Here is a 55,189-nt window from a genome sequence, read left to right on the forward strand (position 1 = left end):
CCATCACCACCGCAGCTACCTCTACGAACCCGGCACCTTCCGCCCGCTGGCGCTGCTCGACGGCAAAGGCCTCAACGCCTGCCCGTTCTACTACCACCTCGACCACCTGGGCACGCCCCAGGAACTGACCAACTACGGCGGCCAGATCGTCTGGTCGGCGCGCTACCACGGCTACGGCAAAGTCCGTGAGATAGAACACGGCGGCGGCGAACAACTGGAACAACCGCTGCGCTTCCAGGGCCAATACTTCGACCCGGAAAGCGGCCTGCACTACAACCGGAACCGCTACTACAATCCGGAAACGGGCCGCTACCTGACCCCTGATCCGAGCAAACTGGCGGGTGGGCTCAATGGGTATCGGTACACCCTGAACCCGACGGGGTGGGTGGATCCGTTGGGGTTGGTGGATTGCCCGGGGAAGGGTGGGTGCAGGCCGGCGGTTGGGGAGCAGGATCCGGCTGCGAAGGTTGGGGTGGGGGAGGACGAATTATCCCCGCCAAAACCTAAGTTTCTTTATCGTGGAGATTTGAGAACGCCAGAAGTCATTTTTAAAGAAGGATTTGTGAGTTTGGGAAAAAGCACTGACTTACGGCTTCATGTTTTGGATAATAGAAACCCGCTGAGTAATTTTGTAAGCACCTCCACCGATGTCGATGTTGGGATCGATTTTGGAACAAGATACAGGACGCAAAAAGGGTATTTGTATGTTTTAAAGAGAATCCCTGGGCGCGATGTGAATAAGGAGCTGCCGCGTAAGGATATCCCTTATAGCTATGAACATGAGATCGCAATTCCTGATCGAATAAAGACGGAAGATATCCTTGGGGTCACTCCGTTGAAGAAGGATGGTTCCTATGTTGGGTATTCTTTGCCCAATCCAGAAAGGAAATGAAAAAATGACGAAGCAAGTTGTCGTGATTATCAAAGATGGCAAAAGGGAAGAGGCACAGCTAGATGTGGATGCTGCGAAATCAACTATTTCTTTAACCTTTAAAAGCGGCTGGAAAAAAAAGTATTCTGGACTGGATGTGTATTCATGCCTTGGTGAAATTATCAAGGAGCACTCCAATCTAAAATTTTTATGTAAAGGAGCTAAGTTGAGCGTGCGCCCTTCCAGTATGTCCTCTCAAATGTCATCAGGAATAGTGGCATATGATCATGTCTTGGGTGTACGTGCCTCAAGAGCGAGTCTCGTAAATATATTTGATTATGAAGATCAGCAAATAGTGAGCGATCCTCAGCTACAAAAAGACTATTTTTTCCGTTGGCTAGAGTCTATAAAAGATATAGATGAGTAGAGTCTCGTGCTTCGCTTTCAGAAGCCCCTCAACTTAAGGGGTGACTTCGGGGGCGACTTAAGGGGTGACTTCGGGGGGTAGCAGTCTCCGTTCAGTTCAAGAGGCCGAGCCAAGGCTACCACCATCCACTGTTGAAGAGAGTCAACTCAGGGCCAGACACCAGCGGATCAAATGTAAATCAAACCCGCCCAGCCACTTCCTCAACCAACCCCCTGAACCACTGCTGTGCCGGATGAGACTCGCTGCGCCGGTGCCAGATCAGGTCGAACGCCATCCGAGGCAACGTGACCGGTGGTGGGAACATCACCAGCTTGTTGCTGCCCGCCGCGCCCATCGCCACCCGTTTCATCACCGTAGCGGTCAACCGGGTACGGGCGATCAGCGAGGGCACGGCGAACATCTGTGGCAACGTCAGGGCCAGTTCGCGCTGCTTGCCCTGTTGAGCAAGGGCGTGATCCACCAAACCGTGCAAGTCCCCTTCAGGCGAAACCAGCACGTGGCGAAGCTGCAGATAGGTCTTCAGGGTCATGGCGCGACGGGCCACCGGATGGTCATGGGCGACAATGGTGACGAATTCGTCGGTAAGCACGGTCCGGCTCAGTATCCGCGCCGCCGCTTGAGTCGGCGGCACACCCACCGCCGCGTCGATCAGGCCGCTGTCCAGCATGTCGACCGCGTGATCTCGGTCGTTGAACGCGTACACGTTCACCGAAACCCCCGGCGCCTGCTCCGCGAGTGCCTGCAACAGCGCGGGCAAGAGCACATAGGCCGGGTAATCGGAGAGGCCGAGTTTGAACACCAGCGAAGCCTTGCCAGGCTCGAACTCGGGCCGCTCGACCAATGCAACTTGAAGCTGGTGCAACGCCTGGGCAATCGGCACCGCCAGGTCCCGAGCTCGAGGCGTCGGCAAAAGCCCCTCGGCACTGCGGGCAAACAACCCATCACCAAGCAGCGTTCGCAGCCGCGATAACGCGGCACTCATCGCCGGCTGACTGACACCCACCCGAGCCGCCGCGCGGGTGACATTGCGCTCCGTCATCAGCGCGTCGAAGGCCACCAGCAGGTTCAGATCAATCCCATGAAAATCCATAAATCAAATAATCATTCATATCGGCTATTTGTTAGACGGATCATAGCCCTCAATCCCAAACTCTCGCTACCACCCCACTTCAATGGCGAGACCCCCAATGACCCTATCAACCACCCACCTTGCTGAACAGCTGCGCGCCGAGCGCCGGGCCGTCGAAACCTTCTACCGTGCATTCAGTGACCAACAGCCAGACCTCGTCGATGAAGTACTCACCCGTGACTGGGACGACATCCCGTTGGCACCCGGCCAGGTACCTGGCCCGGAAGGCATCAAGGCCATTATCCGCAGCTTCGTCCAGGCGTTTCCGGATGTGCGGATCGTCGTCCACGACATGGTCCAGGAGCCCGGAAAAATGGGCGTGCGCGCCGAAATCACCGGCACCCATGCAGGCGAACTCTTCGGCATCGCCGCCACCGGCAAGCAGGTCAGTTTCCGCATTCATGAATTCCACACGTTCCGTGACGCGAAGCTGACCACGACATGGCACATGGAAGACTGGTTTGCCCTGTTCCTTCAACTCGGCCAGTTCCCTGCCCAGGCCTGAAAGGAGTTTTCCCATGAAGAGCGCTTTGATTAATGAGTTCGGCAGCCCGGATGTGATCGTCGAGGGCGAAGCGAGGTTGCGAAACCCACAACCCAACGAAGTGGTCGTGCGCATTGAGGCCGCCAGCGTCAATCCGCTGGACGTCAAGATACTTGCCGGTTACATGCAGCCGATCTTCCCGGTGGCATTCCCCTATGCTCCAGGGACCGATTTCAGCGGTGTGATTGAGTCCGTCGGCGAGCAGGTGAGCGTCCTCAAGACCGGGGATCGAGTGGTCGGACGAACCTCCCCCGAGCATGGCGGTGCGTTCGCCACCCATCTGGTCATCGCCGCTTCCGAACTGTGTGTCATTCCCGCGCCGATGAGTTTCGAACAGGCCGCTGCATTGCCGACCGCGTATGGCACGGCCAGGCAGGCGCTTTTTGATATTGGCAAGTTGCAGCGCGGCCAACGTGTGCTGATCCACGCCGGTGCCGGCGGCGTCGGCAGTATGGCAGTCCAGCTGGCCCATCTTGCCGGCTGCCATGTGATCGCAACGGCCTCGGCGAAGAACCTCGAACTGCTGAAAAGCTTGGGCGCCGATGAAGTCATCGACTACCGAACCCAGACCCTGGACAGCGTGCGCGAAATCGACCTGGTGCTCGACACCCTGGGTGGCGAAACGCTGGAGGAATCCTGGCAGGTGCTGCGTCCAGGCGGACGCATATCTACCCTGGTGGAATTCAATATCGAGGGGCGGGACGGTCACGCGGGTGAGTTCGTCTTCTTCGCCAGCGCCGTGCCTTTCCTTCCCGAGGCGATCCGACAGTTCAGTGCGGGGCAATTGCAGATCATCATCGACTCCACCTTCACGCTGGCGGAAACCCAGGCGGCGGTGGAAAAGGTCGCCACTGGGCATGCTCGAGGGAAGGTGGTGATTCGCCCGGGTGGCTGATCCCCAACCGCATGCTATTCAAGGCAGACAATTTGAATGATTCGGTTGTCGCCGTTTAATGTCGTATGGGTCCATTGCTCTAATGTTGCTATCTGCTGTGGCGTTAGGTCATACACAAAGCAAAAGTCTTCCGGCTCTGTCCATTTCATAAGAGTTACTAACTGGTCTACATATGAGCTCGGAATCTCTACGCTCTGTAATAGCTCTTCGGTTGTCTTGTCAAAAATTTCAACGATGGGCTTCATTTTTCTACTTTCCTGGTTGGGTCGGCAGGTTTGGTTTGTTCGCCAGTTACCGGATCAAATTCACCAAGATGCTTCCCTTGTTTTGTGTATAGCTCTACGGCAGCGTGCTGTGAATCCCACTCGTAGATCCGGCCTGCTCGATCCTTCCATCGTCGACGTTTGACGCCTCCGCCACGTACAAACGTTTTTGATGGAGCAATTTTGGCATCTGGAAATGCTGGAAGCAGCGCTGGAGGCTTATGGTATTTATGATCCCCCGGAACACTTAGAACCACATAAACCGGCCGAACCTCCGCCCCCACCGGAAACACCAGAATGAAATCCCGATACTCCGGCGGATAAATCGGATCGACGATGATGCTGTCGGCCATCGGCGTGGGCGGGTAGATCCAGATGGGAGGGGCCTGCGGTGCCGCTTCCAGGGCGGGGATACCCAGGGTGTCGGACGGATCGACGGCTGGCGTCCAGATCAGCTCGATGCCGTCACCCAAGTCGGCGATGTAGTGGTCGGCGCGAGGGACCAGGTGGACGACGTCGACCATTTCCCAATCGCGGTTCTGGCCGGTATAGAAGCCATAGCCCTTGAGGCTGCCATCGGCCTGTTGCTCTATTTGCAGGCGCATGCGGCTGCGGGCCTGCTTCAAGTTGTGTAGCTGTTCTTCGGAGTAAAGGGCGCTATCACCCAGGCTGGAAGGCCAGAGCAAGGCAACCATGCCGGTCAACAGCCCCGTGACGACGGTGCCGCCCACCGTTGCCGCGGTTGCTTCAAGTGCGGTGCCGCCGAGAGCAAGCCTGCCCAATGACGCGGTTACCGCGCCGGCGCCCATCTGCTTGAGGGGCACAGTCCCCGATCCATCGGTATGCCTGCCGCCGAGCCAAACCAGATCGCCGTACTGCTTGACCAAGTCAGCCGGCACATAGCCGTTGGGGTTGCGGTAATCAATGACGCCGTCGGGTAACTTGCAGCTCTTGGCGAACACACTGCCGGTGACGGGCAGTGGCGTTCTATCGACCGTGGCCCAGCGTTCCTTTTCGTAGGCGGCCTGCCGGGCAAGCATGGTTTCATACTTCAGTTGCCCGGCTTCACGCTCGGCCAGCTCGCTGGGTGTCATGTCCCGATAGGTGACGTAATGCCCGTCGCCGCCGGGCGGGTTCTTGACTTGGGGGATGTCTTTTTGGCGTGTCACGGAGGGGCAGGTCTCGTCCAGTCGATGCGGGAGAGACGCTAACCCAAGGGCTCAGGCTGGGGCTGTAGGCGCTTTCTGTATTGGTTGTGCCTTTTTCCTCAGGCTCCGCAGGACACTGGAGCGCGTGAACGAAGAAGGCGCGTTGCAGCCAATAACTTCGCACTCAGCCATTAAAAAAAGCAGACCTTTGGCACCGATAACATCGTTTCTCGGGTGCTTTGCTTTTCCCTATATTGGCTGCCAGATCCGGTGAATGACTCAGCGTTCACCCCCTAAGTGCGAGTAGCCTCAATGAATAACAAACCTGACAGCGCAGGGCTTGATAACGCAGGAGCGGGAACCCGGGCGGTCTGGGGTGGCGAGCAAGTCAGGCATCCCTACAACGCCACACAAACCCCCATCGTGGTCAGCGCCGCGTACGGCTATGACGACATCGACGTCTGGTACGACGTCGCCTTGGGCAAGGCCCCGGGTTTTATCTACAGCCGCATGAGCAACCCCACCGTCGAGACCCTCGAAGCCAAGATCCGTGAACTGGAAATGTCCGAGTCCGCCGTGGCGTTCAGCACCGGCATGGCGGCGATCAGCAGTGTGCTCTACACCTTTCTGGCCCAGGGCGATCGGGTGGTGTCCACCAAGGACAGCTACGGCGGCACCAACAAGATTTTCGAAGAGTTCCTGCCGCGCATGGGGGTGGAGGCGACCTTGTGCGAGACTTTCGATCACGATGAGATCGAACGGGAAATCGCCAAGGGCTGCCAGGTGGTGTACCTGGAAACCCCGACCAACCCGACCCTGAAAATCCTCGATATCCAGCGTCTGGTGGCGGCGGCCAAGCGGGTCGGCGCCGTGGTGGTGGCGGATAACACCTTCGCCACGCCGCTCAATCAGAACCCCCTGGCATTGGGCGTGGACGTGGTGATCCACAGCGCGACCAAGTTCCTCAGTGGCCATGGCGATGTGCTCGGCGGCCTGGTCTGTGGCAGCGAATCCCTGATGGCCAAGGTACGGCATTACCGGGAAATCAACGGTGCGGCACTGGACCCGTTCTCAGCCTTCATGATCATTCGTGGCATGAAAACCCTGGTGCTGCGCATGCGTCAGCAGCAAGCCAGCGCGCGTGCCCTGGCGGAGTTCCTGTGCACCGAGCCGCTGGTGGAATCAGTCAACTATCCCGGCTTGCCCAGCCATCCGAACCACGCCGTGGCGTGTGCGCAAATGGCCGGCTTTGGCGCCATCGTCAGTTTCGTCCTGGTCGGAGGCATGGACACCGTCACGGCGCTCTTGCCCCGTCTGCGCTTCGCCCACTGCGCGGGCAACCTGGGTGCGGTGGAAACCATCTATGGCCCGGCGCGCACCACCAGCCATGTCGAAAACACCCTGGAGGAACGGCTGGCCCTGGGCATCTCCGAGGGGCTGGTGCGGGTCTCGGTGGGCATTGAAGACACCGACGATTTGCTCGACGACTTGAAGCAGGCGTTCGCTTTTGTCCGGGCTGCGCGGGAACAGCGGACGCAAACGAATTCGCACGCTTCAACCCTGGAAGTGTGCACCGAAACCAGCCGTTGAACTGTCAGCGTCAGACCCTCGCGACAAGGCGGTCACGGGGGTGTTCATGAATAGGAAAATAATAAAACCGGATGACGACCCGTGTTGTCTCTGTGCTGTCACTGCGCGCAGAGGTCGGGGCGTGTCCTCACGACTTTCATGAGAACAACCATGTCCATAAAACAAGAACAACTCAGTACGCAGGTCGGCTTCAAGCAGGAAATGCAAACACGCCATATCGTCATGCTGGCATTGGGTGGCGTGATTGGCACCGGGCTTTTCCTCACGTCCGGCTACACCGTGAATCAAGCCGGCCCGTTGGGTGCGGTGATCGCTTACATCATCGGCGCCTTGATGGTGTACATGGTGATGATGTGTCTCGGTGAACTGGCGGTGCAGATGCCGGAAACCGGTTCATTCAGCACCTACGCCACGCGCTTTCTCGGCCCGGGTACCGGTTATACCGTGGCCTGGTTGTACTGGCTGACCTGGACCGTGGCCATCGGTTCTGAATTCACCGCCGCCGGTATCCTGATGGCGCGCTGGTTTCCAGACACACCGGTGTGGATCTGGAGCGCGCTGTTCGCCTGTGTGGTGTTCCTGAGCAACGTGGTCTCGGTGCGCTTGTTCGCCGAAACCGAGTTCTGGTTGTCCCTGGTCAAGGTCGCGACCGTGGTGGCGTTCCTGCTGATAGGCGGCGGCGCGATTCTCGGCCTGCTGCACATCGATCAGGCCCACAGCATCGGCTTGAGCAACTTCACCCGCGAAGGGCTTTTCCCCACCGGCTTCATGCCGATTGCCATGACGCTGCTGGCTGTTTCGTTTGCCTTCTCCGGCACGGAGTTGATCGGTATCGCCGCCGGTGAAACCAAGGATCCCCAGCGCAATGTGCCCCGCGCCATCCGCACCACCGTGCTGCGCCTGGCGATCTTCTTCGTCGGGACCATCTTCGTCCTGTCGACCTTGTTGCCTCGCGAACAGGCCGGCATCGTCGAGAGCCCCTTCGTCACCGTGTTCACCTACATCGGCATTCCGTACTCCGCCGACATCATGAACTTCGTGATCATCAGCGCCTTGCTGTCGGCCGCCAACTCCGGCTTGTACGCCGCCTCACGGATGCTCTGGACCCTGAGCGACCAAGGGCACCTGCCCAAGCAGTTCTCGGCACTGACCCGCATGGGCACGCCTCTCAACGCGATCATCGTCAGCATGGCCGGCGGCGCCGCCTCGTTGCTCAGCAGTGTCTTTGCCGCCGACACCATCTATCTGGCGCTGGTGTCGATCTCCGGGTTGGCCGTGGTGGTGGTGTGGATGAGCATTGCCGCCAGCCAGATTGCTTTCCGTCGCCACTACGTCGCCAATGGCGGTGATGTGCGCCACCTCAAATTCCGCGTCCGCGGCTATCCGTGGGTGCCGCTGGGGGCGCTGGTCTCCTGCGGGTTGGCGTGTGTCGGGATTGCTTTCGATCCGGAACAGCGGGTGGCGTTGTACTTCGGCTTGCCATTCATTGTCTGGTGCTATTTCGTGTACTTCATTACCCGCAAAAGCCGCGAGCAACGCTTGCTGGTGAACCCGTTGGCACAGCCGTCCGATGCAATCTAGACGGTGCCGGGGGGAGGGCGTCAATGAGGCAGAATCATGAAGCAGAAACCGTTACCCCCGTTGAACTGGCTGCGGGCATTCGAAGTGTCGGCCCGCTGCCTGAACTTCACCCACGCCGCCGAGGAGTTGTGCTTGACCCAAGGCGCGGTGAGCCAGCAGATCCGTCAGCTGGAAAGCCACCTGGGGGTGGCGCTGTTCAAACGCCTGCCCCGTGGCTTGGGGCTGACCGAGGAAGGCCAGTCCTACCTGCCGGTGGTGCAGGATGCGATCACACGCCTGGCGGTGGGGACCAACGAGATTTTCGGCCAGCACAAGCGCCGGCCGATCAAGGTCCGCGGCAGCCTGGCGTTCTTCGTGCACTGGCTGGCGCCGAAACTGGTGGACTTCCGCCAGGCCCATCCCCAGGTCGACATCCGCTACATCAGCAACATCTGGGTCAAGGAACTGGATGGCGAGGACGACCTGGAAATTCGCTGGGGCCATGGTCAGTGGTCGGGCCTGGTGTCGCAGCGGCTGACCTGGGACACCTTGTTCCCCGTCTGCTCTCCAGCGCTGATGGCGCGTTCGCCACTGCAGGAACCGGCGGACGTGGCGAAGCATCCGCTGTTGCATGTGCTGGGGTACGAAGAAGGCTGGGGGTACTGGCTGAACATGGTCGGTGCCGACCACGTCGATTCGTCGACGGGCATGCAGTTCGACACGCTGGTCTGCACCTTGCGCATGGCCGAACTGGGGCAGGGGATCGCCCTGGCCCGGTCGTCGATGGTCGCTGACCTGCTTGAGGAGGGACGCCTGGTCGAACCCTTCACCCAGCGCATCGAAGCCAGCGAGTCGTTCTACCTGGTACGCGGTTCCGGGACCGAACAGCACCCCGACGCCGTCATGTTCGCCACCTGGCTGGTCGAGCAGGCACATCGTTTCAAATGAATGGCCGGAGCCAACCATGCGCTATGTAAGTACCCGAAACTCGGTCGTGCAGGTCGATTTCGAAAAGGTCGTGTTATCGGGCGTGGCCCCGGCCGGCGGGCTGTTCGTGCCGCTGGAGTTGCCGCTGTTCGAACCCCAGGAGATTGCCAACTGGTCGACCTTGTCCTATGACGAGCTGGCTTATCGAGTAATGAGCCCGTTCGTGGGCGAGACAATTCCCGAGGCAGACCTCAAGCGCATGCTCAAGGAGGCTGGCAGCCAATTCAGCCATCGCTCCCTGGCGCCTCTGCATCAGGTGGATCGCAACGAATGGGTCCTGGAACTGTTCCATGGCCCGACCCGCTCCTCGAAGGATTTTGCCGCCCAGCTCCAGGCTCGGCTGGTGCAATATTTCCTGCGCAAACGCGATCGCCGCGCCGTGGTGATCGGCGCCACCAATGGCGATACCGGGCTGGCGGCCATCGAAGCTTTCAAGCATTGCGAGGAAACCGTGGTGGTCGTGGTCTACCCGGAAGCGGGCGTACCCCAGGACCAACTCCGGCACCTCCAGGCGGTGGCGCATCCCCGGGTCCACCAGTTCGCCGTCAATGGCAGCTTCGACGAGTGCCAGACCCTGGTCAGCCGGTTGTTCCGGCAGTGGCAGTGCACCGGGCACGAAGCGATCAGTTTCAACTCCAGCAACTGGGTGGGGGTGCTGGCGCAGTTGGTGTTCTATTTCCACGCCGTACTGCAACTGGGCGGCGGCCAGCGGCCCATCGGTTTCAGTGTGCCGGCGGCGAGTTTTGCCGAGGTCTATGCCGGTTACATTGCGCAGAAGATGGGCTTGCCGATCACCCAGATGATCGTGGCGACCAACCAGAACGATGCGCTGCACCAATTATTCTTGAAGAACCACTACTCCCGGTTGCGCGCCAACAAGACCTTGTCGCCGGCCATGGACCTGTCGATCTTTTCCAACCTGGAGCGCTTTCTCTGGGAGCTCTACGGGCATGACGACCAGGCTGTGAGTGCGCTGATGGAACACTTCGAAAGCAGCGGCGAGATGACCATCGCCAATGAGTTCTGGCTGCAGGCGCGGATGATCATCGATTCCTACGCCGTCAGTGATGAACAGACCCTGGAAGAAATCACCTCGCTGTACCGCGACACCGGCTACGTCATCGACCCCCACACCGCCACCGGCGTGCTTGCGGCCAGGCTGTACCGGCGAAGCCTGGTGGCGCCGATGGTGACCCTGGGGGAAATCTCACCGGCCAAATCGGCGGCGTTGCTTGGCGAGCTGGGGATCAGCGTTTCGCCACTGCATCACCCGCTCGCGGAACACGGCCCGGTGCAGATCCATCGGATCCAGCCGGACGACCTCGACACCCTCCATCAACTGCTCGGCACGCTGTAAGGAGGCTCCGTGAAGCGAATTCTCGACCCGCTCGACGAACGCATCATCGCCGAACTGCGCCTCAACGCCCGGGCCGCCCATGCCGAGCTGGCGGCGAAGGTCAACCTGTCGCGCAATGCCGTGCGCCAACGCATCGAACGCCTCGAACGCGACGGGGCGATCCAGGGCTATACGGTGCGAACGGGGGAGGGGCTTTCGGCAGCGTCGAACATCAATGCGGTGATTTTCGTCTACCGCTACGACCGCATGCGCGGCGCGGAAGTGTTGCAGGCGCTGCAAGCCATGCCGGAAGTGCTTCAGTGCGACGTGATGAGTGGCGAATTCGATCTGATGCTGCGGGTCGGCGCGGCGAGCCCGGAGCGAGTGCACAGGGTCTGGAAGAACATCTCGGCGTTGCCGGGGGTGGAGAACACCGTCACCTCATTCGTACTGTCGTCAGTGATCTGAAGCTCGACACACAACCCCTGTGGGAGCGAGCAGGCTTGCTCCCACAGGGTTATGTGTCTGTTGATCGTTCCCACGCTCGCTGTCGTGCAATGCCGTGCGCCAGCGCATCGAACGCCTCGAACGCGACGGGGCGATCCTGGGTTATACGGCGCCGCGGCGAGCCCGGAGCGGGTGCACAGGGTCTGGAAGAACATCTCGGCGTTGCCGGGGGTAGAGAACACCGTCACCTCATTCGTGCTGTCGTCAGTAATCTGAAACCTGACACACAACCCCTGTGGGAGCGAGCCTGCTCGCGATAGCGGTAGACCAGCCGACTTCGATGTTGACTGTCCTGACGCTATCGCGAGCAGGCTCGCTCCCACAGGGTTATGTGTCTGTTGATCGTTCCCACGCTCCCGCGTGGGAATGCCGCCAGGGACGCTCCGCGTTCCGCGCCTGATCGACCCAGACAAACCCCTGGTCAAAACGCCCATGAAATAGAGCAAATTGGCATATTTCACTGCCCGGCCCACCCCCCTAACCTAGATCCAACAACCTCATCACCCGGATCAAGGGACACAACAAAAATGACTGAATACAAACTGGCGCTGGTCGGCTTCGGCGGTGTGAACCGGGCATTGGCGCAATTGATCGCCGAGCGTAACGACCGCTGGAAAACCGAACTGGGTTTCACCCTGAAGATCGTCGGCGTGACCGACCTGTTTCTTGGCTCGGTCATGGGCCGTGAAGGCCTGGACGCTGCGCTGCTGGCCAAACTGCCCGCCACCAAGGGCGCCTTCGCGCAATGGCCAGGAGGCAACGTCGAAGCGCTCAACGAAGCGGTGATCAAGGAGAGCGGCGCGGACATCATCGCCGAAGCCACCTTCACCAATCCGGTGGACGGCGAGCCCGCTACGTCGTTCTGCCGCTGGGCCCTGGAAGGCGGCAAGCACGTCGTCACCACCAACAAGGGACCGATTGCCCTGCATGGCGCCGAGCTGAAAGCACTGGCCCGCCGCAACAACGTCGCCTTTGAATACGAAGGCTCGGTGATGAGCGGCACGCCGGTCATTCGCGTCGCCAAGCAGTCGCTGGCCGGCAGTGCGATGACGGGTTTCGAGGGCATTCTCAACGGCACCTCCAACTTCGTCCTCACCTGCATGGAAAACGGACTGGGGTTTGCCGAAGCGGTTGGCAAGGCACAAGCGCTGGGCTATGCCGAAGCCGATCCGACCGCGGATGTTGAAGGACACGACGTGCGCCTCAAAGTGGTGATCCTGGCGAACGAACTGCTCGACGCCAAGCTGAAGGTCAGCGATGTCAGCTGCAAAGGGATTTCCTCCCTTGACCTCGGCGACATCGAAAAAGCCCGCCAGGACGGCGCCCGCTGGAAACTCATCGGCGCCGCCAGCCGACACGCCAACGGCTCGATCAGCGCCAGCGTCGAACCGCGTCTGTTGAGCAACGATCATCCGCTCGCCGGCGTGAGCGGCGCCACCAACGCCGTGTCGTTCGCCTCCGAACTGCTCGGCGCCGTGACGGTGTCGGGCCCTGGAGCCGGGCGCACGGAAACGGCGTTTGCGCTGCTCTCGGACATCATCGCCATCCACCAGTCTGCCGTGCGCAACCAGGAGTAACCCATGAACGTATCTCGACTGGCCCTGGCCGTGACGCAAGCGCACATCGACGTCCTCAACCCCTTTGACGGCAGCGTCGTCGGCACCGTGGCGGATGTCTGCGCCTCCCAGGTCCCGCAGTTGCTGGCGACCGGCCGCAGCGGCGCGCGCACCTGCGCCGCGCTACCCCGTCATCGCCGCGCCAGCATCCTCGAACAGGCGGCATCGAACATCCAGCGCGACGCCCAGGCGTTTGCCCGGCTGATTGTCGACGAGGCCGGCAAGACCCTCAAACAGGCGGAAAAGGAAGTCAAACGCTGCGTCAACACCCTCAAGTTGTCCGCCGAAGAAGCCCGGCGCAACGCCGGAGAAGTGGTGCCGTTCGACGCCTATGACGGCGCCGAATCGCGCCAGGGCTGGTTCTCCCGCGAGCCCCTGGGCCTGATCGTTGCCATCACCCCCTACAACGACCCGCTGAACCTGGTGGCCCACAAACTCGGCCCGGCCATTGCCGGCGGCAACGCGGTGATTCTCAAACCGTCCGAGCTGACGCCGTTGTCGGCCCTCAAATTGGTCTCGTATCTGGTTTCGGCGGGTTTGCCTGAGTCCGTGGTCACCGTCGCCACCGGCCGCGCCGAACTCGGCAAAGCCCTGGTCGCCGCCCGCGAGGTGCGCATGATCTCCTTCACCGGCGGCTTCGTCACCGGCGAACAAATCGCCCGCACCGCCGGCCTGAAGAAACTCGCCATGGACCTGGGCGGCAACGCACCGGTCATCGTCATGGGCGATTGCGACCTCGACGCGGCCGTTGAAAGTTGCCTGTCCGGCGCCTTCTGGGCTGCCGGCCAGAACTGCATCGGCACCCAACGCCTGCTGATCCAGGCGCCGATCTACGCAGCCTTCCGCGAATGTTTCGTCAGCCAGGCCCAAGCGCTGGTGGTGGGCAATCCCTTGCTGGCCGACACTGACATCGGCCCGATGATCACCCCGCAAGCCGCACAAAATGCCGAGCATGTGGTGAACGAGGCCCTGCAAGAAGGCGCCACCTTACTCTGCGGCCACCGCCGCCAAGGCGCCTGCTACGCCGCCACCGTCCTGGAAAACGTCGACCACGCCAGCCGCCTCTGGCGCAACGAAGTCTTCGCCCCGGTGGTGGTGTTGCAGCCCTTCGACACCTTCGACGAAGCCATCGCCCTGGCTAACGAGCCCGACTACAGCCTCCACGCCGGCATCTTCACCAACGACCTTGCCACCGCCATGAGCGCCGCACGCCGAATCGAAGCCGGAGGCGTGATGATCAACGACTCCTCCGATTTTCGTTTTGATGCGATGCCGTTCGGCGGCTCCAAATACGGCAGCCTGGGGCGGGAAGGGGTGCGGTTTGCCTACGAGGAAATGACCCAACCGAAGGTGGTGTGCCTGAATACGTTGGGTTGAACGACCCGGGAAACAGGAAGCGGGGAGCGCTGTCCGCCTGGCATTCCGCCCCGGACGACAGGCCGCATTGACGGCGTCCCCTCGGCGCGGGCGGGCCGGTCAGGCCCGGGCCATCCTTAGTTGATGCTGCGAACGCAGATCGCCGAGGTATTCGGCCTCCAGTCCTTCCAGGGCGGCGCAACGGTCGATCAGGTCGCGACGACGAACCTTGCCGGTAATTTGCGCCATGACCATCAAGCCTTTGAGCACACCGGCTTCTTTGGCAAACCGCTCGACCCGCTCTATGGTCGCCTCGGGTACACCCGTCATCGACAGGTACCGGGTAAAGCAATGGCGGGAGCCGGCCAGGAGCGTGAACACATCATGCAGCGCGCGAAACTTGGTCGTGTTGCAGGCCAGGGGATTGTCGAGCAGCTGTTCCAGGTGGGCGTAGAACCAGGGTTGCGCCTGGAAGTTATCCAGGAATGCCTGATGCCGCTGTCGGAATGCCGCGTCGACATCGTGTTGTTGAGTCGGCGTCCATTCCAGGCAAAACATTCGCCGACTGCCCTCATTCTGGAAGAACTGATCAAGCACCTCCTGGGGGTATCGGTACTCGCACAGCACGCTGGCGGGGTTGTCATCGACGATATCCCAGCTGCCATCGGCATTGGCCTGGCGCAGCACGACAACGTGCTGCGCATGTGAGCTGCGGTATTCGGGACAGTGGGCAAAGTAATACACATCCCCCGACAGGAAGGCGCAGCCGTAAGCCTGGATCTGCTGATGGATGACGGGCAGCAGATCATCCAGGCATTCGGCCTTGCGCTCATGAAAACGTATGCCCAGCAGTGCCAGGTCGTCGGCGGCGAAATAGGGACTTTGCAGCGCGTACTTGGCTTTGTTCTCCACCACCATTTGCTGGAAGATGTCGTCCACCGCAGGCAGCGCGTTATAAAAAAACCAGTCCACTTCAATGCCCAGGCGCTTCATGAACACAACGGCATGACGCTGGAAGCAGTTGAGGAAACGCCGGTCGTACAGATGTACATCGTAGGGGAACTGTTGTTCTTCCATGACGGGCAATCCTTGGCCTAGGCAGTCAGGTAGTGGTTCAGGAGAAGCCCGGCGACGGACGCCGGGCTGCCCAGGAACTGGGGGGCCAGATGGTCGGTTTCGAACTCGATTTGAAAGGCGTCTTCCAGGCGCGTCACCAGGAGCATCAGCTTCATCGAGTCAACACCTGCTTCGAGAAAAGACAACTCAGGGTTGACCTGGACGCTCTGGGGCGCCACTTCCTTCATCAATTGGTAGATCTGTGCGAGTACGGTGTTTCGATCGGTTTCAAGGTCTGTGGAACTCATCGGGTGCCTCCGTCAATCAATCATGAACGCGCCAGCGGAACGGGCTGCGAGGCTCGACGCAACTGAGCCAGCCCCAGCAGCCCAATGGCGGTGACCAGGCCGGTGCCGATCATCAGCCCTGGGCCGGATGCCGGACCGAAGACCGATGCCGAGGTTGCAAAGGTCAATAACAAAGGGCCGGTGGCCTGCATCGAGTACGCACAGAACGTGCTGCGACTGCCCACCAATGCCGCCTGGGCATCGTTGTTCGCGCAGCGCATCAATTGGCTGCGAACGGCGATTCGCAGGTGGTTGGTGACGAATCCGACCAGAAATGCCCCGACCAGCGAAAGCAGCACTTGGGGCGCCAGGACCATCAGCGCGTCGACCACGATCAGACAGGTCGCGAACATCACCAGGCGGTGTTTGCCCAGCGGCATCAGCGCGGCCAGGAAGGCCCCGATACCCGCGACGCCGGAAGCGATGCCGAAACTGGTGGGGCTCCAATGGTTAACTTGCTGATAGACGACGGGCATCATGCTGTTGAATGCGCCGATATGCAGGGCAATCAGCCCAAGGCAGGCCATCCAGCCGTAAGGCATTTCGAAGGTATCGTCAGAGGTTGTCCTGGCCTGCGTGGGTGCAGGGCCTGGAGTCTGGATCGCTGCGCTGCGTTTCATCCTGCCAGCGAGCAAGACCGGGCTGAGGGCCGCGCCCGTCAGTGCCACGGCGATCAGAAAGACCGAATCATCGAGCAGGCCCAACAGTGCTCCTCCGGCCAACGAGCCCGTGAAGCCACCGACCTGGATGGCGGTTTGCATATAGCGCGCGGCATCGTCCGCCGGTAGCCAGCCGGCGACGACCCGGCGGGTATTCTCGATTTCCAGGGAGCTGGCTGTGAGGAAGTCGACCGTACCCACCATCAATGCGATCAGCAGGAATACACCGAGAGCCGCAGCCAGTCCAAACCAGGCAAAGAGTGCCGCAATGACAAAGGCGGCGACACGCAACGCGACCAGCCAGGCGGCGCCGATGTTGGCCGCTCGCCCTCGGCTCACCAGGTCCAGCGCGAACGGTACAGCCACCGAGAGACACAGGACGACACCCAGGGGGACGCTCGAACCGGACAGTTTGAGCGACATCCAGATCACGCCAGTCAGTACAGCCTGGTCACAAGCCGTGGACAGCGCTACGACACCGTAGAACAGCAAGTTTCGCGACGACATGAATGGAACTCCGGTGGGGCCAATCGCGTGACCGGTGAGTGACGAAGCAGGGACCGTCGAACGATGTCTTCGAGAAAAACCGCAAGCCATCGCCTTCATGATCGGCTGAAAGGCGCTACGAGGACGCCTGAAAATACCCAGGCCCCGACACGCTCCGCAACTTGCGTTAGCAAAACTAAAGGCCATTGCAAAAACCTAACGCAACGCCACGAGCGCGGTTGCCGGTAGTAGGCTCTGACCACCGATGACATCGGACGCAGGAGCGAGCAGCGTGAGAAGTGAAGGACTGCAAACACTGATTTCAAAGTTGAAAGAGAACCCGCGCAACACGGTTGTGTTTCATGGACGTACTGAAATGGAACGTATCCGGTTTTCTGACTTGCACCAGGCTGTTTCGCTTGTCTCGCAGCAGCTCGGCGAGTTCGGCCTGGAGGCGGGTATGCAGGTCGCAATGGTCGCCGAAAACGGCAAGGCGGCTTTTTTGCTGGATCTTGCCTTGTTGAATATCGGCTGTATCACGCTGCAGGTTCCCGAGAAAACCGCGGGGAGCGCCCTGGCCGACATCGGCCAGCAGAACATAGCCTTTCTACTGGTCAGCATCTTGCACAGTGATGGGGTGGACACCGGTTCGTGGGAACCCATTGGAACACTGCAGGGGATGAGCCTGTTCCGTAACCCGGCCTGTTCGAATGCATTCGCTCCGGTCGCGGGACCCATTATCTTTTCGTCCGGGACGAGCGGCAAAGAGAAGAAAATTCGCGTCAATAACGCGACCGTCCTGCTGAATGCCCGGCAGTTTTTTTCAGCCATCGATGCCCGGCAAGACGACAGTTTCCTGATCTTCCTGCCCCTCTCCAATTATCAGCAGAAGTTGTTGATCTACGGCTGCATCGATACCGGCATCGATATTGTTCTCAGTGACATGCAGAACGTCATGCAGGCCCTGAAGCAAACGTCCCCCAGCCTGTTTCTGGCCCCTCCGCTTTTTTATGACTCGATGTGGCGCCTGGCGGATGGACGCGGCGAGAAACTGTGTGAGCTGTTCGGTACGGGCATGCGGCAGATGTGGAGTGGCATGGCTGCACTGCCGTCGGCCATCCTGGAGGGGTATCGCGCTGGTGGGCTGCCGCTGCTCGAAGCCTATGGCATGACGGAGTACGGCCCTATCGCAGTCAACACCCTCCAGCATAACCGGCCCGGTTCGGTGGGACGGGCGCTGGTTCCAGGCAGCGTGACGCTGGAAAGTGACGGGGAAATTCTACTCAGGTCGAGTCAACGGTTGACCTGCGGTTATGTGGACCAGCCTGTTGATGTCGAGCAAGCGGTGTATCGGGATGAGGTCGCGATCGCCACGGGCGACGTCGGTCGCATCGACGATGAGGGTTTTATTTTCATCGAGGGTCGCAAGAACGACACGATCATCACCTCGGGTGGCCAGAAAGTTCATCCCACTGCCGTCGAACAATCATTCAACAGCCTGCCTTGTGTGCAGTATGCCGTCGCGCTGGGTGCCCGTCGGCCTCACCTGGGGATGTTGCTGGTGGTCGAACAGATCGATTCGAGCGCCCGGCAACTGATTGAAAAAACCATCAGCGATTACAACGTCGGTGCCAGCGTACCGATACGCAACTATTTCCTGTCCACCGAGCCGTTCACCGCCGAGAACGGTTTGCTGACCCGGAACCTGAAGCTGCAGCGCAAGAACATATCGTCCCGATACGAAACTTGCGTATTCAACTGAGTCGTCACGCAAACATTGATCTTCCACACTGAGAAGGCAAGGAGATTTACCTTGGACGCGTTAAAAGAAGACTTCGGACTTAGCGATGAGGAAATTGCTTTTTTCTTCAAGAATGGATACGTAAAGCCGTTCAAGGTCTACGAGCCTGAAGAGATGGAACGGCAATGGCGAACGGTGCGCCTGCAGACACTGGATCGCAGCAATGCGGTTTATTCCGACAATACAATCTCCAACTCAGGCAGTAATAACCTCGCCAACTATGACCGGCATCTGGATATTCCTTTTCTCGGTCAACATGTTTGTAACCCCAAGATCGTACATAAAGTGCGTAGTCTCATGGGCAAAGACTTGCTGTGCTGGCGGACCGAGTTCTTCTCGAAGTACCCGGGAGATGCCGGGACCGACTGGCACCAGGCAAACACCTTCGCTGGGGTGGCGGGGCGCCCTCATATCATCTGGCCTGATGACTCGGGGCGTCGCGGGACGCTGACCGCCTGGACCGCTTTCACCGACACGATGAAAGACACGGCCTGTATGGCGATCGTCCCCGGCACCCACAACATGATGCATTACGACGAAGATAAGCGTCTGATATTCAATCCGGAAAAAAACAACGACCTCGTCAAGGACGGTGTTCGTCGTGGGTTGTGGGGTTACGACTACCGCGATCTGCAAGTCGATCCGGATTGGAAGCCTGACGAGTCGAAAGCGGTCTACTTCGAGATGAAAGCCGGCGAATGCGTGATTTTCTGGTCGACGGTGCTGCATTCCTCGCTTCCGCACCTGGGCCTGACCGACAAGATGCGCCTGGGCTATTCCGCTCGCTACGTGCCGCCAGAGGTGCTCATTCACCCCGATACCGACATGCTCCACGAGTTCGGTGGAGAGGTCAGCCTCGAAAACTATGGCGCTGTCGTAGTGTCGGGCGAGAACCGCTATACCCATAACCGCATTCGCGAAAAGAACATGCTGGGCGAGCCGTTCATCCCTGCCTGATCACTCTCGGGCCGGATTGTCTCCGGCCCTGTTCTGTATAAGGACGAATGCGCATGCGCATAATGATTGACGCTTGTTCCTACGCCTTGGGTGAAGTCGAACGTCCTTATCACGATGTGCCTGACTTCAAGAATATGCTTGATCGCTTTGGTTATCCGGATGAACCCTCGGTATTTGGCTGGGGAAGTTACTTCAAGACCGACGGCGATATATTCGACCTGGGCATCAGGTCCGCTCGCCAGACCCTGGCCCAGAGCCGCGTATCTTCGGACGATGTCGATTTCGTCATGTTCTGCTCGACCTGTTTTCCGGGAAACGAGATCGAGTACATCAATTACAACGTTCGACTGTATGAACGTCTGGAACTGAAGAAAGCGTTTCCCATCGGCATCACGCTGAACAACTGCATCAGTTTCATGAGTGCGATCGTGATGGCTGAAAGCATGGTGCGCAGCGGGATCTACAACAACATCCTGATCATCACCGCCGACAAGGTCTACGACGAGTCCATACGCTTCAACAACTTTGCCTTGCTCAGCGATTCGGCGGCCAGTTGCCTGGTGACCCGTTGCGATGGGCCGGGCCTGGAAATAGTGTCCGCGCGTTTCGGTGTCAGCCAGGATCCGATCACCTCCAATCACGGGAAAGACGAGCCTGAGCTTTACGGGCGCATCCTGACTGACGTACTGGAGGCTAGCGCGGTAACCCTGGCCGATATCAGCAAAGTGTTTTGCAACAACATCTTCCGCCCCGTGACGCAGCTCAAGGAAACCCGTCTCGGGTTTTCGCGTCGGCAGCTGTACCTGGATAACGTGGCGCGCTGCGGGCATTGCTTCTCGGCAGATACGTTACTCAACTATGTCGACTATGCCCGACAGAACACGCCGGCCGAGGACCAGAAATTCCTGTTCTCGATCGATGCCCCCAACCTGCGCGCCAACCTGCTTGCTCAATACAAACATCAACCGTGACTCATCCAATATCGCTCTCTGGAGGAATGCCCATGAACATGCCAACCCAGGAACTGCACACTCCGACCGACACCCATACGTTGTCGACGGTCCACGCCATTTGGGCCGAAGTGCTCAAGCATCCGGCGCAAACCGACCAGGCGGACTTCTTCGACGCCGGAGGCAACTCGATGCTGTTGATCGCGATACTGAACCTGGTCCATGAGCGGCTCGACCGCGAGATCAACCCGGCCGCGCTGGTCGACGGTATCACCCCGGCCAGGCTCGCTGAACTGGCCGCCTGAGCATGCCCAGGCCGACGCAGAGACCCACAGGGAAGGATTTTTTATGATCGAGTTCATTGATTCTCGCGGTGTGCCTGTGCGAGTGCAGGACGCCGCCGAAGCAGACGAATTGGAGACTGCCCTGACGGGCATTCTTGGAATGGAGTTCGATCCACTCCCACTCCTGCAGCGGCGCGAAGTGCGTTGCCCGATTTCTCGGTTGATCGAAAGTGTCGTCAGGTTATCGAGCATGGAAGACCGGCAGATCCAGCAGGCCACGCTGCTGCTGGGCAGCCTCGACCCTGAACAGTTGAACCCTCGTGAGCGAGGGCATCTGGCGGCCTGCAATCACTGGGTCAACCAGGACTATGATCTGGCCCACGCCTGCTGGCGCGAACTGCTGGTCCAGCATCCGCGCGACATCGTGGCCTTGTTCAGCGTGCATATGCTGGAGTTCAACATGGGATGGACCGAGCGGATGCGCGAAACCGTGGTCGCGATAAGGCCCTTCTGGGGACCCGCGCATCCGCTGTATGGGTACGTGCGGGGCATCGAAGCCTTTGCCCTGGTGGAGAACGGCGACTATGACGCCGCGAGTATCGCGGCCGAGTGCGCGCTGGCGATCAACCCTCGGGACATCTATGCGATCCATGCCGCCTGTCACGTCGGCTACGAGCGTGGGCAGTACGCCCAAACGCTGAAGTGGCTGGACGACACCGAGCGTAATTGGGCTGACAACCTCTGCATGCGCATTCATTTGTGGTGGCATCACGCGCTGTTCAACCTCTACATGCAACGCCCGGATGCGGTCCTGCAGACTTTTCATCAGAAAATCAGGATCAAGAACGACCCAGACGGATATGAGGATCTGGACGCAGTCAGCCTGTTGTGGCGCTTGTCGCTGACGGGGGTGGATGTCTCCGAACTGTGGCAGGAAGTGGCGCAATACTGGATGCCGTCCATCGATCAATCACAGTACTGGTTCAACGATGTGCATTCGATCATGGCGATGGCCAGCTCCAATCACCAAGTGCTGGTGCAGCGCATCTTGCGACGTATCGACGCCACGTATGCCAAGGTCCCGATGATTGCCAACGTGACTCGCACTGTTTGCCGGGGGCTGATTGCCTTCCAGCAAGAGGACTACGACAGTGCCCTGGAATTGTTGAGCAAGATATTGCCGGCGGTGCGGGCCATTGGCGGCAGCAATGCGCAACGTGATCTGCTGGAACTGACCACGATCGAGGCGGCCATACGGGCCCGGCAATTCGATCGTGCAAGACAGCTCATTCAACAGGGACGCAGCCTGCGTCACCCTTCACCCTTTCGTACATTCTTTGTCGACCGTTTACAGGATGAGGAACCGATCCACCTGCGAGCATGACCGGACAGGTCCGTGCGTTGCGCTCAAGAGCGCAATGCACTGTCCTCACCGGCCGCGCGGGGTGATTCCGTCAAGCAGACGTTGCATGTTTCCCGAAAGCAGCAGGCGAACATCGGCAGCGCCGATACCCTGATCCGGGTCGACGATGAACGCGCGCAGTCGTTTGTTGATCGCCTCATGATTATTGATGGGCCAATCCGTGCCAAAGATGATCTTGTGATTGATCTCGCTCTGGAACAGCGTGGTCAGCACGGGGGCGTTGCCGCGGGCATCTATTGCGTGCTGGGCGCCACTCAGGTCCAGGTAGACGTTGGGGCGGTACTTGCAGAGCTGGATACATTGGGCCTGATCGTTGACCGCCCCGTGGGCGAGGATGAAGGGGATATTCCGGTAGCGACGCGCCGGTTCGTCCACCCACATCGCTTGGGCGGGAGCGAAGGAGAGCGCCGGGGAAGTCGGCCCGATGTGCAGCAATACCGGCAGGCGATAAGCGTCACAGTATTCGTAGAAGGGCGTCAGCGCCGGGTCATCGGCCTGGTATCCGCAAGGTGGATAAAGCTTCAGGCCGCTGAAGCCGTACTCCTCGATGCCACGGATGAACAGGTCAAGCCCATCCTGTCCCCAACGTGGGTCCACGCCGGCAAAGACGTCGAAACGTCCGGCATGGCGCTGGAGAATGGCCCGGTGTTCCTGGAACATCTCGTCGATACTCAGTTCGACGTCCGGCAACGCGAAGGAGAAGTCCGGCAGCAGCAGGACGGAGCGGCTGATGCCCGCCCTGTCCATCGCGGCAATCTGGGCGTCCCCCTGGTGATCGCTCAATTCGCGCTGGAACTGATCGATGATTCTCGACCGGGAAACCGGGAATCCGCTGGCCCGCAGTTTCACTTCGATGTTATCGGCCACCCCCTCCAGGAAACTCAGCGGGGTGAAACGTGTGGAGGCGACGTGGCTATGGCCGTCGATGAGCGTCGGTTCGTCGATATCCCCGGGCACATCACTCATCGCCCACCTGCTGCTTGCGCAGAAAGCGTGCGTAACGCTCCATCATCTGCCTGACGACGCCTTCGCTTTCACGGTCAACGCCGAAAACGTAGCGGGGGAAATCCAGGTCCTTCTGTACGTCCCAGATCTGATCATGCTGGTCCGGGGAAAAGAGCTGCGCCGGATCACCCACGGCGATCCAGCCGATCGGCACCGTCGTGCCTGCCTCCAGCACGGTCTTGATATGGACCACCCCATTGATGCGGACCTCCGAGCCTTTGCCGAGGCGGGCGCCGTTGAAAACGGACGCACCGGTTGCGACAAACACCTCGTCCTCGATGCGGCAACCGGTCAGATGGCAGTGCGGTCCCACCATCACGTGATTGCCGATATGGCAGTCGTCATGGGCGGTGCTGCGGATCACTGCATTTTCCATGACGATGCAGTTCTCCCCGATCATCAGCGCGCCGCCTTCTGCGACAAGGACCGCGCCGTGCCCAATGACCGTTCCGGCACCGATGGACACATTGCCTTCCAGGACCGCACTCGATGCAATCCGCGCGGTGGGAGCAATTTTCTGTTTGGGTTCGGTTTTGTCAGGCATGTGCACGATTCCTTTCAGTTATTGTTTTTCTCCAGAGACGAAGAATACGCCGATCCCCGCCCAGCCGCCCGGGCTCTCGATGCTTTGCGTGATCACGGCCATCTCGCGTCGGGCCAGTTCGAGTTCGTCTTCTGGAATCACTTCCATCTTGTAGCCAAAGACCAGATCGCAGAAGGCGCTCGCGCCGATCAGCGAGGTAGACACCAGCAACATGCTGCAGCGGATGTCGCCGTAGCCGGTTTCTTCGAGGTAACTCGCCAGCTTGCTGCCGACGTGACGATCGCCTCCGCGAGCGGCTTGAGCCCTGGCCACGCGAGCGAGGAAGGACTGCAGCTCGGGCGGCTGGGGGGACGCGCCGAACCACCGGTCGTCAATGTCGCAGATACACAGTCGCCCGCCGATGGCCAGGCTGCGGTGGATATTGCGCAAGGCGCTCAACGGGTCCGACAAGTGCTGGAAAACCATCCGCGCATAGCTGAAATCGAACTGCCCGGGGTCGGTCAGGCTGTCGTCATAAAGGTTGCATTGGCGTACCTGCGCTTCGTCAATCCCGGCGTTGGACAATTGCTTGCGCGTTTCGCTGATACTGGTTTCGTTGCAATCCAGTGCCGTCAGGCGGCTTGGCTGGGCACGAAGCGCGATCTGGGTGGTGATGATGCCGGGACCGCAGCCGACATCCAGAACCCGTTGTCCCTGGGTCAGGCCGGCTTGCCTCAAGTGATCGAACTCCAGGTCCAGCGCAATACCTGCCTGGGATTTCAGGCGGCGCAGGGAGTCTTCGTTGTCACGAAAGGTTCCCAGCTGATACGACTCGTCAACGATCAAAACCATGAGCATTCCCTTCCATTTTTTTCTGTAGCCAGACTATGTCGACCAGATTGTTTTCCAGCCTTGCGATTCGAGGAATCCGTACACATTCGGCAAAGCCCTGAGACTTGCACCCGCGAGCACTGGCGTGATTCGGCCCCAGGATAATGGCGACCAACGATTCGAAACCTGCCTCCCGGGCCGAGACCTCCAGGGCTTGCAACAATCGAATACCGACCCCGCGTGCGCGCATGTCTCGCCGCACATACACGGCGACTTCCGCCATGGTTTCGTCGTCGGGCCGGGCGGAAAATGGCTTCAGGGCACCCCACGCGACCGTATCGCCATCACTCGATAGATAGACAAGCACGGCAAAGCGCCGATCTTTTCCAAAATAGGTCAGCCTGAACTTTTCAATCGAGTCGTGGGGGACATCGCAGTTGGCGAATACCTTGTCGGCAATGGCCTGATTGTAGGTTTCCACCATGGAGGGCAAATCATCGGGAGTGGCCGGCCGAATCATCTAGTAACTTCCTGTAAAACACGTTCAGCATCGAATTTCCGCGTGCGCCCACTGCGCCGCCCAACAGGAAGGGGCTGTCGGAAAACCATGAAGCATGGTGTTGCATATGGCTATCCACCACGCTGATCAGCGTGTGAACGCCTTGCTCTATTCCCTTTGAAGCGCATGCCGTGGAAAGCACATCGAACACAGTGGAACTGGCGTCTTCGTCTTCACTGTGCAGGACCAGCTTCATGCTGCCGTCGTAACCGGCGCGTTCGTGAAACCGAAAGTACACGGCCCAGCCGGACGGCACTCCGTCCCAGCGCGTACAGCGATAGGCGCCACCCGGCCGACGGGAATTGAATATCTCTGCGACACAATCATCCGGGCTGGAAAAACGTTGGGCGAGGACCCGTTGCCAGGTATCGCTCCCCATGGCGTCGGTCAAACATCTCAATGTGGCATCGGGGGCCATGGGGTGTGCGTGGTAAGCATCCGATACAGTACTTTTCACGATGACGAACCCTCTCGCTCACCCTGTCTTGATGTCACTTGAGTCTACGCCCAAGCATGCCGGGCAAACGGCGCGTTAGATTTTTTAAAGCCACGGCAGTAACACTTAACGAGCCTTGACGGCGTTGCGGATCGCTCAACAGGGCGTGGGTTGAAGGGACTTGCTGGCGGTATCGATGATGCGTCTTCCCACCAGATCCTTGACCACTGAATGGTTCATCCAGCCATGCCAATACAGGGGTTCCCTGTAGCAGTTTTGCGGCATCAGATCGACCAACTGCCCCTCTTCGAGCAGCGGCGCGGCGACATCCGCAGGCATCAGCGTGTAGCCAAGCCCCGCCAGGACCGCATCCTGGACCATCGGCAATGAAGGCAAGTAATGACAGGGGAAGCGCTCGATCGAAACACCCAGCAGTTCGCGGAGGAAGGCTGCATGGCGCGTGTCATTACGCCCGCGGGTGATCGCCGGCGCATCGAGCAGCGAATGTGTGCCCAGGCCCCGGGCCAGATAGCGGTGCATATAGTCAGGTGTACTGACGCATTTGTATTCCATGACCCCCAGCGGATGGACTTCAAACCCATCGAGGGGCTCGGCAACCACCGAAACGCAACCCTGGACATCCCCGCGTTTGAGAATGTTCAGACTGGAGCAACGGTCATCGGAAATGATTTCCACACAGACCTGTTCGGCCCGCATCAACTCGATCAGTAGCGGGGCGAACCAGGTGTTGAGCGAGTCGGGATGTACACCAATGGCAATCTTTGAATTTGTATTGCCCTTGCGCGAAAGCAGCCTCAGGACATCATGTTCCAGCGAACGCAATGCCGAGACATGTTGTAGTAGGGCCTGGCCGGCTGAGGTGGGATGGATCGGTCTTTCGCGAATGACCAGGATGGTTGAAAGCGAGTTTTCCAGCGACTTTATTCGTTGCGAAATGGCACCGCTGGTGATGTTGAGCGCCGAGGCTGCGCGTTCAAAACTCTTATGCTCAATGACACAGGCAAACGCTTCCAACTGTTGGCGATCCAGCATGTCAACCTCCCTGTAAGCCACTGCGTTATCAGACTGATAACGCAAGGTTATGAACATCCGTGTGCTCGTGGCTCAATGGCCACCCCACATACATTTTCATTGGCAGCAATCCGAAAAAATCGGATCGTTTGAATAAGGAAGACTGTCATGGGGAACGCTGCCCCAGTTGTTCAAATCACGAGCCCGTCCAAGGGTGTGGCGCGTCGCGTTCGAATTTCCTGTTCGATACGAATCGCGTGGCTTGCACCCGGGCTGAAGCCATAATTTCGAATGGCTATATTCTTATGCGAACACAAAATAGCCCCATTACGCCCTTTGAGACAAGTCCTGGATCCAATCCATTTGCCGGATGGAATCATGGCTTTTTAGTGCTATCTGGTCTCGTCAGAAGGCACCGTCGTGCTTGAACCCAAAGGCCAGATAATCGCTTGAGCGACAATGGTTCGCTCGCCATTGAAAGTGACGGCCGGACCGCCGTGTAGCGCATAACCCATTTTCAGGGCATCGCTGACGCGATGACAAAATGCAGCATCGTCGGGGCCTGTCAGCACCCTGTAGATGGGAAGCCCGTCGGGCGGTAGGTTCATGCTTCTTCTCCTTCAGTACACCGGCAGCGACATGTTGGCCGTCGTTCGACGCCGCCGTGGAGTGGCGTTCTGCATACCGTGAGGCAGTCTACTCGCCGTGGATCGGGGCCAACAACGGTCATGCCGCGTTGATGTCCCTGACAACCCCCTCAATCGACACTCTCGCAGCGTTGTCTGCAACTGCGCCAGAATCCGCCGGGCTTGTGCGCCTTGGGTTGGGTCGGTAGTTTGAGGCCTGCCACTGCCCACCAGTGACACCAGAAAACACCCAAGGAACGCCCCACATGCTGCAAATGGATTGGCTCAGTCATCACATGGACAAATGCGACCTGATGGCCGAATGGCTTTATCAGGAGTTCAGCTACGAATTCGCACAACAATCCCTCGCCAGTTGGCAGCACGAATTCTCGGCCGGGCAACACGATGGTCGCTGGAAATGCCTGATCGCCACGGAGCAAGCCCAACTGCTGGGCGGCGTCTCACTGGCCGACAACGACCTGCCCGACCGGCCAGAACTGGGGCCATGGTTGGCATGCGTCTACATCGCACCAGAAGCCCGACGCAGAGGGCTCGCCGCGCAGTTGATCGAAGGCATTTGTACTTATGCGAGAGAGGCTGGATTTTCCACCTTGTACCTGCACACCCACAGCCAGAATCATTATTACGTCAAGTTGGGCTGGGAAGTGTTGGAGCGCTTCGAGGCCTGGGGGAAAGAACAATGCCTGATGGCTCGGCGTTTATAAGCAGCGGCCCAACAAAGACAGCACCTGACGATGGATGACACGCTACGTCGCTGCAACATGATCACCTGGCCCACCCCCAATCCCCTGTGGGAGCGAGCCTGCTCGCGATAACTGTGTATCAGCCACCTTCCGGCCCGCTGTTTATCGTGACTCCACGAGACTAGCCACGACCGACATCGCCTTGCGCCATTGCCTACAACTACGCCAGAATCCGCCGGCTTGTGTGCCTTGGGCCGCGTCGGTAGTTTGAAGCCTGTCACTGCTCATCAGTGATCGGGTTTAGTCGCCCAGGGTGAAACAGGTTGTGCAAGGCGTCATCCAGTCAGGATTCCCATCCTGCACTCGATGGTGGCTGTGCGCAGGGCGTCCTCGGACGCGCCGGTTTCTTGTTTCCCCGGTCGACTAACCTGCGTACAGCTGCCTCCCATCGTTTAGTCGCGAGCGGGTGATGGCTCCAACTACAGGAAGCAAGACAATGGCAAAAGTTACTCCGAATCCCCCAACCACAGACGATACCGTCTCCCGCGCCCAATCGGCCCGAAACAAAAAACTCGACGACGCTGCTGCGCGAGCGTTGGACTTCTATCTGAAGCCCACACCTGAAAAAGAAACATCCGACAACGCTCACCCGCTGTTTCTTATCGCGCCTGATGTTGATTCTGAGTGTCTGCTTGCAAACCTCAGTGAGAACCTGGCTTCAGCGAATGCCATGATCAGTGATCTGGCGTTTGATCTGGATGGGTCAAGACGACATGTGGCGTTGGGAATTTTGCAGGTGATTGAGTTGAGTGAGCTGTTGGCGAATCGGGCTTTGGATATTGTTGAGGTGAGGTAGGGCAGGGCGTTCGCTGCCTCCTGGCGTAAAAAAGGTCTTGCTGAGCAAGACCTTTTTCGTATCCGAGAATCCCTAAATGATACCGGGCGCATTTGTGTCTGAGCTGGGCTTTGAGGGACTGGAGTAGGAGGGGCCGTTGTGGCTTTGTGTCTAGCCGTTGAAAAACACATTGCACCGGGTACACCACCCTTCAGCTGCGCTCCGGTTCATTGGAAAACGGAAGGGGGGATGACCTGAGTTGGCAACCGTCAAAACCAGTGAGAACCCTGTGAATTCACGCCGAATCTCCTCGGCTGGAACGCTCATGCCTACCTCATCGACTATTCGAAGAACCCCGCCCGATACCCTGCGGTCAATCCGTCGCCACTCGAGGTGCCAGCCTGTTATCCACGTGAAATCTCGAATTTGATAATCGCCGGTAGCGATTTGGCATTGAGCGAGTTTCTGGTTGGAAAGGTCAAAGACAAAAAATAGGGGGCTTGGAAAACCGAGCAGTTGAGTATCGTCCAGGCTCAAACCTTCTTTTAGGTTGATGGACGCTACAAGTGCTTTTGCTCTTCTCTTGCGCCGGATCAAATGCCATATGGAAAGGCAAAAAATAGAAACAGAAGCCAGGAAGAGCTGGCGTGCTTCGGCGGTAAGCTTATCGGGCCAATACGCAATCACGCCCCACACGAGTGCTGTCGTGGTAAGGCCGGATAACCAGGCGGCGGGGATCACCATACTGTTAGCGAGGCTGGTTCCGAGTGTCCTCAGACAGCTTTCCATTACTTATCCAATGTCATTTGTAGAAGAGCGTGCAGGTTATCACTGTGAGCGTTCAGGCATTGCACCTAGCCGGCTGAGTAGCGTGCTTTCGTACGACTGTTACGGTGACTTCAAGCATCCTTGCGTATGTTTGTCTGCTGGTTTTCAGGCATTAAAAAGCCGGCTTATGGCCGGCTTCTCGTTGACTGACTCAGTTCGTTTTTGACAAACCTTACCAGCCTTCAAAACGTACATCCGGCTCTTGCGGCCGGCTGTGGGACTTGGTCAGAAAGTGATCTGCCTTGTCGGTGCGAGGCATGGGCTCGCAAATGTGGGGCGCAGGATACGCGGGTTTTCTTCGGAAGCCCAGGGGTAAGTGTTGTGGAATCATTGGGTTACCGGTGATTCAAGGGACAAGGTGGGGGCTGCTTTGCAGCCCAGCGGGGATGAATCCCCTCGCCACAGAGGATCTCCTTGGTACAAGCAATCTCCTTGAGGCAGGGAGCGCTGGCTACTGTCCTTTAGTCCAGAGGCTCAATCGAATACCTGCGGTCGTTGCTTGTTGAGGGTGGACCACCAGAATACCCAGCCCAGTACCCTGATGTTTTGCGCTTCGATCTGTTCGGCGCTGAAGACTTCGTCCGGGTAGGCCGTGCTGTTGTGGCTGCGTAGGCGCAGGCGGTTGCCGGGGATTCGGTGGAGGTATTTGATGCGTAGCATGCCGTCGTGTTCGAGGGCGTAGATCTGGCCGTCGATGACTTGGGTGAGTCCGCGGTCGATGGCGAGGATCGAGCCGTCTTCGATGCGTTCGGCCATGCTGTCACCGACCATGGTGGTGCAGATGGCGTCGTTGGGGTTTATTTCCAGGGATTCGAGGTGGCTGCGGGGCAGGCGTATGGATTGGTCGGGGATTTCGGTGATGTGGGTTTTGTTGCTGCCCGTCGCGATAGGGGCTTCTGTGTAGAAGGGCAGTTCGACGTCCTGGGATTCCGCCACGCTGTAGACGCCCTGGACCTCGGCGGCTTCATAGGTGGTGCCGGGGCCGAGGCCCAACGGGGTCTGTGGGCCTTCGCCGTGGGCGAGCCACTGCGGGCTGACGGTCAGCAGGCCGGCGATACTGTGGATACGACCCGGCGGGATGCCGCGGTTGAACCAGTTGTTCACGTGCTGCGATTTAACGCCGTATAACTTCGCGAAGTCGGCGGATCGGATTTGTGCTTCTTTGAGAAGGGCTCTGAAGCGGTCGCCACTGGAGGTCTTTTTCATAAACGGAAAGTTTAGGAGCGACTGTGTTTTGAGCAATAAACAAGTCGTTCAAATTTATAAGACGATCTTTCCGTTTGCAGGATTTGAAAGCGGTGGGATAAACGCAATTAAACACTGTTAATACATTTTCGTATTAAGCGCTATTAAGGCATAAAAAAACCCCGGTGCAAACCGGGGTTCTTCTTTAAATCAGTTTCAGCCTTTGTAGGCGGCAACCGACTTGGTGATCGCTTCGCGAGCGGCGTCAGCACCGGCCCAGCCTTCGATCTTGACCCACTTGCCTTTTTCGAGGTCTTTGTAGTTCTCGAAGAAGTGTTCGATCTGCTGGATCAGCAGCGCTGGCAGGTCGGTGTATTCCTTCACGTTGACGTACAGTTGCGACAGTTTGTCGTGTGGCACTGCGATGACTTTGGCATCGCCGCCGCCGTCGTCGGTCATGTTCAGGATGCCGACCGGACGGGCGCGGATGACCGAGCCAGGGGCCACTGGGTAAGGGGTCACGACCAGCACGTCGAGGGGGTCACCGTCGTCGGCCAGGGTGTTGGGGATGTAACCGTAGTTGGCCGGGTAGAACATTGGGGTGGCCATGAAGCGGTCAACGAACAGGCAATCGCTGTCCTTGTCGATTTCGTATTTGATCGGGGCGTGGTTGGCCGGAATTTCGATCGCAACGTAGATGTCGTTCGGCAGGTCTTTGCCAGCCGGAATCTTGCTGTAACTCATTGGGCGGTGTCCCCGTTAGTTGACCAAAAGGCTGGTCGGATTGACCAAAAGTGGCGGCGATTATAGGCATATTCAGCCATCGATGCCACGTTACCAGGGTCTTAGAGACCTTAGTATGACGCCTGATAGACCGGATCTTCGGCCTGAAGTTGCCGCAGCCGGGCCAAAGGATCCTGGCGGTAGAACGCCTTGAGTTGGGCATAGACCTTCGGGTACGCCTGGTGCAGCAGGTCCGGGGCGCTGAAGAAGTATTCGCTGGTGACGGCGAAGAACTCCGCCGGGTTTTCTGCTGCGTAGGGGTCGATGAGGGTTTCGGCGTCGGGGTTATGGTCCAGTTGGCGGTTGAGGTCGTCGAAGGCCTGTTGCATGGCTTCGGCCCAGTCGCTGACCCGCATATCGGCGTGCAGCGGTGGCAGGCCGTTGGCGTCGCCGTTGAGCATGTCGAGTTTGTGCGCCAGTTCGTGGATCACCAGGTTGTAGCCGTCCCAGCCACCGCTGGCGAGCACGCCGTCCCAGGCCAGGATGATCGGGCCTTGGGGCCAGGCTTCGCCGCTGTGTTCGCCGTCCCATTCGTGTTCGATGCCGCTGGCGTCGCGATGGCGTTGGGGGCTGAGGAAGTCGTCGGGGTAGAGGACGATTTCGTGGAAGCCCTGGTACCAGTTCAGCTCGCCCAGGTACATCAGCGGCAATTGGGCCTGGGCGGCGAGCAGCAGGCGTTGTTCCTGATGCAATTCGACGCCGGGCAGGGCGGTCAGGTGTTTGTCCCGCAGGAACAGCACGCAGGCTTCACGCAGCCACTGGTCCTCGGCGGCGCTGATGCCGTCGAGGAAGCTCAGGTGATGACGCACGCGCTGCCAGGTGTCCTCGGCCACGGGATGCTTGGCGAGGGTGCGTTGGCGGCGCCAGTTGCTCAGGGACCACATGGGCGATCAGGCTTTCGAAGCACGCTGGCCCAGTTTACTGCGGACCAGGCTGATGATCATTGGCAACAGCGATACCAGAATGATGCCCACCACCAGCAGCGACAGGTTCTGCTTGATGAAGGGTACGTTGCCGAAGAAGTAGCCGAGGGTGACCAGGCCACCGACCCACAGGACGGTGCCGAGCACGCTGAAGCCGAAGAAGCGCGCATAGGGCATTTTCCCCACGCCGGCGACGAAGGGCGCGAAGGTGCGGATGATCGGCAGGAAGCGCGCCAGGGTCACGGTTTTGCCACCGTGCTTGTCGTAGAAATCGTGGGTTTGCTGCAGGTAGTCGCGGCGGAAGATTTTCGAGTTGGGGTTGCTGAACAACTTCTCGCCCGCCGTGCGGCCGATGAGGTAGTTGGTGCTGTCACCGAGGATCGCCGCCAGCATCAGCAGGCCGCCCAGCAGCACCGGGTCCATGCTGCCGCCTGCGGCTACGGCGCCGGCGATGAACAGCAGCGAGTCACCGGGCAGGAATGGCGTTACCACCAGGCCGGTTTCACAGAAGATCACCAGGAACAGGATGGCGTAAACCCACGTGCCGTAGTTGGTCACCAGCATGTCGAGGTACACATCGAGATGCAGAATGAGGTCGAGGGGATTGAAATCCATGCAATACACCTGTGATGACGGCCGGGTTGGGCGGGCTTGTGGGTCTGGCTTTGAGTAAGACTACTGGGTTTGTAGCTTTTCCTTACAAGCCGGGAAGATCGGGATTATACGGGCTGGAATGTGATGGGCGTGTTGAGTTTGTTGCGGGGGATTTCGGTTTTTGCAATATCGATTGATCGTTCCCACGCTCCGCGTGGGAATGCATCCTGTGACGCTCTGCGTCACCTTTGCTGAAGCGGAACGCGGAGCGTCCCTGGCGGCGTTCCCACGCGGAGCGTGGGAACGATCAGTGGCATTCAGGTGAGATCTTCGCTGATTGGCAACACGTAGTTCTTGAACTCGGTGTCTTCCTTGAAACCGATGGACTCGTAGGTCTTCTGCGCCACTTCATTGTTGCTGCTGGTGGAGACGCGCATGCGGACGGCGTTGGTTTCCTTGGCCATTTTTTTCGCGGTGCGGATCAGGTGGTCGGCCACCAGTTGGCGGCGGGCGTCTTCGGCGACGTAGATGTCGTTGAGGATCCACACGCGCTTGAGGGACAGCGACGAGAAGCTTGGGTAGAGCTGGCAGAAGCCCAGCAGCTTGCTGTCGTCGTCATCGGGCAGGGCCAGGTAGATCACCGATTCCTTGCGGCGCAGGCGCTTTTCGAGAAAGGCCCGGGACGAGTCCGGGTATGGCAGCGAGCCATAGAATTCCCGGTATTTGACGAACAATGGGGTCAGCAGGTCCAGGTGTTCCAGGGTCGCTTGAATAATCCGCATGGCAAGTCTCGTTTACAAAGGTCGACACAGAGTCTGACAACAACGGCGCGCTGCCGTGCTTTTGATGCTGCCTGAAAGCGGATCAAAAACGCAATGGATCTACGGATCAGCTTTGGGGCGGCATCAGTAGGAAATTACCTTTCATATCGGCACCGTTTTCCGACTCTAGAGTGTGCACCTGGGCTTCGTCCTTCAGATTGACCCCGGAAAGCTGTCGGCGACAGGCCTCGCGCATCAGGTAGACCAGGCGATGGGCCGCCATGCCGTAGCTCAGGCCTTCGAGCCGGACATTGGAGATGCAGTTGCGATAGGCGTCGGTCAGGCCGACCTTGGGGTTGTAGGTGAAATACAGGCCCAGGCTGTCGGGCGAGCTGAGGCCGGGGCGTTCGCCAATCAGGATCACTGACATTTTTGCCCCAAGGCGTTCAGCCACTTCATCGGCCACCGCGACCCGGCCCTGTTCCACCAGGATGACCGGTGAAACCGACCAGCCGTCGGCGGCGATCTGTTCTTCCAGGCGCGCCAGGAATGGCAAGGTATGGCGATGCACCGCCAGCGCCGACAGGCCGTCGGCCACCACGATGGCAAGGTCGACGCCGCCAGGATGGGCCGCCGCATAATCGTCCAGCGCCTGCGCCGAGGCTTCATCCAGGCGTCGGCCCAGGTCCGGGCGCTGCAGATAGCTGTTGCGGTCGCTGGCGGCGCTGTGGAGCAACAGGCTCTCGCGGCCGCGCTCGGCCAATTGGGCACGAATGCCCTGGTGGTCGAACGCCAGGTGCACCGCATCCCGCGCCTGGGCGTGGGCGTATTGGAAGTCCAGTTGCGCCTGTGTGGGCAGGCTGGTGCCGGTGCGGCCCAGGGCGATGCGCGCCGGGGTCAGGCGGCGCAGTTCCAGCCAGGGGTTTTGCGAATCGACAGGTTTTTTGTCCATCGGCAGGTCACTCATCCCAAGTGCGCCAGGGCGTGACGAAACGCCGGAGGCAGGTTGTCGCCGAACCGCACCCGGCCGTCGGCCTGGGTGAAGATGCCCATGTTTGCCAGCCATTGCTCGAACTCCGGCGCTGGCTTCAGGCCCAGGGTCTGGCGGGCGTAGAGGGCGTCGTGGAACGAGGTGGTCTGATAGTTGAGCATGATGTCGTCGGAGCCGGGGATGCCCATGATGAAGTTGATCCCGGCCACGCCGAGCAAGGTCAGCAGGGTGTCCATGTCGTCCTGGTCGGCTTCGGCGTGGTTGGTGTAGCAGATGTCGCAACCCATCGGCACGCCCAGCAGCTTGCCGCAGAAGTGGTCTTCGAGGCCGGCACGGATGATTTGTTTGCCGTTGTACAGGTATTCCGGGCCGATGAAGCCTACAACGGTGTTGACCAGGAACGGGTTGAAATGTCGTGCCACGGCGTAGGCCCGGGTTTCACAGGTCTGTTGATCCACTCCGTGGTGGGCGTTGGCCGACAGGGCGCTGCCCTGGCCGGTTTCGAAATACATCAGGTTGTTGCCCAGGGTGCCGCGATTGAGGCTGAGCCCGGCGTCGTAGCCCTCTTTCAACACGTTGAGGTTGATGCCGAAACTGGCATTGGCCGCTTCGGTGCCGGCGATGGACTGGAACACCAGGTCCAGGGGCACGCCACGGTTGGCCGCTTCGATGGAGGTGGTGACGTGGGTCAGCACGCAGCCCTGGGTCGGGATGTCGTAGCGTTGGATGACGGCGTCGAGCATTTCCAGCATGGCGCAGATCGAGGCCGTGCTGTCGGTGGCCGGGTTGATGCCGATCATGGCGTCGCCGTTGCCGTAGAGCAGGCCGTCGAGGATGCTCGCGGCGATCCCGGCCGGTTCGTCGGTGGGGTGGTTCGGTTGCAGGCGCGTGGACAGGCGGCCGCGCAGGCCGAGGGTGCCGCGGAATTTCGTCACCACGCGGATTTTCTGCGCCACCAGCACCAGGTCTTGGACCCGCATGATCTTGGACACGGCGGCGACCATTTCCGGGATCAGGCCGGGGGCCAGTGCCCGCAGGCTGTGTTCGTCGGCGGCGTCACTGAGCAGCCAGTCGCGAAAGCCGCCGACCGTGAGGTGGCTGACCACGGCGAAGGCGTGTTTGTCGTGGGTGTCGACGATCAGCCGGGTGACTTCGTCGGCTTCGTAGGGAATCAGCATTTCTTGCAGGAAATGGCTGAGGGGCAGGTCAGCCAGGGCCATTTGCGCGGCCACGCGCTCGCCGTCGTTGAGCGCCGCGACACCGGCAAGGAAATCCCCGGAACGCGCCGGGCTGGCTTTGGCCATCAGCTCTTTGAGGCTGTCGAAACGATAGGTCTGGGCGCCGACGGAATGGGCGAATGCGGCCATGGGCGGTGTCCTCCTGGTTCTCTTGATAACTCAAGTACACCGCAGAAACCCATGTGGGAGCGAGCCTGCTCGCGATAGCGGAGGGTCAGTAAAACATTTGTCGACTGATACACCGCTATCGCGAGCAGGCTCGCTCCCACAAGGGGATCTGTGTTCAGGCAAGGAACACAGTCCCCCCAGCAGGCTCTGCGTGCACTTCCATAAGGCTGGCGCCGGCCTTATGGCCCGGCGCCGGTGCACTGTCAGATACCTGTGAGCATAGCGTCCGCCGGGGCATCGGAGCGTTGTTTGGCGGTCAGTTGGAAGTACAGATAGCCAACGAACATGAAGGCGAGGAACACCAGCCCGATCAGGGTATTGAACCAGGCCATTGCTACCAGGCACACCACGGCCAGGAACAGCGCGATGCCCGGCACGATGGGGTAGCCCGGGGCGCGGAAGGTGCGTTCCAGGTTCGGTTCGACCTTACGCAACCGGAACAGGCTGAGCATGCTGATGATGTACATCACGATGGCGCCGAACACCGACATGGTGATCATCGCCGCCGTCAGGCTCATGCCCTGCAGGTTCACCAGGCCATCGCTGTAGATCGCCGCGATGCCGATGACGCCGCCGGCCAGGATCGCCCGGTGCGGGGTCTGGAAGCGCGACAGTTTCGCCAGGCTCCGTGGCAGGTAGCCGGCCCGGGCCAGGGCGAAGAACTGCCGCGAGTAGCCGAGGATGATCCCGTGGAAGCTTGCCACCAGACCGAACAGGCCGATCCACACCAGCATGTGCATCCAGGTGGAGTTATTGCCGACCACGGCTTTCATGGCCTGGGGCAGCGGGTCGTTGATGTTCGACAGCTGGCGCCAGTCGCCCACGCCACCGGCCATGATCATTACGCCGATGGCCAGGAACACCAGGGTCAGGATGCCGCTGACGTAGGCACGGGGAATCGTGCGTTTCGGGTCCTTGGCTTCTTCGGCGGCCATGGCCGCGCCTTCGATGGCGAGGAAGAACCAGATCGCGAAGGGGATCGCCGCAAAAATGCCCGGAATTGAAGCGAGGCTGAACTCGTTTGCACCAGACCAGCCGTTGAGCACGAAGTTACTGAAGCTGAAACCCGGTGCGACCACGCCCATGAACACCAGCAGTTCGGCCACCGCCAGCACAGTGACCACCAGCTCGAACGCCGCGGCGATGCTGACGCCGAGGATGTTGAGAGTCATGAACACGATGTAGGCGCCGACCGCCGCGATCTTGGGGTCCAGATCCGGAAACTGCACGTTGAGGTAAGCACCGATGGCCATGGCGATGGCCGGTGGCGCAAAGACGAATTCGATCAGCGTGGCGATCCCGGCAATCAGGCCGCCTTTCTCGCCAAAGGCCCGCCGGCTGTAGGCGAACGGCCCGCCCGCGTGGGGGATCGCGGTGGTCAGTTCGGTAAAGCTGAAGATGAAACAGGTGTACATCAGCGCCACCATCAGCGCAGTGATCAGAAACCCGAGGGTCCCCGCGGTGCCCCAGCCGTAACTCCAGCCGAAGTATTCGCCCGAGATCACCAGGCCGACGGCGATGCCCCATAAATGGAGGGTGCCGAGTGTGGGTTTGAGTTGGGTATTAGTTGTCATAAGTCCTCGCTGTTCTTTTTGATCTGTTGGACTTTCAGTAGGGGTGTGCAGCGGATACGCAAAGCTCATGCCAGCGACAGGGCATTGATTCTATGGTGTGGATGGAGGACTTCTTGTCGATCGTTCCCACGCTCCGCGTGGGAATGCAGCCTGGGGCGCTCCGCGCTCCTTCAAGCCGAACGCAGAACGTCCGTTGAGGCGTTCCCACGCAGAGCGTGGGAACGATCAGCTCCAGGCTTAGAAGAAGCCCAGCGGATTGATGTCGTAGCTCACCAGCAGGTTCTTGGTCTGCTGGTAGTGATCGAGCATCATTTTGTGGGTTTCACGACCCACGCCGGATTTCTTGTAGCCGCCGAACGCGGCGTGCGCCGGGTAGAGGTGGTAGCAGTTGGTCCAGACGCGACCGGCCTTGATGGCCCGGCCCATGCGGTAGGCGCGGTTGATGTCGCGGGTCCACAGGCCGGCGCCGAGGCCGAACTCGGTGTCGTTGGCAATCGCCAGGGCTTCGGCTTCATCCTTGAAGGTGGTGATGCTCACCACCGGGCCGAAGATTTCTTCCTGGAACACCCGCATCTTGTTGGTGCCCTTGAGCAGGGTCGGCTGGATGTAGTACCCGCTGGCGAGGTTGCCTTCGAGTTTTTCCACCTGGCCGCCGGTCAGCAACTGGGCGCCTTCGCCCTTGGCGATTTCCAGGTACGAGAGGATCTTGTCGAACTGCTGCTCGGACGCCTGGGCGCCGACCATGGTGTCGGTGTCCAGCGGATCGCCGCGTTTGATCTGCTCGATCTTCTTCATCACCACTTGCATGAATTCGTCGTAGATCGATTCCTGCACCAGGGCGCGGGACGGGCAGGTGCAGACTTCACCCTGGTTGAAGAACGCCAGCACCAGACCTTCGGCGGCCTTCTCGATGAAGCTCGGCTCGGCCTGCATGATGTCTTCAAAGAAGATGTTTGGCGACTTGCCGCCCAGTTCCACGGTGGACGGGATGATGTTTTCGGCGGCGCATTTCATGATGTGCGAGCCGACCGGGGTCGAGCCGGTGAAGGCAATCTTGGCGATGCGCTTGCTGGTCGCCAGGGCTTCGCCAGCTTCCTTGCCGAAACCTTGCACTACGTTCAGCACGCCGGGCGGCAGCAGGTCACCGATCAGTTCCATGAGCACGCAGATGCCCAGTGGGGTTTGCTCGGCGGGCTTGAGCACCACGCAGTTGCCGGCGGCCAGGGCCGGGGCGAGTTTCCAGGCGGCCATCAGCAGCGGGAAGTTCCACGGGATGATCTGCCCGACCACGCCCAGCGGCTCGTGGATGTGATAGGCCACGGTGTTGCCGTCGATCTCGGCGGCGCTGCCTTCCTGGGCCCGCAGGCAACCGGCGAAGTAGCGGAAGTGGTCGGCGGCCAGGGGGATGTCGGCGTTGAGGGTTTCGCGCACGGCCTTGCCGTTGTCCCAGGATTCGGTGATCGCCAGGGTTTCGAGGTTCTGTTCGATGCGGTCGGCGATTTTCAGCAGGATCAGCGAACGGGCCTGGACCGAGGTGGCGCCCCAGGCATCGGCAGCGGCGTGGGCGGCGTCCAGGGCTTTTTCGATGTCTTCGGCCGTGGAACGCGGGAATTCGGCAATGGGCTGGCCATTGACCGGGGAAGTATTGGTGAAGTACTGACCTTTGACAGGCGCGACGAACTCGCCGCCGATGTAGTTACCGTATTTGCTCTTGAACGAGACGATAGCGCCTTCAGTACCGGGGTGAGCGTAACGCATGGTGAGTTCTCCTTGGCTTTTGTGCTTATACGGGAGGCCGCGCAAATTGAGCGCTGGTATTTAAGCCTAGAGCAAAGGTCGGGCCATTGCCGTGCAGAGCCCGGAAATCAAGACGTTGAGGGGATTTCTTCGGACCAATGGAGGCCCCGCGTGACGATTGCGATACAGAGGGTGTGACACTTTGTGCCAATTGTGAGACAGCCGTTGACCGACGGGTCACGCCAGCATTGCAAAGCGCTTGTGCCTGGAGGATGCTGGGGCAATCTGTGAGTTGCCCAAGTATCGATGGAGACGTCGGGCATCCTGTGGGAGCAAGGCTTGCCCGCGATGAACGATGACGCGGTCTACCTGTGATCCGCGCCAAGGCAATCGCGGGCAAGCCTTGCTCCCACAGAAACAACCCTTTACCTGGGGCTAGGTGTTCAGCAGTGACTCCAGCAAGGCCGCAACCTTCGGGGAGAATAATAAGAAATGCACAGCAACCATTTGAGTCGCCATGCCCAGCAGGTCCTGACAGTTACCCAGGGTAAGGCCCATCTGCAAGGACCCGGCAGCGATCCGTCGATTGCCCGTTCCTGGCTGCGCTGCCTCGAGGACTATCACCTGGACCCAGCCCAGAACCTGGCGCCGACGGTGCTTGAGCATGGCCGGGTGCTGGAAAGCCGCGAGCGTCTGCAGCAAGTGCTGCACATTGCCGGTTCCGAAATGACCAGCCTGCACCAGCAATTGTCCGGCGCCGGCCACGCGGTGCTGCTCACCGACGCCCGGGGCGTGATCCTCAACTGCGTCACCGCTCCCAGCGAGCGCAAGATTTTCGAACGGGCCGGCCTCTGGCTCGGTGCCGATTGGAGCGAAGCCTGCGAAGGCACCAATGGCATCGGCACCTGCCTGGTGGAGCGCCAGGCGCTGACCATCCATCAGGAAGAACATTTTCGTGGTCGCCACACCGGCCTGACCTGCTCGGCCAGCCCGGTGTTCGACCCACATGGCGAACTGCTGGCGGTGCTCGACGTGTCCTCGGCCCGGCCGGACGTGTCGCGCCAGAGCCAGTTCCACACCATGGCGCTGGTCAATCTCTCGGCGAAGATGATCGAGAGCTGCTATTTCCTGCGCTGCTTCGACAATCAATGGCTGCTGCGCTTTCATCTGCAGGCCGAGTCCGTGGGGTTGTTCAGCGAAGGGCTGCTGGCGTTCGATGGAGAAGGGCGGATCAGCGCCGTCAACCAGAGCGCACTCAACCTGCTGGGGCACATTCGTGGTGGCTTGCTGGGCCAGCCGGTAGAGGCGTTTTTCGATTGTTCACTGGACGAGTTGCTGGGCCGGGCCAGCGCCCAGGCCAGCGCCAGTTGGCCGCTGCGCACCCGTGATGGTCGGCATTTGTTCGCGGTGCTGCGTGGTCAGCCTCGTAGCATCCCGGTTCCGCTTGTCCCGGCGCCCAAAGCCATGGAGCCTGCGCGACTGACGGGCATCTGCCTGGGGGATGCGCAACTGCAGGAGCATTTCCGCAAGGCGTTGCGGGTGTTCGAGCGCGATGTGCCGCTGCTGATCAATGGGGAAACCGGTTGCGGCAAGGAAGCCTTCGCCAAGGCCGTGCATCACGCCAGCCAGCGCGCCGGGAAAAACTTCGTTGCCCTCAATTGCGCGGCCATCCCCGAAAGCCTGATCGAGAGCGAGCTGTTCGGCTATCGCGGTGGCAGCTTTACCGGTGCCCGCAAGGAGGGCATGCGCGGCAAGCTGCAACAGGCCGACGGCGGCACCTTGTTCCTGGATGAAATCGGCGACATGCCCTTGGCCTTGCAGACCCGCTTGCTGCGGGTGCTGGAGGATCGTCAGGTGGTGCCCATCGGTGGCGAGCCCGAGACGGTGAACGTGCGCATCATCAGCGCCACCCACCGGCAATTACTTGAGCGGGTACAGGACGGCAGCTTCCGTGAGGACCTGTACTACCGGCTCAACGGCTTGGAAATTCCTTTGCCGGCGTTGCGCGAGCGCAGCGACAAGTCGCAGTTGCTGGACTTTCTGCTGGCCGAAGAAAGCGGCACCGAGACGGTGTTCATCGACGAACCGGCGCGCCGGGCGCTCCTGGCGTTCGACTGGCCGGGCAACGTGCGGCAGATGCGCAACGTCCTGCGCACCCTCGCCGCGTTGTGCGACGGTGGCAGGGTCGGTCTGGACGACCTGCCGGCGATGATTCGCCAGGCACGCCCGGCATTGGAGGAAGCGCCCGCGTCCGAACATCCGCTGGAGGATGCGGAACGTCTGGCGTTGCTCAATGCGCTGGAACAGACCCGCTGGCACATGACCAACACGGCCGAGCAACTGGGCATCAGCCGCAATACCCTCTACCGGAAACTGCGCAAACACGCGATCGCTCGCTGATCACCGCTCCTCCAGGCACCGAAGCCCCCCTGTGGGAGCGAGCCTGCTCGCGATAGCGGTGGATCAGCTTGCGGCCATGTTGCATGTGCCGACGTCATCGCGAGCAGGCTCGCTCCCACAGGGATTTGGGTGTGCCTTAAAGACAAGGTGCGATTTCCCCCTCCCTACGCTAACCTGCGGCCATGTTTTACGAGGTCGACTATGCACATCCATATTCTCGGTATTTGCGGCACTTTCATGGGTTCGATGGCGGTCCTGGCCAAGGAGCTGGGCCATCATGTGACCGGTTCCGACGCCAACGTCTACCCGCCGATGAGCACTCAACTGGAAGCTCAGGGCATCGAGCTGACCCAGGGGTATGACCCGGCGCAACTGGACCCGGCACCGGACCTGGTGGTCATAGGCAACGCCATGTCCCGTGGCAACCCGGCGGTGGAGTACGTGCTCAACAAAGGCCTGCCGTATGTGTCCGGGCCGCAGTGGCTGGCCGACCACGTGTTGCAGGGCCGTTGGGTCCTGGCCGTGGCGGGTACCCACGGCAAGACCACCACCAGCAGCATGCTCGCCTGGGTGTTGGAACACGCGGGCATGAGTCCGGGCTTCCTGATCGGCGGTGTGCCGCAGAATTTCTCGGTGTCGGCGCGCCTGGGCGGTACGCCCTTCTTCGTGATCGAAGCCGATGAATACGACAGTGCGTTTTTCGACAAGCGTTCGAAATTCGTCCACTACCGCCCGCGCACGGCGATCTTGAATAACCTGGAATTCGATCACGCGGACATCTTCCCTGATCTGGCGGCCATCGAGCGGCAATTCCACCATCTGGTGCGCACCATTCCGAGCGAAGGTCTGGTGATTCACCCGACCACCGAGCCGGCCTTGCAGCGGGTCATCGAAATGGGCTGCTGGACCCCGGTGCAGACCACCGGCGCGGGCGGACAGTGGCAAGTCAAGTTGCTGAAGGAAGACGGTTCGCAGTTCGAGGTGATGTTCGAAGGCCAGTCCCAAGGCGTCGTGGAGTGGGAACTGACCGGCCAGCACAACGTCGCCAACGCCCTGGCTACCTTGGCGGCCGCGCGTCATGTGGGTGTGGTGCCGTCGATGGGCATTGCCGCATTGAGTGCGTTCAAGAGCGTCAAGCGTCGCATGGAAAAGGTCGCCGACGTGCACGGCATCACCATCTATGACGATTTCGCCCACCATCCGACCGCCATTGCCACCACCCTCGACGGTTTGCGCAAACGTATTGGCGATGCGCCGCTGATCGCGATCATCGAGCCGCGCTCCAACTCGATGAAACTTGGCGCCCACCGCGATGGCCTGCCGGAAAGCGTGGTCGATGCCGATCAGGTGATCTGGTATGCGCCGGCCAACCTCGGTTGGGACCTGGGGGCCACGGCCGCACTGTGCACGGTGCCGTCGATTGTCAGCGATTCCCTGGAAGGCATCATCGAGCGCGTGAAGAGCCAGGCCCAGCCCGGCACTCACGTGGTGATCATGAGCAACGGCGGCTTCGGCGGCCTGCACGGCAAACTGGCTGAGGCGCTGCAATGAACACTCGCTTCGAGAGCAATGGTCCGGAGCGCATCACGCTGGCGATGACCGGTGCGTCCGGCGCCCAGTACGGCTTGCGCCTGCTCGATTGCCTGGTGCGAGAAGACCGTGAGGTGCACTTTCTCATTTCCAAGGCCGCGCTGTTGGTGATGGCCACGGAAACCGACGTGACCCTGCCGGCCAAGACCCAGATGATGCAGGCCTTCCTCACCGAATACACCGGGGCGGCGGCGGGGCAGATCCGGGTGTACGGCAAGGAAGACTGGATGTCGCCGGTGGCGTCGGGCTCCGGCTCGCCGGCGGCCATGGTGGTGGTGCCGTGTTCCACCGGCACGCTGTCGGCGATTGCCACCGGGGCCTGCAACAACCTGATCGAACGGGCCGCAGACGTGACGCTCAAGGAGCGCCGCCAGTTGATCCTCGTGCCGCGGGAGGCGCCGTATTCGAGCATTCATCTGGAGCACATGCTCAAGCTGTCGAACATGGGCGTGACCATCTTGCCGGCCTCGCCGGGCTTCTATCACCAGCCGCAGACCATCGACGACCTGATCGATTTCGTGGTCGCGCGGATTCTCAACCTGATGAATATCCCCCAGGACATGTTGCCGCGCTGGGGCGAGCACCATTTGAGCAGTGATGAATAAGCTGTTGATCGTTCTGCTGGCGCTGCAACTGACCGGCTGCGCCACCGCCCGCACCCTGGACGCCGCCAAGCCTGGCGCACCGGTGGTGTATGCGGGTACTCGCCTGGATCTTTACGCCCTCAACGGTGGCTGTTGCGCCAAGGATCGCTTTGGCGCCGAAGCCCCGAGCTACCCTGGCGTCGATCTGCCGGGCAGTGCGTTGCTCGACACCTTGTTATTGCCGTTGTCGTTGTTTACGGCGATGGGAGTGGGGTTTCAGGCGACGGGTGGGTTGTAATCACCGAATCCTGGCCTTATGGCGAGGTCACTTTCTGTGGGAGCAAAGCTTGCTCGCGATGCGGCCGCCTCGGTTCCAAGGCAAGAAACGCGTCAACTTCATCGCGGGCAAGCCTTGCTCCCACAGTTTGCTGCTGAAAATCCTGTTTCAGCAGCCTTAAGAGTCACTTGCCCAGCTTACGCAACTCATCCGACTCCACCACCCGCACCCCATCCTGTTCTTCCAGCGCCAGGCGCCACATGGCGCGGGCCAGTTGGCAGGCTTCGATGCCGTGGTACTTGCCGGGAATCAGTTTCGACAAGGGCCCGGCCAATTGCTCGGCCAGGCGGGGTTCGACGCGCTCGCCCAACAGCAGGGAAGGACGGCAGATGGTCAACTGCGGCCAGTCTTGGGCCTTGAGCGCCACTTCCATTTCGCCTTTGACCCGGTTGTAGAAGACGGATGACTTCGCATCAGCCCCCAGGGCGCTGATCACCACCAGATGCCGTGCGCCCAGCGCCCGGGCACGTTTGGCGAAGGCCACGACCAGGTCCAGGTCCACCGCGCGAAAGGCTTGTTCCGAGCCGGCCTTCTTGATGGTGGTGCCGAGGCAGCAGAAGGCGATGTCGACCTGGCCGCTGAGGTGAGGCAATACGTCGTCCGGTTCCCCAACCGGGTTTTCCAGGCGTGGATGCTCGGCCAACGGCCGGCGGGAGGGCGCCAGGACGCGGCTGATGGTCGGCTCGTTGAGCAGCCGATCCAGCAGGTGTTCCCCGGTCAATCCGGTAGCGCCGGCGAGCAAAACATGCTGAGGCGTCAAGTACATAGTGTTTCCCCCTTGATACGGTTCAGCTTAGTTGCTCTTTTTGGCCTCGTCGTTCAGTGCAGCACTTTGCAATGCTTTTCGTGCCTGCAATTTGCGCAGCAGTTGCCAGTGGGAGAGGACGGTCCTGGGGGCCCAGATCTGCGGCTCGGACGCCTCGAAATTATCCGCCTGCTCCCGTTCGGCCACAGTGGCCTTGGCCAGCTTGAAGGCTTGTTCCAGGTCGTCGGTCTGGTTCAGCGCCTGGGCGAACAACGCATCGCCGAAATAGGTGAAGTTGGCTTCCTCGGAGCAACCGAAGGACACCCGGTCGGCCCGTGAAGCGGTCATGACCAGGGTGCGTTCGTCCTTGAGCGCCGGGATGAAACCGCCGGAGTAGCAGGCCGAGATCACCACGATCTTGTCGCGGTTCTTCAGCGGTGCCAGCACCACGGCCAGTTCGTCGGCGGGCAGGTCGGCCAGTTCCATGCGTGGCTGGTCGAGTACCAGTTCATGTTCGCTGGTGCCATGGCTGGTCAGGTAGATGAAAATCAGGTCTTCCGGGCCGCTGCGTTCGGCCAGGGTGCTGGCGGCGCGGCGCAGGCTTTCGCGGGTCGCCATGGGGCGGTCGCCCAGGTGATCGCGATGATTGACCAGGCGGATCTGGCCGAACGCGCCGAAACGGCTGGCGAGCATGTTGGCAACATAGTCGGATTCGCGCAGGAACACGCTTTGCTTGCCGTCTCCGCCCAGAGTCAGGCTGTACAGCTCCACTGCTGGTGTCGAAGCGGGGATCTGGGCCAGGGCGTCGTCCAGCAGGCGGCCCTGTGACAGCAGGCCGAGTTCGAGTACGTCCGGCAGCAGCTTGCCATCCGCGTCGCGCACCCGCTGGCCGTTGGACCAGGTGCCGCTTTGTACCGTACCGTCGGTCAGCACCAGGGTGCCGCGCCCGTGGTAACTGTCGTTTTCGAACGCACCGATGTAAAAACTGCCATCGGGCAGGTTCAGGCGGCCCTGGCCGGTAAAGCGCCATTCATTGAAGCGGCCGAGGTAATGGCTGCCATCGGCGCCGATCAGCTCGCCCTTGCCGGTGAGCGCGCCGTCCTTGAACTGGCCGATCCAGACGTCGCCGTCGGCATTTTCGTAGCGGCCGCGGCCGTTGAGCTGGTTGTTCTTGAAGCTGCCGACATAGACATCGCCTTCGGCGCTGTTGAACGTGCCTTTGCCCTGGAGCTGGCCATCGACGAAATGCCCGGTGAACTGGTTGCCGGCGGCATCGAAGCGCTGACCATCGCCGTTGGGCTTGCCGTTGGCGAACGGGCCCTGGTACTGGCTGCCGTCGGCGAGCTCCAGGCGGCCGAGGCCCGAATACCGGTCGGCCTTGAATTCGCCGCGGTAGGTGACGCCGTTTTCCTTGAGCGTGCCTTCGCCGTCCCGTCGCCCCAGCTTGAAGCCACCGGTGTAGCTGCTGGTGGGCGTGTCGAGGCTGCCCTGGCCGTGGAACAGGCCTTGCTGGAACTGGCCGCGATAGACTTCGCCATTGCTGCCGTGCCATTCCCCGGTGCCATGCCATTGGCCTTTGTCGAACTGTCCGGCATACCAACTGCCGTTGGGATAGTCGATGCGTCCCTGGCCCTGCAGCAGCCCGTTCACCAGATCGCCGCGATAGCGTCCGCCATCGGGCAGGCGTGCGTCAGGCGGCAACAGGGATTCGCCATCGCCGCAGGCGGCCAGCAGGAGGGTCAAAGCCAGGGGGAAAAGTAAGCGCATAACGGGATCCAGATAATCAGGCGACGAGTATGCCGCAGCTATGCGCGATAGAACTAGAGAAGCGGTGCGAAACTGCCTGGGCGGTTTCGCATGCGCAAAGGGTTACACGAAGCAGAGCGACAGGGGTTCGGCGATGTAGGCCGGTTTGTCCGAGCCTTCGATTTCCAGCGTGGCGTTGGCTTTGAGCAGCCATTGGCCGGGTTTTTTCTCGGTGGCATCCACCAGGTCGACTTTGAGCCGCACCTTGGAATCGACCTTTACCGGCTGGATGAAGCGCACGCTGTCCAGTCCGTAGTTGACGACCATTTTCACGCCTTCAGGCAGGATCAGAATGTCTTCCATCAGCTTGGGCATCAGCGACAGCGACAGGAAGCCGTGGGCAATGGTGCTGCCGAATGGCGTCTGTGCGGCCTTGACCGGATCGACGTGGATGAACTGAAAGTCGCCTGTGGCTTCGGCGAACAGGTTGATGCGGTCCTGGTCGATGGTCAGCCAGTCGGAACGTCCGAGTTCCTTGCCGACATAATCTTTGAGCGCTGCAACGGGAACATAGGGCATTGAGACTCTCCTTGGTTCATCGGTTCTATCTTTGGTACGGGGGTAGGTGGCCTGCGTGGTCAATTCGTGTGCTCAAATTAGCCGTACAGGCCACTGGCGCCCCCGGGAACCACTGTAGATCAACATGACGCACAGGGCAGGTCACTGACCATGCTTTTTACGAATGCCGGTCCATAGCCTGGGCGTGCTTATAATGCGGGCGCTTTCATTGGGTAGAGGTTGCAGGGGAGAGGACGGATGTTGCTACGGGGCCTGACCTGGCTGGTGCTGTTCCAATTGCTGGGCACCGCCATCAATCATTTATTCTTGCCGGTGCTGCCGGGGCCGATCATCGGCCTGCTGCTGTTGCTGGGCTATTTGATCGTCCGTGGCGAAGTCGCCGAGCCATTGAGCCTGGCCGCCAGCAGCTTGCTGCGTTACTTGCCGTTGCTGCTGGTGCCGCCGGCGGTGGGGGTGATGGTCTACGCCCGGGCCATCGCCGCCGATTTCTGGGCCATCGTCGGCGCGCTGGTGTTGTCGCTGGTCCTGTCCATGGCGTTCACCGGGGTGTTGATGCAGCGCCTGGGCCGGCATCACGTCGCGGCCGTGGAAGAGGACCAGCCATGATCCTCGACTGGCAGGGCGCCTGGGCGTCGGTGATCCATCATCCGCTGTTCGGCATCGGCATTACCCTGGGGGCCTATCAACTGGTATTGGCGGCATTCGAAAAGACCCGCTGGGTATTCCTGCAACCGGTGCTGATGTCGATGGTGCTGCTGATCGGTGTGCTGGTCAGTTGCGGCATCAGCTACGCCGAATACCGCAAGAGCACCGAAATCCTCAGCATCCTGCTGGGGCCAGCCACGGTCGCGCTGGCGGTGCCGCTGTACCTGAACCTGCGACGGATCCGGCAATTGTTCTGGCCGATCTTTACTACGCTGGTGATAGGCGGGGTGTTCGCCACCGGCTCCGCGGTGTTGCTGGGCTGGGCGTTTGGCGCCGAGCACATGATTCTGATGACCATGGCGCCCAAATCGGTGACCTCTCCGATTGCGATGCTGGTGGCCGAGCAGATCGGCGGCGTGGCGGCCATGGCGGCGGTGTTCGTCTTGATCACCGGGGTACTCGGGGCGATCCTGGGCCCGAGCATCCTGACCAGGCTGGGTGTCCACAGCCCTGAAGCCCGGGGCATGGCCCTGGGCCTGACAGCTCATGCGGTAGGGACTTCGGTGGCGTTGCAGGAAAGCGAAGAGTCCGGCGCCTTTGCGGCGCTGGCGATGAGTCTGATGGGCGTGGCCACGGCGGTGCTGCTGCCGCTGGTGGTGTCGATGACGGTCTAGGAAACAGTTATGAATTTGCCGCTTTTTCCGTTGAACACCGTGCTTTTCCCCGGCTGCATTCTCGATTTGCAGATATTCGAGGCACGTTACCTCGACATGATCGGGCGCTGCATGAAGAAGGGCGAAGGGTTCGGGGTGGTGTGCATCCTGGACGGGCAGGAAGTCGGCATCGCGCCGCAAGGTTATGCACGGGTCGGCTGTGAGGCGCTGATCACCGACTTTTCCCAGCAGGACAATGGCCTGCTGGGAATTCGCGTGCAGGGCGGACGCCGCTTTATCGTGCATGGCAGCAGTGTCCAGGCCGACCAGCTCACCGTGGCCGATGTCGAATGGCTGGAGGATGAACCGGAGCAACCGCTGCAGGATGAGGACGCCGACCTGGTGGCGCTGCTCCAGGCCCTGGCCGAGCACCCGATGGTCGAGGCCCTGAACATGGGCACCGAGGCGACCGGCCAACAGTCATTGGCCAACCAACTGGCTTACCTGCTGCCGTTCAATGAGCTGGACAAGATCGACTTGCTGCAACTGGATGATCCGCAACAGCGCCTGGATGCGATTCAGGCGCTGCTCGATGAGTTGCAGGGCGAGCTCTTCGCCTGAGGCTGTTCACCGCAAATCATTGTGGGAGCGAGCCTGCTCGCGATGGCGGCGTGTCAGCGAAGCAGGTGTTGGCTGAGGCGCCGCCATCGCGAGCAGGCTCGCTCCCACAGGGATTCCTCTGTGCCGATGAAATCAGTCTGCATCAATAGGCATACCGCAGCATCCCATGGGGCAGGTGCCGCAGGGCAAAGAAGCTGAATGCGGCCACCAGCGCCGGCAGGATCAGCCACCAGATCTTCGGCGGCATGGCGGGCAACGGAGTCTGGCGCTGGCTCAGCCACAGGACGGCGGCGCAGACGCAGGCGGCGAGCATGGCGCCAGCCAGGATGTCGCTGGGCCAATGGGCGCCCAGGTACACCCGGGACAAGGCAATCGCCAGCGCCGGCAGACAGCCCAGCAGCAGCCAGGTCAGGCGCAGGCGTGGCGGTTGTCCGCGACCGGCCAGGACCGCGAGCGCCAGGAACAGCGCGAACGAACCGGAGGCATGGCCACTGGGCATGCTGTAGCTGGTCAGCGGATCGGCCAGGATTTCCGGGCGCACGCGGGCGAAGAAATGCTTGCTGCCGGTATTGGCCAGGGCGGTGAGCAGCATGGTGGCGCCGGCGAAGATCGCCTGTCGCCATTGGCGGGCCAGCAACAGCAATCCGGTCAGCAGGGCGCTGAAGATCAGCATGAAGCGGAATTCGCCGATCAGCGTGAAGGTCACGGCGATCTCGTCCAGCATCGGGCTGCGATGTTCCTGGACCAGGGTCATCAACCCTTGGTCGAAGGCCGTCAGGTAGCGGAAGCCGATGAACAGGCCAAGCAGGATCACCAGGCCCAGGCCGGCAATCAGCGCCGTGGCATGTCGGTGACGCCGCAGGCTGCTGTTGACACTCAACCCGATCATCACCGCGACGCTGCCGATGACGATGCCGGCCTGTAGCCAGAAGCCTTCGGGCAACGGCAGGCGAATCGCCGCCCCGGTGGCCCAGCCCGGCAACAGATACGCCACGCTCCAGCCCGACGCGGCCAGCAGGCTGACGGCGGCAAAGCGGGGGAAGGGCATGTCGCACATCCCGGCGATCATCGGCAGCATCGGTCGCAGCGGGCCGATAAAGCGTCCCACCAGCAGGCTGGCGATTCCGTAGCGCTGAAAATAGCTTTCCGCCGCGTTCATCCATTCCGGGTGGTGCCGCAGTCCCGGCAGGCGTCGGATGTTCTGGTGGAAGTGCCGGCCGAGGAAATATGAGGCCAAGTCCCCGAGCAAGCCTCCCAGCAAGCCCAGCAACAGTGTCTCGCCCAGGGACAAGGCGCCACTGCCGGCCAGCACCGCCACGGCAAACAGCAGCACGGTGCCCGGTACGATCAACCCGGCAATCGCCAGGCACTCCACGCACGCCACGATGAACACCGCCACCGCCAGCCATTGCGGGTTGGCAGCTAGCCAGCCAGTGATGCTATCGAGCCATGGGCCCATAAATACAACTCCATTGAATGTGCACTGTTTTACTGTGGGAGCGAGCCTGCTCGCGATAGCGGTGTGTCAGTCAACATCAATATTGGATGTACGGACGCCATCGCGAGCAGGCTCGCTCCCACAGGGGATCTGTTGTGAAGCAAAAAAACCTGGTTCCCACAGGAAATTGTGTTGCATCGCTCATGGCAGCAAAAAATAATCGCGCCCCTCGACCTGTCCGCGCCGCAACGGGTTGCGGGTGCACCACGGTGCGTAGGCGGCGTCGACGAAACGGTAGGGCAGATGCTCGTCGCGTCCCAGTGGGATGCCCAGGCGGGTGGTCTGGATCACATTGACCGTCGGCACCGCCACGTCTTCCACCAGCAACCGTTCAGGGTCGAAGCGTTTGGCGTCCCATTCCGGCACCTTCAGCCCCAAGGCCTTGCACAGCAGGGTCTGGCCGGCGCAGAGCTTCTGCGGCGTACGTGGGCGGCCTTGGGCGTCGGGATTGTTCAGCAGCATCTGCGCCAGGCTGTCCGGACCGGAGATGCCATCGACCCATGGGTACGCCGATTTGATCAGCACCGCGTTACCCGGTCCCTGGGCGCTGAAGTTCAGCGAGTCGCCGCCCCGGGCGTAGTACATATAGATGTGGCCGCCGTCCAGAAACAGTGCCTTGCGTTTTTCCGTATAGCCCAGGGAGGCGTGGCTGCCCTTTTCGGCGAAATAGTACGCTTCGGTCTCGATGATTCGGGCGCTGAGCCACAGCTCGCCGACCCTGTGGCGAATGACTTTGCCCAGCAGGTCCCTGGCGAGCACCTGGGCGTCGCGGTCAAAAAAGGCATGGGGCAAGGCGTTTGGCGTAGGTGGCGAATCGGTCATGGCAGTAGACGAATTGAGGCCAAAGGAAGGGCGATGATAGCAATGGAAATCTTAATCGCCGCTGAACAGGTGAAATTCCTGACAGTTTTGCGCCTCCGCCGGTCACCACTGTGAGTCCATGCTGTTAGTCGAGGGTTACGACAGCTATAATCTGCCGCTTTCCTCTTCGCCAAGACCACACAGACCATGACTGAGTCCGTTCTTGACTACATGACCCGCCTGGGTCGCGCCGCTCGCGAAGCGTCGCGCATCATCGGCCGTGCCAGCACCGCGCAGAAAAACCGCGCCCTGCAAGCCGCCGCCAATGCGCTGGACGCCGCTCGCGCCGAGTTGTCCGCCGCCAATGAGCTCGACCTGGCCGCCGGCCGGGCCAATGGCCTCGAGCCGGCCATGCTCGAGCGCCTGGCGCTGACCCCGGCGCGCATCGACGGCATGATCGTCGGTCTGCGCCAGGTGGCGGCACTGCCGGACCCGGTCGGGGCGATCCGCGACATGAGCTACCGGCCATCGGGTATTCAGGTCGGCAAGATGCGCGTGCCCCTGGGCGTGGTCGGGATCATCTACGAGTCGCGGCCGAACGTGACCATCGATGCCGCGAGCCTGTGCCTGAAGTCCGGTAACGCGACCATCCTGCGCGGCGGTTCCGAGGCGATTCATTCCAACCGTGCCATTGCCGCCTGCATCCAGCGCGGCCTGGCCGAGGCCGGTCTGCCGGCCGCCGTGGTGCAAGTGGTGGAAACCACCGACCGTGCCGCTGTCGGCGCGCTGATCACCATGCCCGAATTCGTCGATGTCATCGTGCCGCGCGGCGGCAAGGGCCTGATCGAACGGGTCAGCCGCGATGCCCGTGTACCGGTGATCAAGCACCTGGACGGTATCTGCCACGTCTACGTCAGTGCTCACGCCGAGCTGCCAAAGGCCCAGCGCATCGCCTTCAACGCCAAGACCTATCGTTACGGCATCTGCGGCGCGATGGAAACCCTGCTGGTGGACCAGGCCGTTGCCCAGGACTTCCTGCCGGCGATGGCTGCCCAGTTCCGCGAAAAAGGCGTCGAACTGCGGGGTTGCGAGCGCACCCGGGCGATCATCGAGGCGGCGCAAGCCACCGAAGAGGACTGGAACACCGAATACCTGGCGCCGATCCTGTCGATCCGCGTGGTCGACGGTCTGGACCAGGCCATCGAGCACATCAATCGTCACGGCTCCCACCACACCGACGCCATCGTCAGCGAACACCAGGGCGAAACCCGGCGCTTCCTGGCTGAAGTGGATTCGGCGTCGGTGATGATCAACACCCCGACCTGCTTCGCCGATGGCTTTGAATACGGATTGGGCGCCGAGATCGGCATTTCTACTGATAAGCTGCACGCCCGCGGCCCGGTCGGCCTAGAAGGCCTGACCTGCGAGAAGTATATCGTGGTCGGTGATGGCCAGTTGCGCGGACAGGAGCCGGTCTGACTTGGGCGACCTCGACCCGTCAGCCGCTGTGACGACGACAGCTGTGCCCAGGCGCATCGGCATCCTGGGCGGCACGTTCGACCCGGTGCACATCGGCCATTTGCGCGGTGCGCTGGAAGTCGCCGATGCCCTGGGCCTCGATGAGCTGCGCCTGACGCCCAACGCTAGGCCGCCTCACCGGGATACACCGCAGGTGTCGGCGCAGGACCGTCTGGCGATGGTCGAGTGCGCGGTGACCGGCGTGTCGCCGCTGGTGGTGGACGCCCGCGAATTGCAGCGGGACAAACCGTCCTACTCCATTGACACCCTGGAGCTGATGCGGGCCGAAATGGCCGCCGACGCCCAGGTTTTCCTGCTTCTGGGCTGGGACGCATTTTGCGGCCTGCCCACTTGGCACCGCTGGGAAGAGTTGCTCCAGCATTGCCACATCCTGGTGCTGCAACGCCCGGATGCCGACAGCGAGCCGCCGGATGCCTTGCGCAACCTGCTGGCGGCACGCTCGGTGAGCGACCCGCTGGCCCTCAAGGGGCCGAGCGGACAGATTGCATTCGTCTGGCAGACACCGCTCGCGGTATCCGCCACCCAGATCCGTCAACTGCTGGCCAGCGGTAAGTCGGTACGTTTCCTGGTGCCCGACGCGGTCCTGGCCTACATCGATGCGCACGGGCTGTACCGTGCGTCGAACTGAACGAGGCTGCTTCAAGGCACGTGAGTACGTGTAGCGAAGCGCCCGAATATACGAGCAAAACGAGTTTTATATGACTGACAAAGACGTAAACAAAGTAAAGCGCAAGGGCACCTTCAAGAGCGCCCCGCTGCCCGTGGAGGCGCACACTGGCGCCGTGCTGGCCGGCGAAGAGCTGGTCAAGGTGGCCGTTGCGGCCCTGGAAGACGTCAAGGCCCAGGACATCCAGGTGATCGACGTTCGTGAAAAGCAGAGCATCACTGACTTCATGATCATCGCCACCGGTACCTCCAACCGCCAGATCGGCGCGATGCTGGACAAGGTCCGCGAAGCGGTCAAGGCCCAGGGTATCAAGCCGCTGGGCGAAGAAGGCAAGGGCGACAGCGACTGGGTCCTGCTGGATATGGACGATGTCATCGTGCACATGATGACCGCCTCGGCACGCCAGTTCTATGACCTGGAGCGCCTGTGGGCCGGTGCCGAACAGAGCCGTGCGGCGGATGCCCGTCACCACAGCCCTGAAAACACCCATGAGCACTTCACCAAGCTCAACAAAGACCAGCAGTAAGGGATCGCTGTGCGACTGCGCCTGATCGCCGTCGGTTCCCGCATGCCCAAGTGGGTGGAAGAAGGCTGGCATGAATATGCCAAGCGTCTTCCTTCCGAGCTGGCCCTGGAACTGGTGGAAATTCCGCTCAATACCCGTGGGAAGAACGCCGACGTGGCGCGCTTCATCCGCCAGGAAGGCGAAGCCATGCTGGCCAAGGTCGGGCCGAACGAGCGCATCGTCACCCTCGAGGTCCACGGCAAGCCCTGGAGCACCGAGCAACTGGCGGTCGAGCTCGATCGCTGGCGGCTGGACTCGCGCACGGTGAATTTTATGGTCGGTGGCCCGGAAGGGCTGGCGCCGGAAGTCTGTGCGCGGGCCGATCAGCGCTGGTCGTTGTCGCCCCTGACGTTGCCGCACCCGTTGGTGCGGATCCTGATCGGTGAACAGTTGTATCGTGCCTGGACAGTCCTGTCCGGGCACCCTTACCACAAGTAATCCTGCCCTCATGCCTCAGCCGATCCGCATCAAGGACCACGAAAAAGACGCCCGCCTGGTGCGCAGTCGCGTCGTGTTCGGCGCCATTACCGTGGTGACGCTGATCGGCGTGCTGATCGCGCGGCTCTATTTCCTCCAGGTGATCCAGTACGAGTACCACTCGACCCTGTCGGAAAACAACCGTGTGCATGTGCAGCCGATCCCGCCGACCCGCGGGTTGATTTTCGACCGCAATGGCGTGGTGGTGGCCGACAAC

General features: G+C 60.6%; 58 protein-coding genes and 1 pseudogene (1 of these 59 cut by a window edge). 31 read left to right on the forward strand and 28 right to left on the reverse strand.

All coding sequences use genetic code 11. From position 1 onward, the window contains the following. Both FGE05_RS24880 and FGE05_RS24885 read left to right on the forward strand, forming a co-directional pair. A partial coding sequence (locus FGE05_RS24880) for an RHS repeat-associated core domain-containing protein (RefSeq protein ID WP_176563033.1) occupies positions 1–892 on the forward strand: 892 nt, incomplete at its 5' end. Between the two features lie 4 nt (positions 893–896). Beyond that, complete coding sequence (locus FGE05_RS24885) at positions 897–1,298, forward strand: hypothetical protein (protein WP_041022340.1); 402 nt, start codon at positions 897–899, stop codon at positions 1,296–1,298. A 178-nt stretch (positions 1,299–1,476) separates the two neighbouring features. Here FGE05_RS24885 and FGE05_RS24890 read toward each other — a convergent pair whose 3' ends face one another. Then, the gene (locus FGE05_RS24890; RefSeq protein ID WP_055135477.1) at positions 1,477–2,388 is read right to left on the reverse strand and encodes a LysR family transcriptional regulator; all 912 of its coding nucleotides are present in this window, start codon (positions 2,386–2,388) and stop codon (positions 1,477–1,479) included. 97 nt (positions 2,389–2,485) lie between these two features. Between FGE05_RS24890 and FGE05_RS24895 the strand changes: the two genes are divergently transcribed. Both FGE05_RS24895 and FGE05_RS24900 read left to right on the forward strand, forming a co-directional pair. Further along, a complete protein-coding gene (locus tag FGE05_RS24895) occupies positions 2,486–2,932 on the forward strand; it encodes an ester cyclase (RefSeq protein WP_139649129.1) in 447 nt (148 codons plus the stop codon). A 13-nt stretch (positions 2,933–2,945) separates the two neighbouring features. Beyond that, positions 2,946–3,866: an NADP-dependent oxidoreductase gene (locus tag FGE05_RS24900; RefSeq protein WP_139649131.1), complete on the forward strand. Its 921-nt coding sequence runs from the start codon at positions 2,946–2,948 to the stop codon at positions 3,864–3,866. A 14-nt stretch (positions 3,867–3,880) separates the two neighbouring features. Here FGE05_RS24900 and FGE05_RS24905 read toward each other — a convergent pair whose 3' ends face one another. Next, a complete protein-coding gene (locus FGE05_RS24905; RefSeq protein WP_139649133.1) occupies positions 3,881–4,111 on the reverse strand; it encodes a hypothetical protein in 231 nt (76 codons plus the stop codon). Further along, positions 4,108–5,298, reverse strand: a complete 1,191-nt coding sequence (locus FGE05_RS24910) for a colicin E3/pyocin S6 family cytotoxin (RefSeq protein ID WP_139649135.1) — start codon at positions 5,296–5,298, stop codon at positions 4,108–4,110. Before FGE05_RS24910 ends, FGE05_RS24905 begins: the two co-directional genes overlap by 4 nt. Before the next feature lie 291 nt (positions 5,299–5,589). On the opposite strand from FGE05_RS24910, the gene FGE05_RS24915 reads away from it, so the two are divergent. The 8 genes and pseudogenes from FGE05_RS24915 to FGE05_RS24950 all read left to right on the forward strand — a co-directional run bounded on the left by FGE05_RS24915 (position 5,590) and on the right by FGE05_RS24950 (position 14,250). Continuing rightward, positions 5,590–6,867, forward strand: coding sequence for a cystathionine gamma-synthase family protein (locus FGE05_RS24915; RefSeq protein WP_139649137.1), 1,278 nt, complete (start codon positions 5,590–5,592; stop codon positions 6,865–6,867). Positions 6,868–7,017: 150 nt separating this feature from the next. Further along, positions 7,018–8,448 carry an amino acid permease gene (locus FGE05_RS24920; protein WP_139649139.1) on the forward strand — a complete coding sequence of 477 codons (1,431 nt, stop codon included), beginning with the start codon at positions 7,018–7,020 and terminating at the stop codon, positions 8,446–8,448. Between the two features lie 36 nt (positions 8,449–8,484). Further along, positions 8,485–9,375 carry a LysR substrate-binding domain-containing protein gene (locus tag FGE05_RS24925; protein WP_024780783.1) on the forward strand — a complete coding sequence of 297 codons (891 nt, stop codon included), beginning with the start codon at positions 8,485–8,487 and terminating at the stop codon, positions 9,373–9,375. A 16-nt stretch (positions 9,376–9,391) separates the two neighbouring features. Next, positions 9,392–10,771 (forward strand): threonine synthase, encoded by a 1,380-nt coding sequence (gene thrC / locus FGE05_RS24930; RefSeq protein WP_139649141.1) that lies wholly within the window; start codon positions 9,392–9,394, stop codon positions 10,769–10,771. A gap of 9 nt (positions 10,772–10,780) precedes the next feature. Next, positions 10,781–11,218: an Lrp/AsnC family transcriptional regulator gene (locus FGE05_RS24935; protein ID WP_024780781.1), complete on the forward strand. Its 438-nt coding sequence runs from the start codon at positions 10,781–10,783 to the stop codon at positions 11,216–11,218. A gap of 153 nt (positions 11,219–11,371) precedes the next feature. Further along, positions 11,372–11,473 (forward strand): annotated as a pseudogene (locus FGE05_RS30510) (Lrp/AsnC family transcriptional regulator); the annotation flags it as partial. 311 nt (positions 11,474–11,784) lie between these two features. Further along, a complete protein-coding gene (locus tag FGE05_RS24945) occupies positions 11,785–12,834 on the forward strand; it encodes a homoserine dehydrogenase (protein ID WP_139649143.1) in 1,050 nt (349 codons plus the stop codon). Between the two features lie 3 nt (positions 12,835–12,837). Beyond that, a complete protein-coding gene (locus FGE05_RS24950; RefSeq protein WP_139649145.1) occupies positions 12,838–14,250 on the forward strand; it encodes an aldehyde dehydrogenase family protein in 1,413 nt (470 codons plus the stop codon). A gap of 99 nt (positions 14,251–14,349) precedes the next feature. On the opposite strand, the gene FGE05_RS24955 is transcribed toward FGE05_RS24950, so the two are convergent. From FGE05_RS24955 to FGE05_RS24965, 3 genes are read right to left on the reverse strand one after another with little or no spacing between them, the layout of a single operon-like run. Beyond that, on the reverse strand, positions 14,350–15,306 hold the full coding sequence (locus tag FGE05_RS24955; protein WP_139649147.1) for a hypothetical protein: 957 nt from the start codon (positions 15,304–15,306) through the stop codon (positions 14,350–14,352). 17 nt (positions 15,307–15,323) lie between these two features. Continuing rightward, complete coding sequence (locus tag FGE05_RS24960) at positions 15,324–15,593, reverse strand: acyl carrier protein (protein WP_024780075.1); 270 nt, start codon at positions 15,591–15,593, stop codon at positions 15,324–15,326. A gap of 20 nt (positions 15,594–15,613) precedes the next feature. Beyond that, complete coding sequence (locus FGE05_RS24965) at positions 15,614–16,798, reverse strand: hypothetical protein (RefSeq protein ID WP_139649148.1); 1,185 nt, start codon at positions 16,796–16,798, stop codon at positions 15,614–15,616. A gap of 244 nt (positions 16,799–17,042) precedes the next feature. Here FGE05_RS24965 and FGE05_RS24970 point away from each other — a divergent pair, with 244 nt between their 5' ends. Genes FGE05_RS24970 through FGE05_RS24990 form a run of 5 tightly spaced genes read left to right on the forward strand, consistent with a single transcriptional unit; the run spans position 17,043 to position 22,153 of the window. After that, positions 17,043–18,539: an AMP-binding protein gene (locus FGE05_RS24970; protein ID WP_139649150.1), complete on the forward strand. Its 1,497-nt coding sequence runs from the start codon at positions 17,043–17,045 to the stop codon at positions 18,537–18,539. A 51-nt stretch (positions 18,540–18,590) separates the two neighbouring features. After that, positions 18,591–19,535 carry a chlorinating enzyme gene (locus FGE05_RS24975; RefSeq protein WP_041022323.1) on the forward strand — a complete coding sequence of 315 codons (945 nt, stop codon included), beginning with the start codon at positions 18,591–18,593 and terminating at the stop codon, positions 19,533–19,535. Positions 19,536–19,588: 53 nt separating this feature from the next. Then, entirely contained in the window at positions 19,589–20,506 is a 918-nt protein-coding gene (locus FGE05_RS24980) for a hypothetical protein (RefSeq protein WP_175386566.1), read from the forward strand. A 32-nt stretch (positions 20,507–20,538) separates the two neighbouring features. Beyond that, a complete protein-coding gene (locus FGE05_RS24985) occupies positions 20,539–20,790 on the forward strand; it encodes an acyl carrier protein (protein ID WP_041022321.1) in 252 nt (83 codons plus the stop codon). Positions 20,791–20,833: 43 nt separating this feature from the next. After that, the gene (locus FGE05_RS24990) at positions 20,834–22,153 is read left to right on the forward strand and encodes a tetratricopeptide repeat protein (protein WP_139649154.1); all 1,320 of its coding nucleotides are present in this window, start codon (positions 20,834–20,836) and stop codon (positions 22,151–22,153) included. A gap of 45 nt (positions 22,154–22,198) precedes the next feature. On the opposite strand, the gene FGE05_RS24995 is transcribed toward FGE05_RS24990, so the two are convergent. The 7 genes from FGE05_RS24995 to FGE05_RS25025 form a co-directional block, all read right to left on the reverse strand. After that, positions 22,199–23,158, reverse strand: a complete 960-nt coding sequence (locus FGE05_RS24995) for an amidohydrolase family protein (protein ID WP_052435114.1) — start codon at positions 23,156–23,158, stop codon at positions 22,199–22,201. After that, positions 23,151–23,741 (reverse strand): gamma carbonic anhydrase family protein, encoded by a 591-nt coding sequence (locus FGE05_RS25000; RefSeq protein WP_139649155.1) that lies wholly within the window; start codon positions 23,739–23,741, stop codon positions 23,151–23,153. The genes FGE05_RS24995 and FGE05_RS25000 overlap by 8 nt, the downstream gene beginning before the upstream one ends. 18 nt (positions 23,742–23,759) lie before the next feature. Further along, positions 23,760–24,572 carry a class I SAM-dependent methyltransferase gene (locus tag FGE05_RS25005; RefSeq protein WP_176563035.1) on the reverse strand — a complete coding sequence of 271 codons (813 nt, stop codon included), beginning with the start codon at positions 24,570–24,572 and terminating at the stop codon, positions 23,760–23,762. Further along, positions 24,556–25,071 carry a GNAT family N-acetyltransferase gene (locus tag FGE05_RS25010; protein ID WP_024780084.1) on the reverse strand — a complete coding sequence of 172 codons (516 nt, stop codon included), beginning with the start codon at positions 25,069–25,071 and terminating at the stop codon, positions 24,556–24,558. The genes FGE05_RS25005 and FGE05_RS25010 overlap by 17 nt, the downstream gene beginning before the upstream one ends. After that, positions 25,046–25,528: a hypothetical protein gene (locus FGE05_RS25015; RefSeq protein WP_139649159.1), complete on the reverse strand. Its 483-nt coding sequence runs from the start codon at positions 25,526–25,528 to the stop codon at positions 25,046–25,048. The genes FGE05_RS25010 and FGE05_RS25015 overlap by 26 nt, the downstream gene beginning before the upstream one ends. A gap of 174 nt (positions 25,529–25,702) precedes the next feature. Beyond that, complete coding sequence (argP, locus tag FGE05_RS25020; RefSeq protein ID WP_041022317.1) at positions 25,703–26,599, reverse strand: HTH-type transcriptional regulator ArgP; 897 nt, start codon at positions 26,597–26,599, stop codon at positions 25,703–25,705. Positions 26,600–26,970: 371 nt separating this feature from the next. Beyond that, positions 26,971–27,186: a DUF1737 domain-containing protein gene (locus FGE05_RS25025; RefSeq protein WP_041022316.1), complete on the reverse strand. Its 216-nt coding sequence runs from the start codon at positions 27,184–27,186 to the stop codon at positions 26,971–26,973. Between the two features lie 284 nt (positions 27,187–27,470). Here FGE05_RS25025 and FGE05_RS25030 point away from each other — a divergent pair, with 284 nt between their 5' ends. After that, positions 27,471–27,929, forward strand: a complete 459-nt coding sequence (locus FGE05_RS25030; protein ID WP_139649163.1) for a GNAT family N-acetyltransferase — start codon at positions 27,471–27,473, stop codon at positions 27,927–27,929. A gap of 475 nt (positions 27,930–28,404) precedes the next feature. Then, on the forward strand, positions 28,405–28,764 hold the full coding sequence (locus FGE05_RS25035) for a DUF6124 family protein (protein ID WP_053191369.1): 360 nt from the start codon (positions 28,405–28,407) through the stop codon (positions 28,762–28,764). 150 nt (positions 28,765–28,914) lie between these two features. On the opposite strand, the gene FGE05_RS25040 is transcribed toward FGE05_RS25035, so the two are convergent. The 10 genes from FGE05_RS25040 to FGE05_RS25085 form a co-directional block, all read right to left on the reverse strand. Next, entirely contained in the window at positions 28,915–29,532 is a 618-nt protein-coding gene (locus FGE05_RS25040) for a hypothetical protein (protein WP_139649165.1), read from the reverse strand. A gap of 513 nt (positions 29,533–30,045) precedes the next feature. Then, positions 30,046–30,777 (reverse strand): helix-turn-helix transcriptional regulator, encoded by a 732-nt coding sequence (locus FGE05_RS25045; RefSeq protein ID WP_139649167.1) that lies wholly within the window; start codon positions 30,775–30,777, stop codon positions 30,046–30,048. A 195-nt stretch (positions 30,778–30,972) separates the two neighbouring features. Next, entirely contained in the window at positions 30,973–31,500 is a 528-nt protein-coding gene (gene ppa, locus FGE05_RS25050) for an inorganic diphosphatase (RefSeq protein ID WP_139649169.1), read from the reverse strand. A gap of 110 nt (positions 31,501–31,610) precedes the next feature. Then, positions 31,611–32,423 carry a zinc-dependent peptidase gene (locus FGE05_RS25055; RefSeq protein ID WP_139649171.1) on the reverse strand — a complete coding sequence of 271 codons (813 nt, stop codon included), beginning with the start codon at positions 32,421–32,423 and terminating at the stop codon, positions 31,611–31,613. A 6-nt stretch (positions 32,424–32,429) separates the two neighbouring features. Next, positions 32,430–33,077, reverse strand: a complete 648-nt coding sequence (locus FGE05_RS25060; RefSeq protein WP_139649173.1) for a DedA family protein — start codon at positions 33,075–33,077, stop codon at positions 32,430–32,432. 296 nt (positions 33,078–33,373) lie between these two features. After that, positions 33,374–33,838: an N-acetyltransferase gene (locus FGE05_RS25065; RefSeq protein WP_024780096.1), complete on the reverse strand. Its 465-nt coding sequence runs from the start codon at positions 33,836–33,838 to the stop codon at positions 33,374–33,376. Positions 33,839–33,944: 106 nt separating this feature from the next. Further along, on the reverse strand, positions 33,945–34,769 hold the full coding sequence (gene eutC / locus FGE05_RS25070; protein WP_053191469.1) for an ethanolamine ammonia-lyase subunit EutC: 825 nt from the start codon (positions 34,767–34,769) through the stop codon (positions 33,945–33,947). 11 nt (positions 34,770–34,780) lie between these two features. Continuing rightward, positions 34,781–36,175, reverse strand: coding sequence for an ethanolamine ammonia-lyase subunit EutB (locus FGE05_RS25075; RefSeq protein WP_139649175.1), 1,395 nt, complete (start codon positions 36,173–36,175; stop codon positions 34,781–34,783). Positions 36,176–36,417: 242 nt separating this feature from the next. Then, a complete protein-coding gene (gene eat, locus FGE05_RS25080; RefSeq protein ID WP_139649177.1) occupies positions 36,418–37,788 on the reverse strand; it encodes an ethanolamine permease in 1,371 nt (456 codons plus the stop codon). A gap of 237 nt (positions 37,789–38,025) precedes the next feature. Beyond that, positions 38,026–39,546, reverse strand: a complete 1,521-nt coding sequence (locus FGE05_RS25085; protein WP_053191367.1) for an aldehyde dehydrogenase family protein — start codon at positions 39,544–39,546, stop codon at positions 38,026–38,028. Between the two features lie 471 nt (positions 39,547–40,017). Here FGE05_RS25085 and FGE05_RS25090 point away from each other — a divergent pair, with 471 nt between their 5' ends. The 4 genes from FGE05_RS25090 to FGE05_RS25110 all read left to right on the forward strand — a co-directional run bounded on the left by FGE05_RS25090 (position 40,018) and on the right by FGE05_RS25110 (position 44,397). Beyond that, positions 40,018–41,925, forward strand: a complete 1,908-nt coding sequence (locus FGE05_RS25090; protein ID WP_139649179.1) for a sigma-54-dependent Fis family transcriptional regulator — start codon at positions 40,018–40,020, stop codon at positions 41,923–41,925. Between the two features lie 201 nt (positions 41,926–42,126). Next, on the forward strand, positions 42,127–43,476 hold the full coding sequence (mpl, locus tag FGE05_RS25100; RefSeq protein WP_139649182.1) for a UDP-N-acetylmuramate:L-alanyl-gamma-D-glutamyl-meso-diaminopimelate ligase: 1,350 nt from the start codon (positions 42,127–42,129) through the stop codon (positions 43,474–43,476). After that, positions 43,473–44,120, forward strand: coding sequence for a flavin prenyltransferase UbiX (gene ubiX / locus FGE05_RS25105; RefSeq protein WP_139649184.1), 648 nt, complete (start codon positions 43,473–43,475; stop codon positions 44,118–44,120). The genes mpl and ubiX overlap by 4 nt, the downstream gene beginning before the upstream one ends. Beyond that, entirely contained in the window at positions 44,113–44,397 is a 285-nt protein-coding gene (locus FGE05_RS25110) for a YceK/YidQ family lipoprotein (protein ID WP_041023160.1), read from the forward strand. Before ubiX ends, FGE05_RS25110 begins: the two co-directional genes overlap by 8 nt. 163 nt (positions 44,398–44,560) lie before the next feature. On the opposite strand, the gene FGE05_RS25120 is transcribed toward FGE05_RS25110, so the two are convergent. The 3 genes from FGE05_RS25120 to FGE05_RS25130 form a co-directional block, all read right to left on the reverse strand. Continuing rightward, positions 44,561–45,202, reverse strand: a complete 642-nt coding sequence (locus FGE05_RS25120; protein ID WP_139649186.1) for an oxidoreductase — start codon at positions 45,200–45,202, stop codon at positions 44,561–44,563. Between the two features lie 27 nt (positions 45,203–45,229). Further along, the gene (locus FGE05_RS25125) at positions 45,230–46,948 is read right to left on the reverse strand and encodes a C13 family peptidase (protein ID WP_139649188.1); all 1,719 of its coding nucleotides are present in this window, start codon (positions 46,946–46,948) and stop codon (positions 45,230–45,232) included. Between the two features lie 102 nt (positions 46,949–47,050). After that, positions 47,051–47,506: a MaoC family dehydratase gene (locus tag FGE05_RS25130; RefSeq protein ID WP_139649190.1), complete on the reverse strand. Its 456-nt coding sequence runs from the start codon at positions 47,504–47,506 to the stop codon at positions 47,051–47,053. A gap of 237 nt (positions 47,507–47,743) precedes the next feature. Between FGE05_RS25130 and FGE05_RS25135 the strand changes: the two genes are divergently transcribed. Genes FGE05_RS25135 through FGE05_RS25145 form a run of 3 tightly spaced genes read left to right on the forward strand, consistent with a single transcriptional unit; the run spans position 47,744 to position 49,425 of the window. Beyond that, positions 47,744–48,112 (forward strand): CidA/LrgA family protein, encoded by a 369-nt coding sequence (locus FGE05_RS25135; protein WP_139649192.1) that lies wholly within the window; start codon positions 47,744–47,746, stop codon positions 48,110–48,112. Then, positions 48,109–48,825, forward strand: coding sequence for an LrgB family protein (locus FGE05_RS25140; RefSeq protein ID WP_139649194.1), 717 nt, complete (start codon positions 48,109–48,111; stop codon positions 48,823–48,825). The genes FGE05_RS25135 and FGE05_RS25140 overlap by 4 nt, the downstream gene beginning before the upstream one ends. A gap of 9 nt (positions 48,826–48,834) precedes the next feature. Beyond that, positions 48,835–49,425, forward strand: coding sequence for an LON peptidase substrate-binding domain-containing protein (locus tag FGE05_RS25145; protein ID WP_139649196.1), 591 nt, complete (start codon positions 48,835–48,837; stop codon positions 49,423–49,425). A gap of 142 nt (positions 49,426–49,567) precedes the next feature. Here the strand turns inward: FGE05_RS25145 and FGE05_RS25150 are convergent, their stop codons facing one another. Together FGE05_RS25150 and FGE05_RS25155 are read right to left on the reverse strand one after the other, a co-directional pair. Next, complete coding sequence (locus tag FGE05_RS25150; RefSeq protein ID WP_139649198.1) at positions 49,568–50,884, reverse strand: bifunctional DedA family/phosphatase PAP2 family protein; 1,317 nt, start codon at positions 50,882–50,884, stop codon at positions 49,568–49,570. A 180-nt stretch (positions 50,885–51,064) separates the two neighbouring features. Beyond that, positions 51,065–51,745, reverse strand: coding sequence for a DNA-3-methyladenine glycosylase (locus tag FGE05_RS25155; RefSeq protein WP_139649200.1), 681 nt, complete (start codon positions 51,743–51,745; stop codon positions 51,065–51,067). A gap of 186 nt (positions 51,746–51,931) precedes the next feature. On the opposite strand from FGE05_RS25155, the gene FGE05_RS25160 reads away from it, so the two are divergent. The 5 genes from FGE05_RS25160 to mrdA form a co-directional block, all read left to right on the forward strand. Next, positions 51,932–53,203, forward strand: coding sequence for a glutamate-5-semialdehyde dehydrogenase (locus FGE05_RS25160; protein ID WP_139649202.1), 1,272 nt, complete (start codon positions 51,932–51,934; stop codon positions 53,201–53,203). A gap of 43 nt (positions 53,204–53,246) precedes the next feature. Further along, positions 53,247–53,891, forward strand: a complete 645-nt coding sequence (gene nadD, locus FGE05_RS25165) for a nicotinate-nucleotide adenylyltransferase (RefSeq protein ID WP_176563036.1) — start codon at positions 53,247–53,249, stop codon at positions 53,889–53,891. A 70-nt stretch (positions 53,892–53,961) separates the two neighbouring features. Then, positions 53,962–54,456 (forward strand): ribosome silencing factor, encoded by a 495-nt coding sequence (gene rsfS / locus FGE05_RS25170; protein WP_047702701.1) that lies wholly within the window; start codon positions 53,962–53,964, stop codon positions 54,454–54,456. Positions 54,457–54,465: 9 nt separating this feature from the next. Then, entirely contained in the window at positions 54,466–54,933 is a 468-nt protein-coding gene (rlmH, locus tag FGE05_RS25175) for a 23S rRNA (pseudouridine(1915)-N(3))-methyltransferase RlmH (protein WP_003185785.1), read from the forward strand. Between the two features lie 10 nt (positions 54,934–54,943). After that, a protein-coding gene (gene mrdA, locus FGE05_RS25180; RefSeq protein ID WP_139649206.1) for a penicillin-binding protein 2 crosses the window boundary here: on the forward strand, positions 54,944–55,189 show its 5' end (the start). Its footprint extends 1,650 nt past the window's final position; 246 of the gene's 1,896 nt are visible here — the first part of the coding sequence; the start codon lies at positions 54,944–54,946; its stop codon lies beyond the right edge, outside the window.

Origin of the sequence: Pseudomonas sp. ICMP22404 (assembly GCF_006227205.1) — a bacterium.
Taxonomy (GTDB): Bacteria; Pseudomonadota; Gammaproteobacteria; order Pseudomonadales; family Pseudomonadaceae; genus Aquipseudomonas.

What these genes read in the sequence shown, in the direction of transcription:
- FGE05_RS24885 (WP_041022340.1), top strand. Translation starts at nt 897, where the DNA reads ATGACGAAGCAAGTTGTCGTGATTATCAAAGATGGCAAAAGGGAAGAG.
- FGE05_RS24890 (WP_055135477.1), bottom strand. Translation starts at nt 2,388, where the DNA reads ATGGATTTTCATGGGATTGATCTGAACCTGCTGGTGGCCTTCGACGCG.
- FGE05_RS24895 (WP_139649129.1), top strand. Translation starts at nt 2,486, where the DNA reads ATGACCCTATCAACCACCCACCTTGCTGAACAGCTGCGCGCCGAGCGC.
- FGE05_RS24900 (WP_139649131.1), top strand. Translation starts at nt 2,946, where the DNA reads ATGAAGAGCGCTTTGATTAATGAGTTCGGCAGCCCGGATGTGATCGTC.
- FGE05_RS24905 (WP_139649133.1), bottom strand. Translation starts at nt 4,111, where the DNA reads ATGAAGCCCATCGTTGAAATTTTTGACAAGACAACCGAAGAGCTATTA.
- FGE05_RS24915 (WP_139649137.1), top strand. Translation starts at nt 5,590, where the DNA reads ATGAATAACAAACCTGACAGCGCAGGGCTTGATAACGCAGGAGCGGGA.
- FGE05_RS24920 (WP_139649139.1), top strand. Translation starts at nt 7,018, where the DNA reads ATGTCCATAAAACAAGAACAACTCAGTACGCAGGTCGGCTTCAAGCAG.
- FGE05_RS24925 (WP_024780783.1), top strand. Translation starts at nt 8,485, where the DNA reads ATGAAGCAGAAACCGTTACCCCCGTTGAACTGGCTGCGGGCATTCGAA.
- thrC (WP_139649141.1), top strand. Translation starts at nt 9,392, where the DNA reads ATGCGCTATGTAAGTACCCGAAACTCGGTCGTGCAGGTCGATTTCGAA.
- FGE05_RS24945 (WP_139649143.1), top strand. Translation starts at nt 11,785, where the DNA reads ATGACTGAATACAAACTGGCGCTGGTCGGCTTCGGCGGTGTGAACCGG.
- FGE05_RS24950 (WP_139649145.1), top strand. Translation starts at nt 12,838, where the DNA reads ATGAACGTATCTCGACTGGCCCTGGCCGTGACGCAAGCGCACATCGAC.
- FGE05_RS24955 (WP_139649147.1), bottom strand. Translation starts at nt 15,306, where the DNA reads ATGGAAGAACAACAGTTCCCCTACGATGTACATCTGTACGACCGGCGT.
- FGE05_RS24960 (WP_024780075.1), bottom strand. Translation starts at nt 15,593, where the DNA reads ATGAGTTCCACAGACCTTGAAACCGATCGAAACACCGTACTCGCACAG.
- FGE05_RS24965 (WP_139649148.1), bottom strand. Translation starts at nt 16,798, where the DNA reads ATGTCGTCGCGAAACTTGCTGTTCTACGGTGTCGTAGCGCTGTCCACG.
- FGE05_RS24970 (WP_139649150.1), top strand. Translation starts at nt 17,043, where the DNA reads ATGACATCGGACGCAGGAGCGAGCAGCGTGAGAAGTGAAGGACTGCAA.
- FGE05_RS24980 (WP_175386566.1), top strand. Translation starts at nt 19,589, where the DNA reads ATGCGCATAATGATTGACGCTTGTTCCTACGCCTTGGGTGAAGTCGAA.
- FGE05_RS24985 (WP_041022321.1), top strand. Translation starts at nt 20,539, where the DNA reads ATGAACATGCCAACCCAGGAACTGCACACTCCGACCGACACCCATACG.
- FGE05_RS24990 (WP_139649154.1), top strand. Translation starts at nt 20,834, where the DNA reads ATGATCGAGTTCATTGATTCTCGCGGTGTGCCTGTGCGAGTGCAGGAC.
- FGE05_RS24995 (WP_052435114.1), bottom strand. Translation starts at nt 23,158, where the DNA reads ATGAGTGATGTGCCCGGGGATATCGACGAACCGACGCTCATCGACGGC.
- FGE05_RS25000 (WP_139649155.1), bottom strand. Translation starts at nt 23,741, where the DNA reads ATGCCTGACAAAACCGAACCCAAACAGAAAATTGCTCCCACCGCGCGG.
- FGE05_RS25005 (WP_176563035.1), bottom strand. Translation starts at nt 24,572, where the DNA reads ATGGTTTTGATCGTTGACGAGTCGTATCAGCTGGGAACCTTTCGTGAC.
- FGE05_RS25010 (WP_024780084.1), bottom strand. Translation starts at nt 25,071, where the DNA reads ATGATTCGGCCGGCCACTCCCGATGATTTGCCCTCCATGGTGGAAACC.
- FGE05_RS25015 (WP_139649159.1), bottom strand. Translation starts at nt 25,528, where the DNA reads ATGGCCCCCGATGCCACATTGAGATGTTTGACCGACGCCATGGGGAGC.
- argP (WP_041022317.1), bottom strand. Translation starts at nt 26,599, where the DNA reads ATGCTGGATCGCCAACAGTTGGAAGCGTTTGCCTGTGTCATTGAGCAT.
- FGE05_RS25025 (WP_041022316.1), bottom strand. Translation starts at nt 27,186, where the DNA reads ATGAACCTACCGCCCGACGGGCTTCCCATCTACAGGGTGCTGACAGGC.
- FGE05_RS25030 (WP_139649163.1), top strand. Translation starts at nt 27,471, where the DNA reads ATGCTGCAAATGGATTGGCTCAGTCATCACATGGACAAATGCGACCTG.
- FGE05_RS25035 (WP_053191369.1), top strand. Translation starts at nt 28,405, where the DNA reads ATGGCAAAAGTTACTCCGAATCCCCCAACCACAGACGATACCGTCTCC.
- FGE05_RS25040 (WP_139649165.1), bottom strand. Translation starts at nt 29,532, where the DNA reads ATGGAAAGCTGTCTGAGGACACTCGGAACCAGCCTCGCTAACAGTATG.
- FGE05_RS25045 (WP_139649167.1), bottom strand. Translation starts at nt 30,777, where the DNA reads ATGAAAAAGACCTCCAGTGGCGACCGCTTCAGAGCCCTTCTCAAAGAA.
- ppa (WP_139649169.1), bottom strand. Translation starts at nt 31,500, where the DNA reads ATGAGTTACAGCAAGATTCCGGCTGGCAAAGACCTGCCGAACGACATC.
- FGE05_RS25055 (WP_139649171.1), bottom strand. Translation starts at nt 32,423, where the DNA reads ATGTGGTCCCTGAGCAACTGGCGCCGCCAACGCACCCTCGCCAAGCAT.
- FGE05_RS25060 (WP_139649173.1), bottom strand. Translation starts at nt 33,077, where the DNA reads ATGGATTTCAATCCCCTCGACCTCATTCTGCATCTCGATGTGTACCTC.
- FGE05_RS25065 (WP_024780096.1), bottom strand. Translation starts at nt 33,838, where the DNA reads ATGCGGATTATTCAAGCGACCCTGGAACACCTGGACCTGCTGACCCCA.
- eutC (WP_053191469.1), bottom strand. Translation starts at nt 34,769, where the DNA reads ATGGACAAAAAACCTGTCGATTCGCAAAACCCCTGGCTGGAACTGCGC.
- FGE05_RS25075 (WP_139649175.1), bottom strand. Translation starts at nt 36,175, where the DNA reads ATGGCCGCATTCGCCCATTCCGTCGGCGCCCAGACCTATCGTTTCGAC.
- eat (WP_139649177.1), bottom strand. Translation starts at nt 37,788, where the DNA reads ATGACAACTAATACCCAACTCAAACCCACACTCGGCACCCTCCATTTA.
- FGE05_RS25085 (WP_053191367.1), bottom strand. Translation starts at nt 39,546, where the DNA reads ATGCGTTACGCTCACCCCGGTACTGAAGGCGCTATCGTCTCGTTCAAG.
- FGE05_RS25090 (WP_139649179.1), top strand. Translation starts at nt 40,018, where the DNA reads ATGCACAGCAACCATTTGAGTCGCCATGCCCAGCAGGTCCTGACAGTT.
- mpl (WP_139649182.1), top strand. Translation starts at nt 42,127, where the DNA reads ATGCACATCCATATTCTCGGTATTTGCGGCACTTTCATGGGTTCGATG.
- ubiX (WP_139649184.1), top strand. Translation starts at nt 43,473, where the DNA reads ATGAACACTCGCTTCGAGAGCAATGGTCCGGAGCGCATCACGCTGGCG.
- FGE05_RS25110 (WP_041023160.1), top strand. Translation starts at nt 44,113, where the DNA reads ATGAATAAGCTGTTGATCGTTCTGCTGGCGCTGCAACTGACCGGCTGC.
- FGE05_RS25120 (WP_139649186.1), bottom strand. Translation starts at nt 45,202, where the DNA reads ATGTACTTGACGCCTCAGCATGTTTTGCTCGCCGGCGCTACCGGATTG.
- FGE05_RS25125 (WP_139649188.1), bottom strand. Translation starts at nt 46,948, where the DNA reads ATGCGCTTACTTTTCCCCCTGGCTTTGACCCTCCTGCTGGCCGCCTGC.
- FGE05_RS25130 (WP_139649190.1), bottom strand. Translation starts at nt 47,506, where the DNA reads ATGCCCTATGTTCCCGTTGCAGCGCTCAAAGATTATGTCGGCAAGGAA.
- FGE05_RS25135 (WP_139649192.1), top strand. Translation starts at nt 47,744, where the DNA reads ATGTTGCTACGGGGCCTGACCTGGCTGGTGCTGTTCCAATTGCTGGGC.
- FGE05_RS25140 (WP_139649194.1), top strand. Translation starts at nt 48,109, where the DNA reads ATGATCCTCGACTGGCAGGGCGCCTGGGCGTCGGTGATCCATCATCCG.
- FGE05_RS25145 (WP_139649196.1), top strand. Translation starts at nt 48,835, where the DNA reads ATGAATTTGCCGCTTTTTCCGTTGAACACCGTGCTTTTCCCCGGCTGC.
- FGE05_RS25150 (WP_139649198.1), bottom strand. Translation starts at nt 50,884, where the DNA reads ATGGGCCCATGGCTCGATAGCATCACTGGCTGGCTAGCTGCCAACCCG.
- FGE05_RS25155 (WP_139649200.1), bottom strand. Translation starts at nt 51,745, where the DNA reads ATGACCGATTCGCCACCTACGCCAAACGCCTTGCCCCATGCCTTTTTT.
- FGE05_RS25160 (WP_139649202.1), top strand. Translation starts at nt 51,932, where the DNA reads ATGACTGAGTCCGTTCTTGACTACATGACCCGCCTGGGTCGCGCCGCT.
- rsfS (WP_047702701.1), top strand. Translation starts at nt 53,962, where the DNA reads ATGACTGACAAAGACGTAAACAAAGTAAAGCGCAAGGGCACCTTCAAG.